Origin of the sequence: Bradyrhizobium sacchari (assembly GCF_002068095.1) — a bacterium.
In the GTDB taxonomy this organism is placed as follows: Bacteria; Pseudomonadota; Alphaproteobacteria; order Rhizobiales; family Xanthobacteraceae; genus Bradyrhizobium; species Bradyrhizobium sacchari.
The window spans coordinates 64,480-120,646 of sequence record NZ_LWIG01000063.1 but is presented as its reverse complement, the minus strand read 5'-3'; the positions used below and the strand labels follow the sequence as shown (position 1 = coordinate 120,646).

Sequence of the window (56,167 nt, the reverse complement as noted above, 5' to 3'; positions counted from 1 at the left end):
CCGTTATGAGCCGCTGACCGGGTCCATCGCGAACCGGCGTCCATCGGTCGCACGCAGCGCCGAACTCAAGCAGGCCCTCGCCACCATCCTGATCGTCGACATCGTCGGCTCCACCGCAAAGGCCGCCAAGCTCGGCGATGCGCGCTGGACCAAGGTGATGGGCCATTATTACGCCGCCGTGCGCAAGGAGCTGAAGAGTTCGCGCGGCAAGGAGGTCGTGACGACGGGCGACGGCGTGCTCGCGACCTTCAAGGCGCCGGCCGCCGGCATCATTTGCGCGACCGCGATCCAGAAGGCTATGCTCACGCTGGGTCTCGAGATCCGAGTCGGCCTGCACGCCGGCGAGTACACGATCAGCGGCGGCGAAATGGTCGGCCTCGCCTTCCACATCTGCACCCGCATCGCCGCCAAGGCGCGCGCCGGCGAAGTCCTGGTCTCGAGCGCGGTGAAGGAGCTGATGAAGACGCAAGCTGCGATCGGCCTGACAGATCATGGCATGCACCGGCTCAAGGGCGTACCGGAGCGCTGGAGATTGTATCGGGTGGAGCGGTGAGGGCGTGGCGCTTGGCCAGGCATTTAATGCGCACTCTCATCTCGTCCGCCTCCCACACGGCAATCATCGCCTTGACCGCACTCGTCTCTGCGGCCTTTGCGCAAGCCGCCGGCGGCCGGGGCAGCCTCGTCGATGCGCGCGCGATCGTCGCCGCCGAGCTTGCGGGAGAGAAGGCGCTTGGTCCGTGCCGGATCGACGGCGAGGCATGGATGACCTATCCGGTTCCGGCCGACCTCGCGCGCAAATATCTGGGTCGGCGCACCGGCGCTTCTCCCGCGCCGCCGCCGGCCTCGCCGCGCGCGACGATCGACCCCCGCGGCGCGCGCCCCGAGATATTCTGCAGCAATGCGGAACATCGCGGGCGGCGGGACGCGGCGATCACTGCATTGGGCCCGGGCGAGCGAACCACACAGATCAGCCTTGGCTACACGTTTCCCGCCTTCGACGCGGCAGGGCGGACCGCGATCGTCATCGTCGAGCACGATGTCGGCACATGGCGCCGCGAGGACGACGGCTCCCGCGTGCGGACATCGGGAGAAATGTTCGGTGCCGCGCATGTCTACAAGAAGCGCGGTAGGCGCTGGACGCTCGTGGCGGACGATGAGGTCTATTCGGGACTCTACTGACGTCCCCGATGAGCTCAACCGCTGCCCGGGTGAATGCAGGCGCCAAGAGCGGCTGCGCGGGAATGGTACCGGCAACGGGATTCGCGACGGCCGGAGCCGATAAGCCCGGAGGTGCCCGCGAGAAGTCGGGCTGGCCGAGCTCTAAGGGTTCGTCGGCCTGCGGTCCCATCGATGCAGGCGCCGTCAGATTGGCCAGGCGGAAAATGTCGATGACATGCATCCGGTTGGCCTCGAGCAGCTGTGACATGGTTTTGAGCCAACCGACGCCGGGGACTCCCTCGCCGCCCCGCACACTGTTCACGCCGTCTCCACCGCTCGAGCTCTGGGTGACGTAAAGAGTGCCATCATCGGTTTGCATGGTCTGCGCGATATGGTCGATCTCGAAGACCCGCCTAATACACGCAGGAGCGATCTGCAATCGCCTCGTTCGACTGATCGCCTGCTGCGGTTGGTCGCAGCGGGAGGCTTTGGCAACGAAAATCACGCGGCTCGTAGCGCGCCGCGTGATTTCTCTTCGAGATACTCTGTCAGCATCTGGTGCTCTTGATCAATCCGCCTCTGGAATCGCTCGCGCTCCAGGTCAGACTTCCCGGAATCTCGCAGCCAGCGATAATGGTCGATGACCTTCTCGTATCCCCTGATTACGAAAGCGTCGAGCTCAAACATGGCGACCCTCTTGGGGTGCCGCTGCCGGGAGCTGTGTTGATGGCGGGGTAAACGGAAACGTCTCTTCTGAAAGAGACGCCATGGTGGCCTGCTCCTCCTTCAGACGTCGCTCGATATAGCTGCGTTCAAGGTCGGTGAGCTCAGTTGCGAGTAACCTGCGGTAGCGATGGATGTTGTTGCGGTGAGCGCGCAGGCGGGCCAGATTCTGGTCTATCATCATCATCTCCCGACGGTCGTCGTGCGTTTCCTTTGCCAATTTGGGGAAGCCCCAGGCGAGAAAATTGGGAGCCTGCCCGACCCAGGTCAAGACCCGGCGCGCCGGTCAACGAACGCTTAACCGTCCCGCCGCCAAGACCTCAAAAAATCTTCAGATCCCCCCTTGAACTTTTTTCCGTTTTGACGATTTTTTTGATCGCCGCAGAAGACGCGGCCGGGGCGCCACTCGGGCCCCGGGAATCAAGGCGGGCGCCGGAAGGTGTCCGGTGCCAGCTCGTACCCAACTTGCTCTCTGGAGGATTTGGCTATGAGGTATGATTGGACTCCCCTGTGGAGGTCGACCATTGGCTTCGACCGCCTGTTTGACGTTCTCGACGAGGTCCAGCGGACCGCCGACGAGACCTACCCCCCTTACAATATCGAACGGGTTGACGAAAACCGCTTCCAGATCTCGGTGGCGCTCGCCGGATTTTCGTCTTACGAGGTGGCGCTGACGGTTGAGCAGAACGTCCTGACGCTGGAAGGCCGCAAGGGCGAAAAGGATGAGAAGACCTTCTTGCATCGCGGCATCTCGACACGTTCGTTCAAGCGACAGTTCACCCTGGCCGACCACGTCGAGGTCAAGGGCGCGCGCTTCGAGAACGGGTTGCTGCTCATCGAGTTGCAGCGCGAGATTCCGGAGGCCATGAAGCCGCGGCGCATTGCCATCACCGGCGCAGGCCCGGGCAAGGTCAGCCAGATCGAGGCCAAGGCCGCTTGACCGACAAGCGGCTTGGACCGATCGCGGTCGCGCGGGGTGTTCCCGCGCGGCTTTCGGTTAGTGCGTCTTATGATGGGAGGTTAGCCATGCGGACGACGCCCGCACACGACAACGTCTTCGATTTTAATGCTCTTCTTCACCCCGGCACGGTGTTCTCGCATCCGCGCGACGTCGTGGCCGATCCGAAATTGAGTCTGGCCGAGAAGCGCGCGATCCTCGCATCATGGGCCTCCGATGCCTCCGCGATCGCGTCCTGTCCTGCGCTACGCGCACCCGAGGGGCTAAAGGCGCCAGTTCACATCGATGAGATTCTGGACGCGCTCCAGGCCCTGGACGGTGGCGATCCGCGCAACCCGCCCGGCGGAAAGCCGATGCGCCTGCGCTCGGTCGAGCGTCGCGCGGCGGCTTGAGGGAGCGAGCCCTCGGAATCGTGCACTTGGCCATAATGCCGCATCGCGGTCTGCGCGATGGTCCATGAGCGTTTGATTCCATGACCGACATCGCACGGTTGAGTCGAGGGGCCTTCTACTGGGTTCTCGTGCGCTCGAGCACGAAAGATCCCGAGTGGCAGCCGGCCCGCTTCGCCGGCGTCGCTGGCCACAGCCTCGCTGCGAGGTGGGACTTCATCGGCTTCAACCGGGATGTCGGCCACCACTTTGTCGAAGTTGTCGAGATCGGCCCCGAGCTCGCCAAAGGCCCATGAAATCCAGCCCGGCGCCGGCCGCGTCGCCGACAGATTTCTGATCAAGACCGGACCCCGCCCCGCAGCCGGGCTCCCCACCACCAAGGAGAACGGAACGCACAGCACCAAGGAGTCTCTGATGAGCGCACGCATGCAATCACGATCGCGCAACATCGGGGCGGATGTTCGCCCTCAGCCTTCTGACGATCGCCTGGGTAAGCTTTGCAACGATCGGCGGATGAGAGGCCAAAAATTTCCGGTGCGCCCTTGAAACCACGCCTGTTTTTCCTAGTTTCTGTTTTACCGCAAGCGGCGGTGCCGGATGCCAATTCGGGTCCGGCGGACTGAACTGGGCGCCGGACCGGTGTCCTGCGCTCCTTCGTATCCAACTTGCTCTTAGGAGGACTTGGCTATGAGGACCTTCGACTATACCCCCCTGTGGCGGTCGACCATCGGGTTCGATCGCATCTTTGATCTTCTCGACGAAAGTCAGCGGACCGTCGAGGAGTACTATCCGCCCTATAACATCGAACGGCTTGGCGAAGATCATTACCAGATCTCGCTTGCGCTCGCAGGCTTCACCTCGGACGAGATCAGCGTCACGGCCGAGCAGAACGTACTGGCCGTCGAGGGCCGCAAGGGCGATGAGCCACAACGCGATTACCTCTATCGCGGCATCCCGGCCAAACCGTTCAAGCGCCAGTTCAACCTTGCGGACTACGTTCAGGTGAAGAATGCGTCGTTTGACAACGGGCTGCTGCGGATTGAGCTCGTCCGCGAACTTCCCGAGGCGATGAGGCCGCGTCGCATTCCGATCGGCGGCAGTGCCGAGTACCTCACCGGCAAGCAGGCGGCCTGACGCCGTCGCTTTCCTCAGAAACAATGGAGCAGGGGCGCGGGGTCCTGGCATCCATGCGCCTGCAGAAAGGAGATTAACATGGCAATTCGTGATCTGATTCCCTGGAACAAGAACCAGCTCTCGACGACGGGCGACGTCTACGATCCGTTCGTCACCTTCCACCGCGAGATGAATCGGCTGTTCGACGATGTCTTCCGCGGGTTCGGTAGCTTCGGCAACCTAGGCAGGCCGATGATGGAAGGCCAGTTCGGTTGGCCGCGCATCGAGCTCAACGAAACCGACAAGGCTGTCACTGTTTCCGCCGAACTTCCAGGCCTGAGCGAAAACGACGTTCAGGTGGAGATTGCCAACGGCGTCCTGTCGATCCGCGGCGAGAAAAAGTCCGAACACGATAACGGCGGCAGGTACAGCGAGCGCTACTATGGCGCGTTCGAACGCCGTATTCCGCTCGACGGTGTCCAGGAAGACAGGGCCGAAGCCAACTTCCGCAATGGCGTGCTGACTGTCAGCCTGCCGAAGACCGAACAGGCGAGCCAGAACGTCAAGCGTATCACCATTAACACCAACTGACTCATGAAGGCGGCGTCGTCGTCGCCGCCTTCATTTATCGTGTCGAGGAGAAAGGAGCTGCGAGACAAGCGCCGGCCCGGCAGTGCGAGTGCCGCCGCACGGCATGGCCGCCGCGCCGAAGACAATAGAGGTGACGACCATGTTTCATCGCGAACCCGGTCCTTCAATGACGAGCATTGCAGCGCTGCTGACGCAAAAGCAGCACCTCCTCAGCCGCCTCGAAGAACATTGAGGCCCTAATGAGCGCGACGAAGCCGAGCGCCTCCTCGGCAGGATAGATTCCGAACTGAACGCAGTGGATAGCCCGGATGTGGCCCAGGGCGAGTATCCCCTTGATCGCGCCGGGAGCAGGAGAAGCACGTGCGCAAGCCTGGCGCCAGCGCAGCTAACAATCCGGGGCCCGGATTCCCTATTTCCGTGGAACTGTTGCAGCCCTGTCCCTTCTGCGGCAGCTCGGAGGTTTGGATAAGCGGCAACCTCGAGCCGAAGTTTGTGGCGTGCCGGACATGTTGGGCGTTCGGCCCCAGCGCATCGACCGTTACACGGGCGGCCGAGCGCTGGAACGACCGCGCCTCGCCCCCTGAAACGAAGACGGTTGCGGCGACTTCCAAATAATCCAGTTGCCTGAAGTGTCGGCAATCTGCGGCTCCAGCAGTCTGCGGCTCCATGTGCAAAGGCGTCGCCGATCGGCACGCTCAAGTGCGCGCTCCGATGCAGGGTTGGTTTCGCCGGTGGCCGACTCCATCGATCGATGAGCGGCAGCCGAAGGGCACTGTCACCGTGTCCGGCATCGAGCAGCGGCTTAGCTTCGGAGCCTCGTCACGGGTCGGGATGCTGATGCGGTCATCGCTTGCTTTCGAACCGGGAGCGGTTCGACACCGCCAAAAACGGCCCGTTTCGTGATTTGGTAAGGCTCGGTTGCGGGCCACTCGCGGGTGCGCTTAGAGCGACGATTGCGGACTGGGAATTCGGCACCGCAAAAAAATAACACCAGGTTAAGTTCGTATAATAGATGGATAATTGTACCAGGTCAGCAACGCGCTATCGTCCCGCAAGTCGGGCGTCCGCATCCGCGTTTTCCCGAAGTGGCAACGAACCGCTCATGGACCGCGGCCGATGACGATGCCAATCGTGGATTGAGGCGGCCCCGAGCTGCCGAAAGAAAACAATAACCAAGGGGAGGGAACCGATGCCGGTCGCGCGAAGGAATTTTTGGGCAATACTGCTGGTGGCTGCGACTTGCCAGGTCACATCGGCGTCCGCCGAGCCGATGGCTTGTGACGACGGCATCAAGGCTGCCTTTCATCCCGACGAGATCACGACCGTGATCGCGGTCCGCCAAGTCAAGCAGGGTGAGGAGCTGTTGGCTCCTGATGCGCCGAAGCCGATCACGGCGGCAGCCGATCTTTGCCTCGTGAAGCTGCTGGTCGGTCCCGGCGTTACGGCTGAGAAAGACAAGACCGCGCGCTCTTATTCAGAAGGTATCGGCATCGAGGTCTGGCTGCCAACGCAGGCCAACTGGAACGAGCGCATCCGCAACTATGGCGGTGGCGGCTGGGTCGGCGGCGGCCATCGCTACGCCGACAAGATCGGCAGCAAGGTGCCGGCGATCGTCAATGCCAATATCGGCTATGCCTCGGGGACGACCGATGCCGGTCAGCCCTGGTATCAGGACGGCTCGTTCGCCTTCCTCTCCGACGGCGAGGTCAACGTTGAGGGCCTCCGGGACTTCGCGGTGCGTGGGATGGTCGAGCAGGCGGTCAAGACCAGAGCGTTGGTCAATCTCTACTATGGCAAAGCGCCGCAATTCGTCTATTACGACGGACACTCGCAGGGCGGCCGCCAGGGCCTGAAGATCGTGCAGGAGTATCCCGAGCTCTATGACGGCTACATGATCGCGCAGCCTGCGCTGAGCATCGCGAAATTCGGCACCACCAGCCTTTATCCGCAGATCGTGATGAAGACGGAACTCGGCTTCACTGCAATCAACAAGCCGGAGGCCGCCGCTTTCGCCGCCAAGGTCGAGGCCGCCAACAAGCGTGCCGTTGCGACCTGCGACAAGGCCGGCCTCGGCTTCCTGCTTGATCCCTTCGCCTGCGACTACAATCCCGCCCGTGACGCGGTGCTGCTCTGTGCGGGCGAAGCGGGCGACGGCGTCACCGGCAGCAATGCCGACACGGCGGCCTGCATGAGCGCGAAGGAAGCGGATGCGCTCAACAGGATCTGGTACGGCGGGACCCGCGATGGCAGCGTCGATCCGGCTCAGACGGCGGAAGCCCGTAGCGGTAAGGCGCTCGGTGCGAAGCAGCTGTGGTGGACTTTCACCAGGGGCACGTCGATCTCGATGCAGATCACCAGCGCGTCGACCGACAATTTTGCGCTCGGCATGCAGGACGTCAGCTACGCCGCCGATGCCAGCGCGACGTCAGGCATTCCGATCGCCAACACCTCGACCGCCAGGCGCAACCGCTGGCTCGAGCTCGACTATGCCGGTTTCGCTGCCGGCGTCGACAAGAACGTCGCCCTGCAGCCCACGCTGTTCAGCAATCTGATCACCGACAAGGCGGATCTCTCCAAGCTGCGCGATCTCGGCCGTAAGGTGATCGTGTGGAGCGGACTTGCGGATGATGCGATCCCGCCGGCCGGCAACGTCAACTATCACGAACGCGTGCTTGCTGCGATGGGCGGCGATGCCGAGGTCTCAAAATTCATGCGGATGTATCTGGTGCCGGGGGTCGCGCATTCCTCGCAGGGCCGCTCATACACCGTGACCGGCAAGAACGACGCCGTGCCGCTGCCGAAGCTGCCGGGCAACGCCAACCAAACGCCGACGCGCGACAAGGACCAGTTCTTCTCCGCATTGACCGATTGGGTCGAGAAGGGAGTGGCGCCGGGCGAGATCACGTTGTCCTCGCGCGATGGCAGTGTAAGCTATCCGGTCTGCGTCTATCCCCGGCGGACGACGTGGGATGGCCACGGCCCGGCGACGCAGCCTTCGAGCTTCAGCTGCCGTTAATTTGGCGCACATAAATTCGCAGCGAACCGGTGCTCGGGCAAGCCTTGCGAGATGCCGTGAATGGCGAAGAGATGGCCGGCTTCATGTTCTCTACTCAGTTGGCCATCGTCGAGAAACTTCCGCGCGCTCGTCACGAACAGAGTGTTTAAGCGGCTGCCGCCGAAGCATACGCAGGTCGGGTTCGTCGCGGGCAGAGGAATGACAGTGTCGATTTGGCCATCCGGCCGATAGCGGACGATCCGGCTGCCCGAGAAAAATGCCGTCCAAAGGCCGCCATCGACATCGACGCAGGCGCCGTCAGGGCGCTCGCTGGTTGCGGTGTGATCCGCGAAGAGCCTCCTGTTGCCGATCACGCCGTCGTCGAGATCGAAATCAAAACACCAGGTGCAATAGCGCCTTGTGTCGGTGAAATACAGGATGCGGTTGTCCGGCGAGAACGCAATGCCGTTGGTCACGATGACGTCTCCGAACATCGGTGTCACCGTGCCGTCGCCGTCGACGCGATAGAGCGAGCCGTTAGCGCGATGCAGTTCGTTGTCCATGGTGCCGATCCACAGGCGGCCGCGCGCGTCGACGCGGCCGTCATTGAGCCGGTTGTCGAGGCCCTGCTCGACGTCGCAAAATCGGCGCAGCGGGCCGCTTTCGCAATCGCGGATACCCAGGCTCAGATCCTGCGCGAGCATGTGCGCGCCGTCCGAGGTCAGGGCCTGGCTGCCGAGAAACCGGCAGTCGTGGCGGGATGAGGTGCAAAGACCCGTCGCCGGATCGAACGATCGATGCAGCTGCCGGTCGATATCGATCCACCAGAGCCTTGCCGACCGCTCGCACCACAGTGGCGTCTGGCCGAGCACGTCCGCGGCAGCGACCGCGACCTCCACCTTCTGAGACCGGACGGTGCTGGTCATCCGGTGCCCGTTCAGCGTAGCGCGCTGTTGGCGAGCGCGTGCGCGACGCAATTGTTGACGTGCGCGGAGAGCACGAGCGTCGCCGTGTCGGCGTCGCGCTTCAGCGCGCATTCGAGCAGCGCCTTGTGCTGCGCGGCCGGCTCGGCGCCGCGATAGTGGAAGGCCACCATCTGGTAACGGAAATACCTGTCGAAGACGAGGCTGTGCGTCTCCATGAGCAGGCGCGATCCGCAATTCGAGATCAGCGCCTGGTGGAATTCGCCGTCATAGCGCTTCCACTGCTCCGGCTCGCCGATGCCGGTGTCCATCAGCCGCTCCGTCGAAGCGAGCTTGTGATGCGCCGAGACGATGCGCCCCTCCCACTCGACGTCGGCATTGGCGAAGGAGATCGCCATCGCGTGCGACTCCAGCAGCAGCCGGAGGCCCGCGAGCTCTCGCAGATTGTCGGCGGAGACGGCGGCGACCTCGAAGCCGCGTTTGCCCTCCGCCGCGACGAAGCCCTCGGCGGCGAGGCGGTTCAGAATCTCGCGCAACGTGCTGACGCTTACGCCATAGGTTTCGCGCAGCGCCTCGAGCCGGAGCTTATGGCCAGGTGCCAGCCGACCGAAAATGATGTCCGTCCGGATCCGGCGGTAGCCGTCCTCGCCGATGGCTGATTCTTCCTTGTCGATCAAAGACATCGTGTCGACCTTGCTGGGCGGGCCCCGCCGGGGCCCTCGCCATCGAGGTCATATGATACAAAAATCGTATGATAAAATCCAACTCCTATTTTGACTCTCGAATTCTCATATGCTTCCTATTGACGATCAAAGCCGCGGCGCCAGACCGTGGCATCATCATCGGGAGGGTCGGCATGCGGAGGACGATGCTTGGCTTGGCGGTCGCGGTGAGCGCTGTGCTCACGGCCTTGCCCGCTATGGCACAGGTGCAGGAGCGGACGATCCGCTGGGGGCACCTCAACAATACGGATCACCCCGTCAGTCTCGGCGTGCAGAAATTCGCCGAGGTGCTCGCCGCCAAGAGCGGCGGCAAGCTGAAGGTCCGCGAGTTTCCGGCGTCCCAGCTCGGAAACGAAATGCAGCAGCAGTCGGCGGTTCGCGGCGGCACCCAGGAGGTGTTCTCGGCCTCGACGACGTCGCTCGCGGGCGTCGTCAAGGATCTCGGCCTGTTCGACTTCCCCTTCATCGTCGCCAGCTTCGACCAGGCAACCGCGCTCGCCGATGGCGCGTTCGGCAGGGCGATGATGGAGCTCCTGCCAGAGAAGGATCTCATTCCGCTCGGCTATTGGGGCCTGGGATTCCGCAACGTCACCAACAGCAGGGGCCCGGTGGCCAAGGTCGAGGATCTCGCCGGCCTGAAGCTGCGCGTGATCCCCAATCCGGTCTATCTGGAGACCTTCAAGGCGTTCAAGGCCAACCCGGTGCCGATGGCGTTCGGCGAGCTCTATACCGCGCTCGAGAACAAGACGGTCGACGGCCAGGAAAATCCCTACAGCGTCATCCTGTCGAACAAGTTCTACGAGGTCCAGAAATACGTCTCGGCGACGAACCACACCTTCACCCAGAACATCATCATCGTCAGCAAGAAGTTCTGGGACAAGCTCTCGCCCGAGGAGCAGAAGATGTTCCGCGATACCTACGCCGAAACGCTGCAGTACCAGCGCGACCAGACCCGGCGCGCCGCCGATCAGGCGCTTGCCGAACTGCAGGCCAAGGGCATGCAGTTCAACGACATTGCGCCCGCGGAATACGCCCGGATGCAGGAGGCCGTGAAGCCGGTCATCGACAAGTTCTCCGCCGAATACGATCCCGAGAAGGTCAAGCTCTTCAACGCCGAGCTCGCGCGCCTCCGCAGCACGGTCAAGTAACGGGCCCCGGATGGCGAAGATCCTCGACGTCTATTGCGAGGTCCTGAAGGCGGCGATCGCCCTTTGCCTCGCCGCCATGGTCGTGCTGGTGTTCAGCAATGTCGTGCTCCGCTACGTCTTCAACTCCGGCATCGCGGTGTCCGAGGAGCTGTCGCGCTGGCTGCTGGTCTGGCTGACCTTCCTCGGGGCGATCATTGCCTTGCGCCGGCACGCCCATCTCGGCGTCGATACGCTGGTGCGCGCGCTGCCGCCCCGCGGCAGGTTCGCCTGCTTCGTCGCCAGCTATTCATTGATGCTCTATGCCGACTGGCTGCTGACGCTCGGGAGCTGGAAGCAGGCCGTCCTGACCTTCGGTGATGCGGCGCCGGCGTCGGGGATCTCGGTCGGTCTGTTCTTCTACTCGTCCGGCCTCGTCTTCGGCGTCTCGGCAGCGATCATCCTCGCCTACGATCTCTTTCGCGTCATGACCGGCGCGGCGAGCGGCGAAGACCTCATCGCGGTCAAGGAAAGCGACGAGCACGCTTGAGCGCCATGGCAGCCGTCCGATAGCAGCATGACCATCGCCGTCTTCACATTCTCCCTCCTCGGCGCCATGGCGCTCGGCATGCCGATCGCGTTCGCGCTGATCGTCTGCGGCGTCGCGCTGATGCACTATCTCGACATCTTCGACTCGCAGATCGTCGCGCAGAACATCATCAACGGAGCCGACAGCTTCCCGCTGATGGCGGTTCCGTTCTTCATGCTGGCCGGCGAGATCATGAACAAGGGCGGCCTCGCCAAGCGCATCGTAGACATCGCGCTGGCGCTCGTCGGCCATGTGCGCGGCGGGCTGGGCTACGTGACGATCCTGGCATCATGCGCCCTGGCCTCGCTGTCCGGATCAGCCGCCGCGGATGCTGCCGCGCTCGCGGCCCTGCTGGTCCCGATGATGGTCGCCGCGGGCCACAAGAAGATGTATGCGGCGGGGCTGGTCGCGGCGGGAGGGATCATCGCTCCCGTCATTCCTCCGAGCATCGGCTTTGTCCTGTTCGGGGTTGCCGGCGGCGTCTCGATCTCGAAGCTGTTCCTGGCCGGCATCGTCCCCGGCCTGCTTCTGGGCGTCGGGCTTTGCTTCGCCTGGTGGTGGGTGGCTCGCGACGAGAACATCGAAAGCCCGCCGCGGAAGTCGTTAACCGAGATCGGCCGGGCGGTGGTCGACGGGTTCTGGGCGTTGATGCTTCCGGTCATCATCGTCGTCGGCCTGCGGTTCGGGATCTTCACGCCGACGGAGGCGGCCGTGGTCGTCGCCGTCTATGCGCTGTTCGTCGCGACCTGCATCTATCGCGAGCTGAAGCTGTCGCAGCTCTACGAGGTGGTGGTCTCGGCGGCGCTCAGCACCAGCATCGTGATGTTCCTGGTCGCCGCCGCCCTGGTCTCGTCATGGCTGATCACGGTTGCCGAAATCGCGACCCAGGTCGTGGATCTGGTGCGCCCGTTCATGGGCAGCCAGACCTTGCTGATGTTCGCGATCATGATCCTGGTCGTCATCGTCGGCACGGCGCTCGACATGGCGCCGACCATCCTGATCCTGACGCCGATCCTGATGCCCGTCGTCAAGCAGGCTGGCATCGACCCGGTCTATTTCGGCGTCCTCTTCATCATCAACAATGCCATCGGGCTGATCACGCCGCCCGTCGGGATCGTCCTGAACGTCGTGTGCGGCGTCTCGCGGATCAGCATGGAGGACGTCATCAAGGGCGTCTGGCCCTTCATGATCGCGCAGCTCGTCGTGCTGTTCCTGATGGTACTGTTCCCGCAGCTTGTGACAGGGCCGGCCAAATGGTTCGGCGGGTAATCATCCCTGGAGAAGGAGTAGCGTGATGACCACGAGGATCATGGTCCTGAACGGCCCCAATCTCAATTTTCTCGGCATCCGCGAGCCGCATATCTACGGCTCGACGACGCTTGGCGAAATCGAGACGAGCTGCGAAGAGGTGGCAAGACTGCTGGACGTTACGCTCTCGTTCCACCAATCGAACATCGAGGGGGAGCTCGTCGGCTTGATCCAGTCGGCGCGCGGCAATGCGGACGCGATCATCATGAACCCGGCGGCGTTCTCGTTCACGTCGATTGCCCTGATCGACGCCCTGAAGATTTTCGATGGTCCGAAAATCGAAGTCCACATCTCGAACATCCATGCCAGGGACGAGCTGCATCGGCACTCGATCACGTCGAGCGCCTCGACCGCCGTGATATGCGGGCTTGGTCCTTACGGCTATATCGCCGCCATTCTGGCCGCGGTCCAGCGGCTCGGTCGCGTGCCCGGCGCCGTTCCCGCGGGCTTGCGAGGCCTCACCCCGCCGGTCGCAACGTGAATCCGGGGAGAGCAGGATGCGAGGCGCAGGATAGCTGGCGATCTGGAGCGACATCGAACCCGCTGATCTGACCGACTAGCGGCACTGGCTGACGCGCGAGCACACCACCGAAAGAGTGACGACCGGATGCAATATCGGGCCAGCCCTTGTGTTCGGCTTTCGCGCCGCCAACCGCATCGCTAAAGCATCATGATGGCTCTTCATGTGCAATCGACCAACTTAGTTCGGGGGCGCGCGGAGATGCGAAGGCGGGCATCCGACATGACGCGCGAAAGCGACGCTGAAGCCGCTCGCAGATTGATAGCCGCAGGCAAAGGCAATCTCTGAAATCGAGACCCCCTGTCTAATCATTTCCTTAGCCAGCGCCATCCGCCACGTCAGCAGGTACTGCATCGGCGGTATCCCGACTATCTCGCAGAAGCGCTGCGCAAATACCGATCGGGATGCGCCGGCGGCCTTCGCCAGCGTCGCGACCGACCAATCGCGGGACGGATCTTGGTGCAAGGCCTGCAGGCAGGCGGCGATCTGCGGATCGGCAAGACCCGCGATCAGCCCTGTATTCAGGTCTGCCCGCTCCTCGCCCTGATAACGCATGACCTCGATCAAAAGGATTTCGAGCAGACGCTCGATAACCAGCGCGCAGCCTGGTCGGCCCTCCCAGGCTTCCGCTCCCAACATCTTCAGAATTGATGCTACGCGTGTTGCTCCAGAGGTGGCGAAACCAATCTCGACCACGGAAGGAAGTATCTCCTTCAACAGTCCCAAATGCGTGCGATCAAACGAGAAGCGCCCGCCAAGCAGCTTGAACGTCGGAGCCGAACTCGATGTGTCGGTGACGATTGATCTGGCGGACGGGTTGGTTTGAGGAGGCTGAAACCTGATCGGCTCGGTCTCCTCGCTGTCGCCCATCATCCATTCTTCGGGCTCGGTCATCAGCAGGAAGTCACCCGTGACCATCGTGCGTGTCGGCCGACCGGGAAGCTGGAGCCGTGCGCTGCCCTCGGTAACGAGAACAAAAATCGTATCTTGAAGAGAAGGATAGCGGATGGCCCAAGGGCCTCGCGTGTCCAACTGCTTCCAGAGCAGGGCGCGTGGCTTGAGGAGGCGTACGACCTGGGTCAGAGGATCGGAAATAGGACGATCTCTAAAGAATTGCGGACGCCCCAATATAGAACATCCTGGAAGCTGCCGCTAGGGTCGTCAAATCAGAGTTACCCGAGACGAGTGAGGTCGATGAAGAGCGTCGCTGGCGGCTTCGAGGTGCAATGGATCGACGTCCATGCGCATTTCATGATCCCGCACACCGAGGATGAGCTCAAGCGAAGCGCTACAGCGCGTTGCGAACGATGCTTTCTGGCTCCCGAGCTGTACCAATGGACGGCGGACGCCGCTATCGCGCACATGGATGCCAACGGCATCGCTATGCAGATGCTGAGCAACATCCCGAAGTCCCTCAAGGCCCTTCAACGATCGAACGAACATGGTGCATCGATCGTCGCGCGTTACCCGTCCCGCTTTGGTCTCCTGCTTGCCTTGCCTACCGACGATGCAGATGCCTGTCTGACGGAAATCGGTCGCACGAATGAACTGAAGGCCGACGGCTATGCGGCAACTTGCTGCTACAACGACGTATACTTGAGTGATCCTCGTCTGGAACCGGTTTGGGAGGAGCTGCAGAGGCGCGAAGCCACCGTCTTCGTGCACCCAGATGCCTACGCCGAGCCTTCGATGGGACGTCCGACTGCTCTGCTGGAAGTGGCGTTCGAGACCACGCGAACGGTCGTGGACATGCTGTACGCCGGCATCTTTCGTCGTTACCCGAAGATCAAATTCGTCATCGCTCATTGCGGTGCCGCTTTGCCCGCGCTGGCCGGACGTCTACTGCTGCTCGGAACGGAAAGCTGGGTACCGAATCCGCAAGGGATTACCAAAGCTGAGATGAAGGCCCAACTGGCTGCACTCTATCTCGACACCGCAGCGACGGGTTCGGCGAACAGCCTGGCGCCCGCGCTCGCGATGACGACCGCCGACCACCTCATCTACGGCTCCGACTGCGGCGTGCTCTGTTCGAGCGAGGCGACCATGCAGGAAAATCTTCAGTCCCTGAGGGAATTTCCGGGTTTGACCAAACGCGAAATCGATCACATCGGTCGTGCTGCGCTGAAGTTGTTTCCGTCGATCGCGCGGCGCCTTCAACCGGTCTGCGAAGCGGTGGAATAGACCGAGCTCCTCGTCGTGGAATCCAATTCACCTCCTGCCGGAATTTTGCCAGACATGAGCCTGAAGCCGACCTACGAGGAATTCGACCAGCTGGCGTCCGAACTCGGCCTTTCGCTGCGTGCGGACGAGCGCGAGACCTTTTACGGCATGCTTTCCAGCAATCTCGAAGTGCTGAATCTGTTCGACGATGAGCCCGCGGAAATTGGCGTGTCGCCGCAATATCCCCGCTCTCCCGGCCATAGGCCGGATGACAGCGAAGATCCTCATCATGCCTGGTACGTAAAGTCGGAGATCAGGGGCGCAGCCACAGGGCTGCTCTCGGGCCGAACTGTCGCGTTGAAGGACAATATTTGCCTGGCCGGCGTTCCCATGATGAACGGCTCGTCGACCCTCGAAGGGTATGTGCCCGATTGCGACGCCACGGTAGTGACCAGAGTCCTTGATGCTGGCGGTACCATTCTTGGCAAAGCCAATTGCGAGTTCTTCTGCTTTTCGGCCTGCAGTCACACCAATGCGACCGGACCGACGCACAACCCCCACCGGCGGGGCTATAGCGCAGGAGGCTCTTCGTCGGGATGTGCCGCCGCAATCGCCGGTGGCGAAGCCGACCTTGCAATCGGCTGCGACCAGGGAGGTTCGATCCGCGCACCCGCGTCCTTCTGCGGAATCGTCGGCATGAAACCGACCCATGGTCTCGTGCCATATACGGGCATCATGCCGATCGAGCCGACGCTCGATCACGTCGGCCCGATGACGCGCAACGTCGCCGATAATGCGCTGCTGCTGCAAGTGCTCCAAGGCCCGGACGGGCTCGATCCGCGCCAATGTGCCGGTACGTCGGACGACTATCTCGCCGCCCCTTCTGCCCGCGTGGAGGGGATGAGAATCGCACTCGTTCGCGAAGGCTTTGGTCTACTCGTCTCGGAGCCCGACGTCGACGCCGCCGTCCTCGCGGCGAGCGACGCCTTCAGCCGACAAGGCGCAGTCGTCGAGGAGGTCTCGATCCCGATGCATGCGACCGGCCGGACGATCTGGCGGGCGATAGCTGGCGAGGGCGGCACGAACACTCTCATGAAGGGCAATGCGTTCGGCACCGGTTGGCGCGGATTGTACGTGACAAGCCTGCTCCAGGCCCACTCGCATTGGCGTGAACGTGCAGACGAACTGCCGCCATCGCTGAAGCTGTCCATGCTGACAGGGCACCATCTTTCACGCAAGTACGGCGGCCTCTATTACGCGCGCGCTCAAAATCTGAATCGAAGACTTCGGTCCGCCTACGACGAGGTGCTTTGCAAGTACGACCTTCTATTGATGCCGACGACTCCGATGAAAGCCGGCCCCATTCCTGCGGCAGATACGCCTCTTTCGGAATTGATCCGTTTGTCCGGGGTGCCGCTTGCCAACACGATGCAGTTCAACTGCTCGGGCCATCCGGCCCTATCGGTGCCGTGCGGGGAAAGCGATGGCCTGCCGATCGGCATGATGCTGGTTGGCAGGCACTTTCAGGAATCCTCGATCTACAGAGCCGCGGCCGCATTCGAGGCCTGTCGCTGATCTCTCGGGGCAAATCGGCATTTGAAGGGGGTGTTTTCAATATGGCGTCACCAAACATCGCGCGTCGAGCTGCGCTTGCCAGTCTGATCGGGACATGCATCGAACTCTACGATTTCTATATCTATGCGACCGCAGCGGCGATCGCGTTCAACACGCTGTTCTTTCCCACCTACGATCCGGTCGTGGGTACGCTGCTGTCTTTCGCAACGTTCGCGATCGGCGCCATCATGCGGCCCCTCGGTGGAATGGTTTGCGGCCACTTCGGCGATCGCATCGGCCGGAAGTCGATGCTCGTCTTTACGCTGATGACAATGGGTGTCTCGACCTTCCTGATCGGTTTGCTTCCTACCTACAGTCAAGTCGGCATTCTCGCACCCATTATGCTGGTGATCCTACGCACGGTGCAGGGCTTCGCCTTTGGCGGTGAATGGGGCGGGGCGGTTCTGATGTCCGTGGAGCATGCGCCGGCTGCGCGGCGGGGCTTCTACGGTTCGTTCACGCAGATGGGATCGCCGATCGCGTTGTTCTTGTCCACCGGAACGTTTTCGTCGTTGTCGACCCTTCCTCAAGACAGTTTTCTAAGCTGGGGCTGGCGCATCCCGTTTCTTGCCAGTGCGCTTCTTGTGATCGTCGGCATGATCATGCGGATCGGGTTGGTCGAGTCGCCTGAATTTGCCGCCTTGGCGGAGAACAACGAGCTCGCGAAGCAACCGGTTTCCGAGGTCTTTCGCGACAATTGGCGCGCGATCCTGATCGGCACCGGAGTCGTGCTGAGCACCGTCGTGGCATTCTACGTGCAGACGCTGTTCGTCGTATCATACGCGGTGCAGTCAGTCGGCATTCCCCGGCAGACAGTACTCAACGCTGTGCTGGTCGGATCCGCTTTCACGCTAATCATCATTCCTATCTTCGCCCTGCTTTCGGATCGCTTCGGGCGTAAGCCGATCGCTCTCTTGGGCGCTCTGATGACGGTCGGTGGCGCATTCCCGTTCTTTGCTCTGGTGCGACTGGGTACCTTCGAAGGCGTCACGGCAGCGGTTTGTATGGCCTTGTTCGGCACGAGCGCGCTCTATGCCGTGCTTCCTGCCTACGTGTCGGAGTTGTTCAGGCCGCGGGTACGATATAGCGGAATTTCGATCAGTTACAATTTTGCCTCGGGCCTGATCGGAGGGTTTAGCCCCGCTATCAGTGCCGCTTTGTTCGCCTGGGCCGGCGCAACATGGCCCATCGCGCTGTATCTGATGGGTATAGGCTGCATCAGCGCTATCTCTCTCTGGGGCGGTCGACGCTTCGTCGCGCAGAAGACAGAAGATGAGCCCGAACTCGCCCTCGCACCCCAGATGCGTCCATGAACCGCAGAGAGTTGCTGATCGCCGGGAGCGCATGCCTCCTGCTTCCACTTTCCGGCCGAGCGGATGGGGCCATTCTGCCCCGAAAACCGGCCACCCCGTCGAATGTGAGGGCAATCGCGATGGAAACTAGCGCAAATAAGCCAAATGCGGACCTGTCGAACTGGAGGCAGTCGCCGCAGAATCACTTTGCTTTCCATCGGCTGCCATCCGAGATCGCGACTGCGCGGATCCCAGCGGGGACGACAAGCGCCACTTTTCCGCGCTCGTCCAAGACCATCGACGCGTTTTCGCTTCGTCTGCCGAACGGATCTGCAATCGACATCGAGAGATTCTTGGCAGCTACGTCCACCGATGCGATGATCGTTCTGAGCGACGGACAACTAGTGTACGAAACTTACCGCAATGGCATGGAGCCGACGTCGCGTCACATCGCAATGTCTGCGTCGAAGGCAATCGTGGGCCTGCTGACCGAAATCCTGGCGGCGGAGGGAGCAATCAAGCTCGATGTGCCGGTCACCAAATATGTTCCGGAGGTCGCCAACTCTCCATATGCCGAGGTAACCGCGCGGGATCTGCTCGACATGCGTGTGGCCATCGTGCTGGACGAGGCGCAAGAGAAGAGCTACGCCCAGTCGGTGGGATGGGAGCCGCCCTCAGATCGTAAGGCGGGCTTCCAGTCCTTCGTAAGCCGGCTTCGTGGCCCGGCATGGCAGCGCGGTGGCGCGTTCCTCTACCATTCGGCAAACACAGATCTGCTCGGATGGGTGCTCGAAAGGGCGACCTCTTGCAAGGTGCAGGATTTGCTCTCCGAAAAGCTATGGATGCCGATCGCGGGCGATGACGCTGCTTTGACCCTTGACTGGGACGGCTTTCCCCGCAGCGCCGGCGGTATCTGCGCCACAGTCCGCGATCTGGCGCGGCTTGGTCAGGCCGTGTCCCTCGATGGTACGTTTGAGAGCCGCCAGGTGTTCTCGAGCCAAATTGCGCCAAGTCTTGCTAGTGATGGTGACCGCCAGGCGTGGAGTTCCGGTCAGTGGGGCGAATCGTTCGCACCGATCAGCCGAAACATGAGTTATCGCAGCGGCTGGTACACCGTCGATGCTCACCCGCAAATTCTGTTTGCAATGGGAGTGCACGGGCAAAATCTGTTCGTAGACCGAAAGAACAAAATTGTGATGGCCAAATTTTCGTCCTGGCCGCAACCTGTCGATGGCCGAATTATGTGGCTGACCCACGCCGCTTACGACGAGATAAGGAAGATGCTGTAGTCGAATGATTGCCAGGGGTTCTGCCCGTGGAGGTGGATGAAGCCGTGAGGAATGCAGCACCCGCTTAGGCCTTTCGTATCTTAGGGATGGCTTAGGCGAGGCTCAGAGCGACGAATAGAGGCATTTCTGGTGCGCCAAGCAACAGGCTGTGGGATAAAATGCAGTTGAGCCACTGATTTACTGGTGGGCCCGGCAGGACTCGAACCTGCAACCAGACCGTTATGAGCGGCCGGCTCTAACCATTGAGCTACAGGCCCCGCCGCGGGACGGCCGCGGATGCGCGGCCGGCAACGGTGCGCGGTTCGTTTACAGGGCCTGAGGCGGGGGTGCAATCCTCAAGCGTTTTCAAAGCGAAGTGGTCCTCGGTTCGCGTCGGGAAAAGGCATCAGGCGCCCGTGTGGTGATCGCAGGGAACGCAGGCGCGCCGAAAACGCTGCGCGTCAGATGATTGCTGAATTCGGAATAATGGCATTTTGCCACTGTTTTGCCCGACGAGTCAAACGGCCCTCACGGCCATCCGGCCGGTGCCCGTCTCGGCACTCCGTAACCCGCTGTGATTGCTCACGTCTTCTACTGTGCATGGGGTTGTTTTCGCACTCTTTGTTTTGAGAGGGCCTGCCGGCCCGCAAACGTCCTGCCGGCGAGCGGCGGACGTCGCGGTGGGCCGCCGGGCTTAGTCCACCGACACCCCCGCGAACTCCACCACCTTCTTCCACTTCTCGGTCTCATCGGTGACCAGCTTGCCGAACTCGGCCGGCGTCATCGGCTTGGGGATACCGCCGTTCTCCGTCAGCCGCGCGATCACCTTCGGGTCCTTCAGCGCTTCGCCGACGGCCTTGTTGAGGATCTCGATCACCTCGCTGGGGGTGCCCTTCGGCGCGGAGATGCCATAGAAGCCGACCGATTCGAAGCCCGGCACGGTCTCGGCGATCGCGGGCACGTCGGGCACGGTCGGCCAGCGCTGCGGCGAGGTCACCCCAAGCGCGCGGACATTGCCGCCACGCGACTGCTCGAGCGCGGAGGGCAGATTGTCGAAGATCAGCTGCACCTTGTTGGAGATGATGTCGGGGAAGGCGATCGCCGAGCCCCGATAGGGCACGTGGATCATGTCGCATTTGGTCATCGCCTTGAACAGCTCCGCCGACATGTGCACCGAGGTGCCGTTGCCGGACGAGGCGAAGGAGATCTTGCCGGGATTGGCCTTGCAATAGTCGATGAACTCCTGGACCGTCTTCGCCGGAAACGCGTTGGAGACCACCAGCATGTTGGTCAGCTGCATGATGCTCGCGACCGGCACGGTGTCGCGCAGGAAGTCGAACGGCAGCTTCTTGTACAGCGAGGTCGAGATCGCGTTGTTGGGTGCGACGAACAGCAGCGTGTAGCCGTCGGCGGGCGAATTGATCGCAGCGGCAGCTGCGATGTTGCCGCCGGAGCCGGTGCGGTTCTCGACGATGAATTGCTGGCCGAGCCGATCCGAGAGCGCCTGCGCCATGATGCGCGCCACGATGTCGACCGGGCCGCCGGCGGCGAAGCCGATCAGCCAGTGCACGGGACGGTCGGGATAGGCGGCGCTGGCGGGCGGGGAGGCGCCGAGAAGACCTGAGAGAACCGCGAGCCCGAAAACACCGTTACGCAAAATTCGCAACATGACGCCTCCCATTGTTCTATTGTCGTTGAGGGGCATGCTTTCACAAAAACGGGCCGCTGCCTACATCGCCGCAAGTCGGTGTTGACGCAGGCCCGCCGGGACTCATCATGAGATTCGCTCTTCTTTTCCTTCTCGGCGCGGTGCTGCTCGCAAGCCCCGCCGCCGCTCAAACCGGAGGCAACGCCATTCCGACCACGACACTCAGCTTGGGCACCGCGACGCCCGGCGGCGGCTTCCCGCTCTATGGCAATGCTTTTGCGGAAGTGATGAATGCGGCCGATCCGGTCATTACGATCGCGCCCCGCAACACCAAAGGCAGCAACGAGAACATCCCGCTCTTGGAGAAAGGCGAGCTCGATCTCGCTTTGGTCGCGGGCGAACCGGCCTATGAGGCTTTTGCCGGCATCGGCCGCGCGCCGGTGCGCTTGAAGATTCTCACGGCGATCTATTCCAACCCCGGCATGTTCGTGGTGCGGGCAGACAGTTCCTACAGGACCATTCGCGATCTCGTCGGACAGCCGGTGGCGTTCGGCGCAAAGGGCTCGGGCCTGCCGATCCTGGCGCGCTACGTGCTCGATGGCCTCGGCCTCAAGCAGGACGAGGATTTCAAGGCAATCTATCTCGACCGCGCCGGCGACGGCCCCGCGATGGTCGAGGACGGCCGCGTAGCCGCCCTCTGGGGCGCCGGCATCGGCTGGCCAGGCTTCGCCGCAGTGGCATCCAGTGCCTCCGGCGCGCGCTTCATCGCGCCGAGCCCTGAAGAGATCGCGCGCATTCGCGCCAGGCATGCGTTCCTGAAACCGCTCACCGTGCCGGCCGGTAGCTACCCGAAGCAGACCGAGCCGATCGCCTCGCTCGGCTCATGGAGCTTTGTCCTCACGCGCGAGGACCTGCCCGACGATGTCGCTTATCGGCTGGCGAAGACGTTGCATGGCGTCGAGGCCACCTTCTGCAAGACGCTCGCGCAGGCCTGCGAGACCACAGCCGCGAACACGGTTGCAGCCGCGCCGAAGGTGGAGCTGATCCATCCGGGCGTGATGACATATTTTCGCGAGATCGGGGTGGTGAAATAGCTCTGTCTTACTTCCTTCTCCCCTTGTGGGAGAAGGTGGCGCGAAGCGGCGGATGAGGGGGCTCTCTCCGGGACTTCAGCTGCGAGAGAGGAGCTCGCAGAGACAACCCCTCACCCGGCTTCGCTTCGCGAATCCACCCTCTCCCACAAGGGGAGAGGGTGCACCGTCATTGCAGCTACATAATTACTTCTTCACCATTGCACACGCCGGGTCCGGCGGACCGAACGCCTTGTCGCCGGAGATCGTCGTGAGGATCTTGTAATAGTCCCAGGGATATTTGCTTTCCTCCGGCGTTTTCACCTGCACCAGCCAGAGGTCGTGCACCATCAGATTGTCCTCGCGCAGTTTGCCGTTACGGGCGAAGAAATCCTCGATCGGCTTCTCGCGCATTTTTGCCGCGACCTTGAGCGGGTCGTCTGTGCCGGTCTCCTTGATGGCGTTGAGATAGTGCATCACGCTGGAATAGACGCCGGCCTGCCACATCGACGGCATCTTGTTCATCTTGGCGTAATAGCGCTTCGACCATTCGCGGGTCTTGTCGTCCATGTCCCAGTAGAACGAGGTGGTCAGCAGCAGCCCCTGCGCGGCCTGCAGCCCGAGGCCGTGGATGTCGGTGATCAGCGCCAGCAGCGCCGCCATCTGCTGACCGCCCTTGAACACGCCGAACTCCGAGCCGGTCTTGATCTCGTTCATGTTGTTGGGGGGACCGGCGGCAATGCCGATGATCTTGGCCTTGGAGGCCTGCGCCTGCAGCACGAAGGAGGAGAGATCGGGCGTTGCCAGCGGCGGCCGCACCGAACCCAGCACCTTGCCGCCATTGGCGGTGACGACGCTGGAGGCGTCGCGTTCGAGGGAGTGGCCGAAGGCGTAGTCGTCGGTGATGAAGAACCAGCTGTCGCCGCCGCGCTTGACCACGGCATCCGCGGTGCCGACCGCGAGCGCGCGGGTGTCGAACACCCACTGGATCGCGTAAGGCGAGCAGAACTTGCCATGGAAATCGGCGGTGCCGGTGGAGTGGGTGATGAACAGCCGCTTCTTCTCGTTGGCGATGTTCTGCACCGCGAGCCCGACCGCCGATACCGGCACGTCGACGATCAGGTCGACCTGGTCGACGTCATACCAGCGCCGCGCGATCGCGCCGCCGACATCGGCCTTGAGCTGGTGGTCGCCGATCACGACGCTGATCGGCTTGCCGAGCACGGTGCCGCCGAAATCGTCGATCGCCATCTGCGCCGCGGTCACCGAGCCCTGGCCGGTCGGCGCGGAGGCCGGGCCGTTCATGTCGGTGAGCACGCCGATCTTGACGACGTCGTCGGACACCTGCGCCATGGCGGCGCCCGGCAGCAACGTCGCAGCCGAGAACATCGCTACAAAGACGGCCGCGACCGGCAGTCCAAATCTCGCTGGATACACGCTTGTCCTCCCCTGATCCGGCGCGTTGGCCGGTGTTGCCTTTGCCGGGTATGGCCCGGCTGAATTGGTTTCTTTTGCAACTATTCAGGGGTGGGCGTCAATGTCAGGCCGCGAAGCGGATCTGTCCCGCAGGCGAGGGATCGTAGCCGGTCAGCTCCTCGGCGCGCTGGCGCAGCCGTCTTTCGCTGAGAAACCGGATCAGGGCCTGCATGGCGGGGCGGAAATAGCTGCGCTGCCGCATCGCAAGGTCGAAATTCTCCCAGACCAGCGGCACGAAATCGAGGCCGGCCGAGCGGGCCGCCGCGCGCGTCGCGATCCCGCAATCGGCTTGCCCGGCGCGGACCATTTCCGCGAGATCCGGCCCGGTGAGGGCCGGCGTCTCCACCCGGCGCAAGTCGCGCGCCGTGGCGTCCACGCGCTTCAGGAGCGCGTCGAGCAGCATCTGCGCGCCCGTGCCCTGTTGTCGCATCGCCATCCGGGCGCCGAGCGCGAGCACGTCGGCGAGGCTGCGCAGCCGTTTCGGATTGCCCGGCGGCAGCACGAGGCCCTGCTCGCGGCGCACGAACGCCACCAGCAGCGCGTCATGCAGGTCCGGAGCGTTTTGCAGCGCCGTCACACTGGCGTCGGAGGCAAGATTGCCGGTGGCGTCCAGGCTGTGGAAGTGCACGGCCACGGCCATCACCTCGTCGCGCTGCAGCCGTTCGAGCCCGCGCGCGCTGCCCTCGCTCATCGATCCAAGGCCGGAGCCGGATTCGCGCAGGCTCCAGTCCAGCAACTCGTCCTGGCTGCCCCCCATGACCGGTGGCGGCTCGGTGGTCAGCATGCCCGCCGGGCGTGCGAGGCCCGACAAGACCCAGAGGTCGAGCTCGTGCCGAGGAAAGAGCCACTTACCGGTCACCTTGCTGCAGGGGATCGCACCGGTGGTGACGAGTTCGTAGAGCTTGCGTTCGCCAAGTCGGAGATAGTCAGCGGCTTCACTGGTCGTCAGGAATTCCATCCTGCATTCCTATGCAAATTCTTGCTTCTTTTTGGACGTTCGTCGCAGGTGGAATTCTGCAGTTCATTTTCTGTCCGCGGGAACCATGCCCGAACATCTCGTTGCTTTGCAACACATCCGCGCGCGCGATTTCTGCTTTGGTGAACGATCCTGAATTGCCCGAATGGTAGGGGCCTTACGGCTGTCGCGAACGCGATCGCAACGGTGCTTAGCAATCGCCCTGCCGCGTCGAGCGTTGCCGAAATTTCCCGAACGGCAGCGCGACGGCGTCACGAGTGCGGCGCAATCGATCATCATGATCGTGTCACATCGAAGGGAACCAGCTCATGGCCACTCGCCGCCTGTCCGTCGCATTCGCGCTTCTCTGCGGCCTTGCTCTGGGTGTTGCGGCCTCCTCCGCGGAGGATCGTGCGATCGTGCTGGCCACGACGACGTCGACGCAGGAGTCCGGCCTGCTCGATCATCTGCTGCCGATCTTCCGTGACCAGACCGGCATCGACGTGAGGGTGATCGCGCGCCGTGCCGACGAGGTGCTCGACGGCGCGCGAAAGGGCGAGGCGGACGTCGTGCTGACGCATGCGCGCCCGCAGGAGGAAAAATTCGTCGCTGATGGTTTTGCCGTGAGACGCTTCGACGTGATGTACAGCGACTATGTGCTGATCGGGCCGAAGAGCGATCCCGCCGGCGTCAAGGGCAAGGACATCGCGACCGCGCTCAAGGCGATCGAGGCCAAGGGTGCGCCGTTCGTGACGCGCGGCGATCGCTCCGGCACCCACGCTGCGGAGCTTGCGCTCTGGATCGTCGCCGGCATCGACATCGCCGCCGCCAAGGGCGCTTGGTATCGCGAGGCCAAGCAGGGCATGGGCGCGGCGCTCGAGGCTGCGCGCACGGCAAACGCCTATGTGCTGTCGGACCGCGGCAGCTGGATCGGCTTCAGGGATCGCGGTGATCTCGATGTCGTCGTCGAGGGCGACAAGCGGCTGCTCAACCAATACGGCGTGATGCTGATGAACCCCGAGAAGTTTCCGAACGTGAAGAAGGAGCTGGGGCAAACCTTCGTCGACTGGCTGATCTCGCCGGAGGGGCAGGCTGCGATCGCTGCCTACAAGATTGACGGCCAGCAGCTGTTCTTTCCCAATGCGGAGAAGCCGGGCGGCTGACGTTCGCATCTGCAGCGGTTGCCAAACCGAGCGATGCATGATCCACCATGGCGCATGACCCAGCGCCTGCCGCCATCATTGACGCCGCTCGACACCGCACTCGCCGCGTTGCTGCGAGGCGTTGATCCGGTCGCGCCAGTCACCTTGCCGCTGTCCGAGGCCATTGGCTGCGTCGCGGCGGGCGTGCCTCAGGTGGCGGCCTATCCGCCTCATGACATGGCTACCGCGGACGGCTGGGCGCTGCGCGCCAACGATCTCGTCGGCGCGTCCGCCTATGCGCCGCTGCCTTTGCCAACGGCCCCGGTCTGGGTCGATGCCGGCGATGCGATGCCGCAGGGATGCGATTGTGTGCTCGATGCCGACGCCGTGGAGGTATCGGGGCCGCTTGTGCAGGTGCTGGCGGAGAGCGTGCCGGGGCAGGGCATCCGGCGCGCCGGAAGCGATATTGCGGCTGGTACGACGGCCGGCGTGGAGGGTCGGCCGGTCGGTCCGGCCGACCTGCTGCTCGCGGGCGTCGTGGCGGTGGACCGGCTCGGCGTGCGGCGACCGCGGCTTCGTGTCGTCAACGTGCCGGGCGCGGCGACGACGGCGAATATGATCGCCAGTCTCGCCCGTGCAGCGGGGCTTGATGTGCAGGCACTCGTAGCTGCCGCGCGCGATGAAGCGTCGATTGCCGATGTGCTTGACGCGTCCGCTTGCGACCTGCTGCTGACGATTGGCGGCAGCGGCCTCGGTCGCCAGGACGCCGCGGTGACGGCCTTGGCCGGGCGGGGCGAGGTGCTTGCTCATGGCATCGCGCTTCAGCCCGGCCGCACCGCCGCGGTCGGACGGCTCGGCAAGGTTCCCGTCGTTGCCTTGCCCGGCTCGCCGGATCATGCGCTTGCGGTGTGGCTGGCGCTGGTGCTTCCGCTCATCGACCGTCTGACGGCTCGGCAGCCGCGCCGGCAAATGACGCTGCCGCTCGTACAAAAAATTGCATCCACCGTCGGCGTCGCGGAAATCGCGCTGCTCGCCGAGGAACATCGCGGCTGGATGCCGCTTGCCCTCGGCGAATGGCCGCTCCAGGCCATTGCCCGCGCCGATGCATGGCTGCTCATTCCCGGCAGCCATGAGGGATTTGCGGCGGGCGCGCCCGTCGATGCCTATCTGATGCGCGCGTGATATGGGTTCTGGCATGACGATGAACCCGCAATCGAAAGGCCGCAGCGCGCTCGAGCAGGAGCAGTTCCTCAAGATCCTCTCGCGCGAGGAGGCGATGGCGCGCTTCGAGGCGGCCCTGTTCCCGCGTGCGCTTCCGAGCGAGGTGCGCGAACTTGCTGCCGCGCTCGGTGCGGCGCTTGCCGCAGACATCATTGCGCCGATCGACGTGCCGCCGTTCGATCGTTCCAATGTCGATGGCTTTGCCGTCCGCTCGGCGGATCTCGCGGCGGCCGGCGAAGGCGCACCGAGGCACCTTGTGTTGAATGCCGAGACCGTTCACTGCGGCACCGCGCCGAGGATGCAGGTCGCCCCGGGCACCGCTACGCCGATCGCCACGGGCGGCCCGCTGCCCCGCGGCGCCGATGCCGTCGTCATGGTCGAGCATACCCAGCCGGCGGGCCTCGATGCGATCGACGTCCGCCGTGCAGTCTCGCCCGGGCAGTACGTGTCTTATGCGGGCTCCGACATTGCGCGCGGCGAGGCCCTGCTGCGCGCCGGCACCATCATCGGATCGCGCGAGATCGGCATGCTGGCGGCCTGCGGCATCGCGCAGGTAACTGTCGCGCGAAAACCGCGCGTCGCGGTCATCTCCACCGGCGACGAGCTGGTCCAGCCCGGCAAGGCGCTCGCGCCCGCGGAGATCTATGACACCAACGGCGCGATCGTCGCGGCAGCCGTCGACGAGAACGGCGGCGAGGCGATCTTTCTCGGCGCCATTCCCGACGATGAGGCCAGGCTCGAAGCCGCCATGCGCCGCGCGCTCGCTGATGCCGACATGCTGGTGCTCTCGGGCGGCACCTCGAAAGGCGCGGGCGATCTGTCTCATCGCATCATCGGCCGGCTCGGCCAGCCCGGCATCATCGCGCATGGCGTCGCGCTCAAGCCCGGCAAGCCGCTGTGCCTCGCGGTCTGCGACGGCAAGCCAGTGGTGATCCTGCCGGGCTTTCCGACCTCGGCGATGTTCACCTTCCACGACATGATCGTGCCGGTGCTGCGCCAGATGGCCGGCCTGCCGCCGCGGTCCGATGCTAAGGTCAGCGCCACCGTGCCGGTGCGCATCGCCTCCGAGCTCGGCCGCAGCGAATTCGTCATGGTCTCTCTGGTGGAGGGCAAGGGCGGCCTGATCGCTTACCCCACCGGCAAAGGCTCTGGCGCGATCACGTCCTTCGCGCAGGCCGACGGCTTCCTGCGCATCGACGCGCTAGCCGACCAGATGCCCGCGGGTACCGAGACCGAGGTGACGCTGTTCACGCCGCATGTGCGGGTGCCCGATCTCGTCATCGTCGGCAGCCATTGCACCGGGCTCGATCTCGTCACCGCGCAGCTCGCGCATGCCGGCCTGACCGTGCGCTCGATCGCGGTCGGCAGCCTTGGCGGCCTTGCGGCGGCCAAGCGCGGCGAATGCGATCTCGCGCCGATCCATCTGTTCGACGGCAAGAGCGAGACCTACAATACCCCCTATCTCGTCGAGGGGCTCGAGCTCGTCCCCGGCTGGCGGCGGATGCAGGGCATCGTCTTCCGCAAGGGCGATACGCGCTTCGAGGGCCTGAGCGCGAAGGACGCGGTGGCCGCAGCGCTCACTGACCCCGCTTGCATCATGGTCAACCGCAATCAGGGCGCCGGCACGCGCATCCTGATCGACCGGCTGCTCGGCGGTGCACGCCCGGAAGGCTACTGGAACCAGCCGCGTTCGCACAACGCTGTCGCTGCGGCCGTCGCGCAGCATCGCGCCGATTGGGGCATGACCATTGCGCCGGTCGCCCATGCGGCCGGGCTCGGTTTCATTCCGCTCGCGGAAGAGCATTATGATTTTGCCTTGGTGACGGCGCGCAAAGACCGTCCGGCGGTGCAGGCCTTTCTGGATGCACTGGGCTCGGACGAGGCGCGTGCGGCACTGAAGCAAGCGGGCTTCCGGCCGGCCTAAAGCGCGTAACGCGCTTTAGATTCTTGTTTGAGCATGATCTGTTCGGAAAACCGCTTCACACTTTTCCGGATCATGCTCTGGTGCGACGACGCGGCATGCAAGCCGCGCGCGACAGGGTGGGGACGCGATGGCAAGGCCGCTTTCGGTTGCGATCATCGGTGCCGGAATGGGGGGGCTTGCGACTGCCGCGGCGCTGAGACGCGTCGGTGTCGACGTCATGGTCTACGAGCAGGCCTCCCAATTCGCCCGCATCGGTGCCGGCATCCAGATCGGCTGCAATGCCATGAAGGTGTTGCGCGCGTTGGGGCTGGAGGCGCGGATGCGCAGTCAGTCGTTCTATCCGCGGTCCTGGAACAACCGGGACTGGAAGAGCGGCGACATCAAGTTCGACATGATTTTTGGCGAGAGCGCCGAGGAGAAATTTGGTGCGCCCTATCTGCTCGCCCACCGCGGCGATCTGCATGCGGCGCTGGCGGGCGTCGTGCCGGGCGAATTCGTGAAGCTCAATCACAAGCTCGTCGGCCTGGATGACACTGGCGATGGCGTTCGGCTGACCTTTGCCGATGGAACCAGCGCCGTTGCCGATGCGGTGATCGGCGCGGACGGCGTGCATTCGACCGTGCGCGACATCCTGTTCGACACCGCGCCGGCCAGGTTCACCGGCCGCATCGCCTACCGCACCACATATCCGGCCGCTCTGCTCGGCGGGGAGAAGATCGACGACTGCGCGAAGTGGTGGGGCGAAGACCGCCATATCGTGATCTACTATGTCAAGCCGGATCGCAGTGAGGTCTATCTCGTCACCAGCCAGCCCGAGCCGGATTTCCGCATCGAGTCATGGTCGGCGAAGGGCGATGTGCGCGATCTGCGTGCCTCCTTCGAAGGCTTTCACCCGCAGGTCGGGCAGGTGCTCGCGGCGTGCCCCGACGTGCACAAATGGGCGATCATGGACCGCAAGGCGCTCGATCGCTGGGCCGACGGCAAGGTGACGCTGCTCGGGGATGCCTGCCATCCCATGACGCCCTACATGGCGCAGGGCGCGGCCATGGCGATCGAGGATGCCGCTGTGCTGTCACGCTGCCTCGACGGTGTCGATCGCGACGGCGTTGCCGACGGATTCCGCCGCTTCGAGGCGACGCGGAAAGGGCGGACCACGCGGGTGCAGGAGACCTCGCGCGCCAATATCTGGCTGAAGGAGCGAACCGATACGAGCTGGGTCTACGGCTACGATGCCTGGTCGGTACCACTGGCGGCTTGAGCTGCGCGCCCTCTTGCGCGTTCCCGTTCCTCGGCCTCGGCGAGCGCGCGCTGGGCGGCGGGCGGCATTGGTTTCGGATCAGGAGGGACCTCGATAATCTTGTCGCTGCCGGTGGCCTGATGGCTCAGCCGCTTCGTCCGATCGATCGCTACCGAAACGTCAAACACGAAGTCCACGACTGCGAAGATGGCATTCAGAAGAGAATCGGCCATGGCTCATCCGGGGGCACGTCCAGATTAGTAGTCGCGGCCGGCGTCGCCCCGGTTCGATGCCCATGAACGCCAACCGCCGCCGCCGCGACCAAGGGGGATGAGCCAGGACACGACCGCATCAGCAGCCCTGAACTTCCGCAAGATCGCCGCGTTCGTCGCGGCTGCCGGGACGCTTTTCTGGCTCTATACCTTCTATTTCATCGCCCATGTCCCACCGGGCGACGGCAGCGGCTTTCAATGGCTTGCGGTATTCCCGCTCGGTATGGTTTTCGGCTTGTTCTTCCTGCCGGCCTGGCTGCTGGTCGCCATCGGGCGCCTCCCGCGACTGACCACCGCTGTCGGTCTGTGCGGCCTGATCGCCTTCGCGATTATCTGGGCGCAGCTCCTCAACGAGTTTCCGAAATCGTAAGGCGGCTCAAGCCGCGTCATCCAGCGCCGCCAGTCGTTCCGCTTCAGCGATATCCTCGACCGTGTTGGCGTTGAAGAACGGATCGAGCGGCTCAGCCGGCCATCTCACCGTCGCGAGCGGATAGCGCGCGGTCCAGCGGTCGATCTTGCGGAGGTCCTCGACGACCAGCGCGTGGCGCAATTCGTCGCGCAAGGCAACACGCCACAGCCCGATCACCGGATGCGACTGGTCGCCGGATGCGGCGACCGCGAGCTGCGCATTCTCCCGGCTCCGTGCTTCGTGCAGGCGTGCGACGAGATCGCGCGGCAGGAATGGGCAATCGCCGGCGGCGCTGAGCACCCATTCGACTTCAGGCCGGTTCGCCGCGGTCCAGTCGAGCGCAGCGAGGACGCCGGCGAGTGGACCGGGAAAGCCGGGCACATCGTCTGCGACGACTTGGAGGCCGAAGGCTGCGAAACGCGCGGGATCGCCGTTGGCGTTGAGGATCAGCCCGCTGCACTGAGGTTTCAGGCGTGCGATCACGCGCTCCAGAATGGTGCGGCCGCCGATCGTGCGCATCGACTTGTCGCCGCCGCCCATGCGCCGCGCGAGGCCGCCGGCGAGCAGTACGCCTTGCGTCAGCGGAATTTCAGTCGTCACCGCCTTCACCCTTGCGCTTGTGCTTCGCCGACTCTTCCTCGACGTAAGCGAGGTTCTGGTCGTAGACGATGCGCTCCTCGCCGGCGAGCGCAATGAAGCGCTTTCCGCGCGTGCGGCCGACCAGCGTCAGCCCGACCTGCCTGGCGAGATCGACGCCCCAGGCGGTGAAGCCGGAGCGCGACACCAGGATCGGAATGCCCATCCGCACCGTCTTGATCACCATCTCCGAGGTGAGGCGTCCCGTGGTGTAGAGGATCTTGTCGGAGGCATCGACGCCGTGGCGGTACATCCAGCCCGCGATCTTGTCGACGGCGTTGTGGCGGCCGACGTCCTCGGTGTAGCAGAGCGGCTCCCCCTCCTTGCACAGCACGCAGCCGTGGATCGCGCCGGCCTCGAGGTAGAGCGAGGGCATGGTGTTGATGGTCTGCGTCATCTGGTAGAGCCATGAGGTGCGCAGCTCCGCCTTCGGCAGTGCGACGCTCTCGACCGCCTCCAGGAGGTCGCCGAAGGCGGTGCCCTGCGCGCAGCCGGAGGTCTGCGTGCGCTTCTTCAGCTTGGCTTCGAAATTGGTGTGGTGCTCCGTGCGCACCACGACCACCTGGAGATCGTCGTCGTACTCGACCTCGGTGACCGCGTCATTATATTTCAGCATGTTCTGGTTCAGCAGGTAGCCGAGCGCCAGATATTCCGGATAGTCGCCGATCGTCATCATGGTGACGATCTCCTGCGAATTCAGGTAGAGCGTCAGCGGCCGCTCCATCGGCACCTTGATCTCGACCCTGGCACCGGTCTGGTCGGTGCCGGTCACGCTCTGGGTCAGGCGCGGGTCGTCCGGATTGGGGACGATCAGGGGCACCGGGGCTTTGTCGAACTTCATCATGGCCGCGACGTTAGCATGACATTCCGCTCAAGCCGATATAAGCATGGTCGGGAATGGGCAAAATGCCTCCGCTCGTCATTGCGAGCGGAGCGAAGCACTCCAGCAATGCCCCCGCGGAAATGGTCTGGATTGCTTCGCTGCGCTCGCAATGACGGTGGAGAGGTTGGTGGTTCCATCGGCTGGCGAGCCGTTGGCGGAGATCGAACGGTTATGAAAGTCATCGGCCTTGCAGGCTGGAGCGGTGCGGGAAAGACCACACTGTTGACGCGGCTGATCCCGCATTTCAACGCGCAGGGCCTGCGCGTCTCCGTCATCAAGCATGCGCATCACCAGTTCGACGTCGACGTCCCCGGCAAGGATTCCTGGCGGCACCGCGAAGCAGGCGCGGCGGAGGTGCTGGTTGCCTCGTCAAATCGCTGGGCCTTGATGCACGAATTGCGCGGCGCGGCGGAGCCGCGGCTGCCGGAATTATTGAGCAAGCTGTCGGCCGTCGATCTCGTCGTGGTCGAGGGGTTCAAGCGCGAGCCGCATCGCAAGATCGAGGTGCATCGCGCCGCCAATGGCAAGCCGCTGCTGTTTCCGGACGATCCCGGAATTGCCGGGATTGCGACCGACACCGCCATTGAAACCCGGCTGCCGACCGTCCATCTCGATGATATCCCCGCTGTGGCCGCGTTGCTGCTGCGCGCGGCGATGCCGGTCGAGGAAGCGGTGGCGAGAAGCGCCGCGACACGCTGACGAGGCACCATGGCGCAACTGTCGGACGATTGCTTTGCCTTCGGCGGACCGATGATGTCGGTCGACGAGGCCGTTGGCCTGATCACCACGCGCGTCAACGCGATTACCGATCTGGAAACCGTGGCGCTCGTCGATGCGGACGGGCGCGTGCTGGCGCGCGATATCGCTGCGCCCCTGCCGCTGCCGCCGTTCACCAACTCTGCGGTCGACGGTTACGCCATGCGCAACGCGGACCTTCCGCAGGCTGCGGAGCAGGCATTCCCGCTCGACGGCCGCATCCAGGCCGGCGGCCTAGCGCAAGCCGCGATCAAGCCCGGCCACACCGCGCGAATCTTCACGGGCGCGCCGATGCCGCCAGAGGCCGAAACCGTCTTCATGCAGGAGGATGTCCGCATCGACGATTCCGGCCGGATCGTGCTGCCGCCGGGGCTGAAGCCGGGCGCGAATGTCCGCCCCGCCGGCGAGGATATTCCCAAAGGACACGTTGCGCTGCGCGGCGGCCAGCGCTTGCGGCCACAGCATGTCGCGCTTGCCGCGGCATTCGGTCTTGTCAGGCTCGACGTGGTCAGGCGCATCCGCGTCGCGGTGTTCTCGACCGGCGACGAGCTGGCCTCGCCCGGCGAGCCCCGCGCGGCCTCGCAGCTGTTCGATTCCAACCGCTTCATGCTGATGGCGATGCTGCGCCGGCTCGGCTGCGAGGTTAGCGATCTCGGCATTTTGCGCGACGAGCGAACGTCGCTTGCGAGCGGCCTGAAGGAGGTCGCAGGTGCGCACGATCTCATCCTCACCACAGGCGGCGTCTCGACCGGTGAGGAGGATCACGTCAAGGCGGCGGTCGAGAGCGTCGGCTCGCTCGTGCTGTGGCGGATGGCGATCAAGCCGGGCCGCCCCGTGGCGATGGGCATCATCGGCGGCACGCCGCTGATCGGATTGCCCGGCAATCCTGTCGCGAGCTTTGTCACCTTCGTCCATGTGGTGCGGCCGACCGTGCTGGCGCTCGCCGGCGGCCTGCCGGAACCGCTTCTGCCGATCCCGGTGCGCGCGGCATTCACCTACAAGAAGAAGATCGGCCGCCGTGAATTCGTTCGCGCCTCATTACGGAGCGGGGATGACGGCACGCTGGAGGCCATCAAGTTCCCGCGCGAAGGTGCGGGGCTGTTGTCGTCGCTGGTCGAGACGGATGGCCTCGTTGAGCTCGGCGAGGACATTACGCGCGTCGAGCCGGGCCAGAGCGTGGGTTTCCTGTCTTATGCCGATCTGCTGTAAGCGGTTGCGTTGACGCCGTCGCCGCACCCCGCCATGTTGCTCCCATGACCAGGACCACGCTCGATCTCACCGGGCTGAAATGCCCGCTGCCGGCGCTGAAGACGCGCAAGGCGCTGAAGCCGTTGCAACCGGGCGATCAGCTCGAAGTGCACTGCACCGACCCGCTGTCGGTGATTGACATTCCGAACCTGATCCGCGAGACCGGCGACAAGGTGGAGATCACCGAGCGCAACGACGCGCGCATCGTGTTCTTGATAGAAAAAGCAAATGGTTCGATAGCAGACGTCAATGGTGCGTTGCGTTCTTGAGCCCGTTACCGCGCTGATACCGACCTTTTGTCTATCGACATCAATCACGGCTTCTGCCCCAATTGACTTTGTCCGTGCAGGCGCGGAGGTTGAGTCTTGTCCGCGATACGCGGTTCAACGGGGCAAACAAGACGCCTGCACGCACCTGGTATCGGGCATAGAGCCCCGCGCGAGGGGTTAACTTTTCAGGCGTGCGTGACGGTCCTGGCGCGCGTCGGATGATCGTGTGGGGCAGCAGGGACAATCGGCTGCTCTGCAATGGGGCTGAGGACCAAAATGGCAGCGGCAGGCTCGCTCAGAAGGGCGACCTGTCAGGGGAGGAATGTATGGCAAGTGTTGAAAGCGCTGGGACGATTTCGGGCGCTGGTACGGGTTTTCTTGATCGCGAGCGGACCATCGCGACCGCCGGCTTCAATCGCTGGCTGGTGCCGCCGGCGGCACTTTGCATCCATCTCTGCATCGGCATGGCTTATGGCTTCTCGGTGTTCTGGCTGCCGCTGTCGCGCGCGATCGGGCTGACCGCGCCGAAGACGTGCGGGGATATTTCGCTGTTGCAGGAGCTGTTCACGACCACTTGCGACTGGAAGGTCGCCAGCATGGGCTGGATGTACACGCTGTTCTTCGTGCTCCTCGGTATTGCGGCCGCGGTCTGGGGCGGCTGGCTGGAGCGCGTGGGCCCGCGCAAGGCCGGCTTCGTTTCGGCGTTGTGCTGGTGCGGTGGCCTGTTCCTCGGTGCGATCGGCGTCTACACCCATCAGCTCTGGCTGTTGTGGCTGGGCTCCGGCGTGATCGGCGGCGTCGGCCTCGGCCTTGGCTACATCTCGCCAGTGTCGACGCTGGTGAAGTGGTTTCCCGACCGCCGCGGCATGGCGACCGGCATGGCCATCATGGGCTTCGGCGGCGGCGCCATGATCGGCGCGCCGCTGGCGAACCTGCTGATGAACTACTTCAAGACCCCGACCTCCGTCGGTGTCTGGGAGACCTTCGTCGCGATGGGCGTCATCTACTTCGTGTTCATGATGATCGGCGCGTTCCGCTATCGTTTGCCGCCGCCCGGCTGGCAGCCCGAGGGCTGGACCCCGCCGGTCAAGGCCAACGCGATGATCTCGAAGAACAATGTCCATCTCAACGACGCGCACAAGACTCCGCAGTTCTGGCTGATCTGGTGGGTGCTCTGCCTGAACGTGTCGGCTGGTATCGGTGTGATCGGCATGGCCTCGCCAATGCTGCAGGAGATCTTCGCGGGCAAGCTGATCGGTCTGCCGGACGTCGGCTTCAATGCGCTCGACGCCGGGCAGAAGGCGCAGATCGCGGCGATCGCCGCGGGCTTCGCCGGATTGCTGTCGCTGTTCAACATCGGCGGCCGCTTCTTCTGGGCGTCGCTGTCGGACAAGATCGGGCGGAAGAACACCTATTATACGTTCTTCATCCTCGGCATCGTGCTGTACGCGCTGGCGCCGACCTTCGCGGCGATGGGCTCGAAGCTGCTGTTCGTGCTCGGCTTCGGCATCATCCTGTCGATGTATGGCGGCGGCTTCGCCACCGTGCCGGCCTATCTTGCCGACATGTTCGGCACCCAGTTCGTCGGCGCCATCCATGGGCGGTTGCTGACGGCATGGTCGACGGCCGGCATCATCGGTCCCGTCGTGGTGAACTACATCCGCGAGTTCCAGCTCGCCGCCGGCGTGCCGCGAGATCAGCTCTACAACACGACCATGTACATCCTGTGCGCGATGCTGATCGCAGGCCTGATCTGCAACTACCTGATCAAGCCGGTCGATTCGAAGTGGCACATGAAGGAGGCCGACGTCGCCAAATTGCAGGCGGCGAGCGCCAGCGCCGCCGCCGCAGGGCCGCACGGCTCCTACGGCATCGGCTTTGGCGGGCTTGATGCCAAGGCGGCGCTGTTCTGGGCCTTCGTCGGCATTCCCCTGCTCTGGGGTGTCTGGAAGACGCTGGAGAGCGCGGTCAAGATCTTCTGATCGCCGTCGAGACAGCTGCGGGATGCTCATGATCAGCGTCCCGCAGCGTTCGCCTTTTAGACATCACCAAGAATGGGACTTAGGGGATTTAAATGCTTCGCACCCGAATTTGCCTTGCGGCCGTGTTGCTGGTCGCCGGCCTTCATGCCGCGTCTGCACAGACCGCCACCGCGCCCGCTGCACCGGCCGCGACGACCGAAGCCAAGCCGGGCAAGGTCAAGCTCACCATGCAGAAGCTGAAGGACATGAAAGCCAAGTGGGCGGCCAACAAGCCGAAGCTCAAGGCCTGCCGCGCCGAGGTGAAGTCCAAGGGCCTGGCTGAAGATGACCGCTGGTTCTACATCGAAGAGTGCATGAGCAAGAGTTGAGCCCGGGTTCCCGGGAACAGTTCGTAGGGGGCGTGGGGCTCTTTGGCCGCATGCCCCTTAAATGCTTATCCGGACGGATGAATTCTCTTGGCATCTGGTATGCCAAAGGCTAGTGTTGGACACGTTCTAAAGAAGGTTTACGAGACCATCGATGAGCCACGACGTGCATGAGGTCCGCTCGTTCGAACATCCGGGCGAGGGACGGAAGCGAGCCAAGGCCACGCCCAAGGGGCGGCAGGTCGATCCCACCGCCGCGCATGAGATCGAGCAATTGCTCGGCGACCGCCCGCGGCGGCGCGATCTCCTGATCGAATATCTGCACCTGATCCAGGACAAATATCACCAGATTTCGGCCGCGCACCTTGCCGCGCTCGCCGACGAGATGAAGCTGGCCTTCGCCGAAGTGTTCGAGACCGCGACCTTCTATGCGCATTTCGACGTGGTGAAGGAGGGCGAGCCCAACATTCCGCCGCTGACGATACGTGTCTGCGATTCGCTGACCTGTGCCATGCTCGGCGGCGAGAAGCTGCTCGAGGATCTGCAGAGCGCATCGGGTCCCGGCATCCGCGTCGTGCGCGCGCCCTGTGTCGGTCGCTGCGATACCGCGCCGGCTGCGGAAGTCGGCCACAACTTCGTCGACCATGCGACCATCGCCAATGTGATGGCGGCGGCGAAGGCTGGCGACACCCACGCGCATCTGCCCAAATATATCGACTACGACGCGTATGTTGCCGGCGGCGGCTACAAGCTGCTGGGTCGCCTGCGCTCGGGCGAGCTGTCGAAGGACGATCTCCTGAAGTCGCTCGACGATGCTTCGCTGCGCGGCCTCGGCGGCGCCGGCTTCCCCACGGGACGCAAATGGCGCGCGGTGCTTGGCGAGCCCGGCCCGCGGCTGATGGCGATCAACGGCGACGAGGGCGAGCCCGGCACGTTCAAGGACCGCGTCTATCTCGAGAGCGATCCGCACCGTTTCATCGAGGGCATGCTGATCGGCGCGCATGTGGTGCAGGCCTCCGACGTCTACATCTATTTGCGCGACGAATATCCGGCCTCGCGCGAGATCCTGGAGCGCGAGATCGCAAAGCTTCCCGACGGCGGTCCGACGCTGCACATGCGCCGCGGTGCCGGAGCTTACATCTGCGGCGAAGAGTCCTCACTGCTTGAAAGCATCGAGGGCAAGCGCGGCCTGCCCCGGCACAAGCCGCCTTATCCGTTCCAGGTCGGCCTGTTCGGACTGCCGACGCTCATCAACAACGTCGAGACGCTGTGGTGGGTGCGCGACATCGTCGAGAAGGGCGCCGACTGGTGGAAGAGCCATGGCCGCCACGAGCGTCATGGCCTGCGCAGCTTCTCGGTCTCGGGCCGCGTCAAGAATCCCGGCATGAAGCTCGCGCCCGCGGGCATCACCGTGCGCGAGCTGATCGACGAATATTGCGGCGGCATGGCCGACGGTCATCAGTTCTACGCCTACCTGCCCGGCGGCGCCTCCGGCGGCATCCTGCCGGCGTCGATGGACGACATCCCGCTCGATTTCGGCACGCTGGAGAAATACGGCTGCTTCATCGGCTCGGCCGCGATCGTGATCCTGTCGCAGAAGGACAGCGTGCGCGCAGCCGCGCTGAATCTGATGAAGTTCTTCGAGGACGAGAGCTGCGGCCAGTGTACGCCGTGCCGCGTCGGAACCCAGAAGGCGGCGCTGCTGATGCAGAAGCCGGTCTGGAACCGGGCATTGCTGGAAGAATTGAGCCAGGCGATGCGCGATGCCTCGATCTGCGGGCTCGGTCAGGCGGCATCGAATCCGCTGTCCTCCGTGATCAAATATTTCCCTGACGAGTTCAAGGAAGCGGCCGAATGACCAAGATTACGTTCGAGCTCGACGGCAAGCAGGTCGAAGCCAAACCCGGCGAGACGATCTGGCAAGTCGCCAAACGCCAGGGCCGCGACATCCCGCATCTCTGCTACTCGCCCGCGCCCGACTATCGCCCCGACGGCAATTGCCGCGCCTGCATGGTCGAGATCGAGGGCGAGCGCGTGCTAGCCGCGTCCTGCAAGCGCACCCCGTCGGTCGGCATGAAGGTGAAGACCGAAAGCGCCCGCGCGACCGCTGCGCAAAAGATGGTGATGGAGCTGCTCGTCGCCGACCAGCCGGCGCGCGAGACCAGCCACGATCCGGATTCCAAGTTCTGGCACTGGGCCGAGACCACGGGCGTCACCGAGAGCCGTTTCCCCGCCGCCGAGCGCTGGGCGACCGACGCCAGTCATCCGGCGATGCGCGTCAATCTCGATGCCTGCATCCAGTGTGGCCTCTGCGTGCGCGCCTGCCGCGAGGTCCAGGTCAACGATGTCATCGGGATGGCCTACCGCAATCACGGCGCCAAGATCGTGTTCGACTTCGACGATCCCATGGGCGAATCCACCTGTGTCGCCTGCGGCGAATGCGTGCAGGCCTGTCCGACCGGCGCGCTGATGCCGGCCGTGATGCTGGACGACAACCAGACCCGCGTGACTTACGCCGACAAGAAAGTGGATTCGCTCTGTCCGTTCTGCGGCGTCGGTTGCCAGGTGACCTACGAGGTCAAGGACGAGAAGGTGATCTACGCGGAAGGCCGCGACGGCCCGGCCAATCATAATCGTCTTTGCGTGAAGGGCCGCTTCGGCTTCGACTACATCCACCATCCGCATCGCCTGACCAAACCGCTGGTGCGGCTGCCGAATGCGAAGAAGGATGCCAACGACCAGGTCGATCCCGCCAATCCGTTCACGCATTTCCGTGAAGCGAGCTGGGAAGAGGCGCTCGACATCGCCGCCAAGGGGCTCGTCAAGATCCGCGACGAGAAGGGCGTGAAGGCGCTCGCCGGCTTTGGCTCCGCCAAGGGCTCGAACGAAGAGGCCTATCTGTTCCAGAAGCTGGTGCGTACCGGTTTCGGCTCCAACAATGTCGATCACTGCACGCGTCTGTGCCACGCCTCGTCGGTGGCGGCGCTGTTCGAAGGCCTCAGCTCCGGTGCGGTGTCGGCGCCGTTCTCCGCCGCAATGGACGCCGAGGTCATCATCGTGATCGGCGCCAATCCGACCGTGAATCATCCGGTCGCCGCGACCTTCATCAAGAACGCGGTCAAGCAGAACGGCGCGAAACTGTTCGTGATGGATCCGCGCCGGCAGTCGCTGTCGCGTCACGCGACCAAGCATCTGCAGTTCAAGCCTGGCTCCGATGTCGCGATGCTGAACGCGATGATCAACACGATCATCACCGAAGGCCTGACCGACGATCAGTATATCGCCGGCTACACCGAGGGCTTCGAAGACCTCAAGGAGAAGATCAAGGAATTCACGCCGGAGAAGATGGAGGCGATCTGCGGCATCCCGGCGCAGACGCTGCGCGAGGTCGCACGCACCTATGCGCGGGCAAAGTCGTCGATCATTTTCTGGGGCATGGGCATCAGCCAGCACGTCCACGGCACCGACAATGCGCGCTGCCTCATTGCGCTGGCGCTGATCACCGGCCAGGTCGGCCGCCCCGGCACCGGCCTGCATCCGCTGCGCGGCCAGAACAACGTGCAGGGGGCCTCCGACGCCGGCCTCATCCCGATGTTCCTGCCGGACTATCAGCCGGTCGGCCGCGACGACATGCGCGGTGCTTTCGAGAAGCTGTGGGGCCAGGATCTCGATCCCGTGCGCGGCCTGACCGTGGTCGAGATCATGAACGCGATCCATGCCGGCGAGATCAAGGGCATGTATATCGAGGGTGAGAATCCCGCGATGTCCGACCCGGATCTGCAGCATGCGCGCCACGCGCTCGCCATGCTCGATCATCTCGTGGTGCAGGATCTCTTCGTCACCGAGACCGCCTTCCACGCCGACGTCATCCTGCCGGCTTCGGCGTTCGCGGAGAAGGACGGCTCCTTCACCAACACCGATCGTCGCGTGCAGCTCGCGCGCCAGGTGATCAAGCCGCCAGGCGATGCGCGGCAGGATCTCTGGATCATCCAGGAGATCGGCAAGCGCATGGGCCTGCCCTGGAATTATGCCGGCCCCGGCGACGTCTTCACCGAGATGGCAGAGCTGATGCCGTCGCTGAAGAACATCACCTGGGAGCGGCTGGTGCGCGAAGGCGCGGTGACCTATCCCGTCGACGATCCGAACAAGCCCGGCAACGAGATTATCTTCACCACGGGCTTCCCGACCGCGAGCGGCCGCGGCAAGATCGTGCCGGCCAAGGTCATCCCGCCGGATGAGTTGCCGGACGCCGAATACCCCATGGTGCTGTCGACCGGCCGCGTGCTGGAGCACTGGCACACGGGGTCCATGACCCGCCGCGCGCAGGTACTCGACCAGATCGAGCCGGAGGCGGTCGCGTTCATGTCGCCGAAGGACATGCGCAGGAAGAAGCTCGCGCCGGGCGACTTCATCCGCCTGGAGACCCGCCGGGGCGCCGTCGAGGTCAAGGTCCGCTCCGACCGCGACGTGCCGGAGAATATGGTGTTCATGCCGTTCTGCTACGCGGAGGCGGCGGCGAACCTGCTCACCAATCCCGCGCTCGATCCGTTCGGCAAGATCCCGGAGTTCAAGTTCTGCGCGGCGAGGGCCGAGCGCGCGGAGATGCGGGACGCCGCGGAGTAGGGCCTCCGCCGTCATTGCGAGCGAAGCGAAGCAATCCAGACCGCCTCTCCGGCGGGATTCTGGATTGCTTCGTCGCTTCGCTCCTCGCAATGACGGTGATAAACGTGACCCATGTCCAAAGTCACCCCAGCCACTCGCGCGCTCACGGCCGCCGGCGTTGCCTTCACCGTCCACACCTACGACTACGATCCCGACGCCGAGAGCATCGGGCTGCAGGCCGCCGCTGCGCTTGGTGAGAACCCGGCGCGTGTGCTGAAGACGCTGATGGCGCTGGTGGACGGCAAGCCGGTCTGCGTGGTCGTTCCGTCAGACCAGGAGGTCTCGATGAAGAAGCTCGCGGCGGCGGCGAGCGGCAAGTCGGCGCAGATGATGAAGCCGCCGGAGGCCGAGCGCGTCACCGGCTTCAAGGTCGGCGGCATCAGCCCGTTCGGGCAGCGCAAGCTCGTGCGCACCGTGATCGAGCAGAGCGCGCTCTTGCATGACCTCGTCTATCTCAATGGCGGCCAGCGCGGCTTGCAGGTGCGGCTGAAGCCTACTGACGTCAGGGATGTGCTGAAGGCGGTCGTCGCGGACGTACTGGCCTGACAAAGCTGACGGTCCGCGGGCAGCGTGCCAAGTTCGGCTATGGGCCATGAGATCACTCGCAATCCGCCACCGGGCCCCCCTGCGCGAGTCCTGAGCCACCCAATTCAAAGCGGGTATTGATGCTGACTGAGCTCACCGTCGATATGAGGCAATCAGCAAGTGAGCATCCTGGCCTTCGTCGCCACGATCAATGAGGAGGAAGGCCAAGCCTTGCGCCGAAGGCGTCGCTAAATTGATATGCTCCGTCGGCGATTCACCTTTTCGAGGTCGTATGTCTCAAGTCGATTGGTTGAGTCATCTCCTGCAAATCATCACCGTCACCGGCCAGCTCGAGGTCCGCTGCGCGTACGGCGCACCATGGCGTATCATCTGGCCCAAGGCGGCGGCGAACGAGATCCCCTATCATGTCATAGTCAAGGGCCGCGCCATTTTCGAGGACCCGGATTCGAAAACGGTGCAGGAGCTTGGGAGCGGGGATATCGTGCTGCTTCCTCACGGTTCGTCGCACATGCTGCACGACGGCAGCGGCAAAACGCCGATCAGCACGCGTCAAAGCAGGGGCTCCGCAGGATGGATGTTGAGCGAGAACGATGCACCGGGTGAGCAACTCGATCTGCTGTGCGGACGGTTTTTTGTCGTGCCACCCCATGATCGATTACTCCGCAACTACCTGCCGGCAAATCTGGTCGTGCGGGCTGCGAAAAGCCATGGAGAAGAGGACATTGCGTCGGCATCGGGTCAACTTTCCGGACTGGTCGGCCTGATGCGAATGGAGTCCGCTGGCGACAGAGCGGGAGGACGAGCCATTCTCAACGCGCTTTCTTCGGTCTTGTTCGCTCTGGTTCTCCGCGCCGCGAGCGAAGCCGGCAAATCCACCGAAGGCTTGTTGGCTCTTGCCGGCAATCCGAGATTGGCAGCGGCCATTGCGGCGATGTTCGCGGATCCGGCGCGGCCCTGGAAGCTTCCCGATTTGGCCGATCTATGCGGCATGTCACGCGCAACATTCATGCGCCAGTTTCAGGACAAGTTAGGCCGCTCTGCCCTCGACCTGTTGACCGATCTTCGCATGAGCATGGCCGCCAACGAGCTCAAGAAGCCGACGATCAGCACGGAAGCCGTGGCTGAGACGGTCGGCTATCAATCCGTTTCGGCATTCCGGCGCGTGTTCGCGCAAAGGATGGGGATGACGCCAGGGGAATGGCGCCGACTGGCGCATAACGGCGAGTAGCAGGGCACCCCCGACCGATATAATGATCCTTTCTAGCATCATTTTGAGCCAATAGAGGCTCGAAATGATCAATGCCATCAGTAAGTTCGGCCTCCGTAATCACTTGATGAGGAGTCACCCAATGCACGACACCGCTCCAACCGCTGCCCACCGCGAAACCTCCCGCTGGCTCGCGGGGCCGCTGCCGACAAACTCCGTCATCCAAACCATTCTGAGCCGCAGTGCAGCAAAGTACTATGACTCGACCGCCACCTTAAGCGATGATCAGATCCGCGATCTGGTGCGGATCGGTACTTCAGCGCCGACATCCTTCCATTTGCAGAACTGGCGCTTCATCGCCGTGCGCTCAAGCGAAGCGAAGGCGCGGCTGCTTCCGATCGCCTGGAATCAGCCCGCAATCACCGAAGCAGCCGTGACCTTCATCATCATCGGCCAATTGGCTGATGCCAGCACCGTCCCTGAGCGCCTGGCGCCGGTCGTGGAAGCCGGAATCATGTCGGCACATCTGGTGCCGGAATGGGAGGGGCCTGCGCGCGGCCTGTACGACAATCATCCGCAGCGCCAACGCGACGAGGCCGTGCGCTCCGCGACCTTCGGCGCCGCAGCCATCATCTATGCGGCCCGCTCGCTAGGCCTGGGGTCGACACCGATGATCGGTTTCGACGCAGAGGCCGTGCACAGAGAGTTCAGCCTGGCCGATGACGAAATCCCAGTCATGCTGCTGACCGTCGGGCCGGAGCGGCCCGGCAACTGGCCGCAGAAGCCGCGCCTACCCGTGGCCGACGTGCTGCATTTCGCATAACCAACCCCGAAGCCAATCATCCAAGGAGAGTATCATGGCCAGAGCTGCTGCGCTGAAGCAGGAACACGTTCCGGCTGCTTCGAAACCGACCCTCGACCTGTTCACCAAGAACGTCGGGTTCACGCCAAACATGATGGCGACCTTCGCGCAGAGCCCGATCGCGTTCAACGCATGGGCCGCTCTGCTCAGCTCCTTGAGCAAGGCGCTCGATGTCAAGACGCGCGACAGTATCGGCCTTGCGGTCTCCGAAGTGAACGGCTGCGACTACTGCCTGACGGTGCACAGCTTCACGGCCGAGCATATGGCCAAGCTGCCGGCGGAGGACATCATTCTCGCCCGAAAGGGTCACGCAAGCGACCCGAAGCGGGATGCCGCCGTCCAGCTTGCACGCAAGATCATCGAGAGCCGTGGCCACGTTACGGACGCCGATCTGCAAGCCGTCCGCGATGCGGGCTACACGGATGCGAACATCATGGAGATCGTCGCGCTCGTGGCCATGTACTCGCTGACGAACTTCTTCAACAACGTGTTCCATCCCGACAAGGACTTCCCCGCGGTGGCGCCGGCCGGCTCGATCTGAGCACGGGAAGTTCGGAATCTGAAAAGACACCACACCCAAAGGAGTCGAAGATGAAAGCCATTATCGTGACGGACCAGGCTGCCGGATTTCCCGGGATGAAGCTGGTGGAACGGCCCCAACCTCAACCAGCGATCAACGACGTTGTCGTAGAGGTTCACGCATCGGGATTCGTTCCGACGGAATTGGAATGGCCCTCGACGTGGATAGATCGTCGCGAGCAAAACAGAACTCCGACGATCCCTGGGCACGAATTCGCCGGCATCGTTACGGCGCTCGGCTACGGCACGGCGGGACTGTCGGTGGGGCAGCGCGTGTTCGGCCTTGCCGACTGGTATCGTGATGGCACACTTGCCGAATATATTGCCATCGAGGCGCGCAATCTGTCGCCATTGCCGGGTGACGTCGATTTCAAGGTGGGCGCGAGCCTTCCCATCTCGGGCTTGACTGCGTGGCAAGGGCTCTTCCAGCACGGCCGTCTTCAGGCAGGCCAGAGCGTGCTTGCGCATGGTGCAGCGGGCGCGGTCGGTTCCATGGTTGTTCAACTCGCACGAGAGGCTGGTGCCTATGTCATCGGAACCGGACGCGCGGCCGACCGGCAGAAAGCGCTCGACTTCGGTGCGAATGAATTCGTCGACCTGGAGCACGATGGGCTCAAGGATGTCGGCGGGGTCGATCTCGCATTTGACGTCATCGGCGGCGACATCCAGAAGCAGTCTGCAGCCCTTGTTAGAGCCGGAGGTACGCTGGTGAGTGTCGTCGGCCCAGCGGAGGCTCGGCCGATCGACGGCTTGGCCATTGACTTCGTCGTGGAGGCTGACCGTGGTCAATTGAGCGAGATCGTCCAGAGGGTGCGGGACGGAAGATTGCGGACAAACATCGGAAAGGTATCCTCCCTCGACAATGTTGTCGCCACCTTCAACTCGGCCCAGCGACGCCAGGGCAAGCCGATCATTCAGATCCGCTCCTAAGAAGAGGGGTTCAACTCTCCCCAGCGAGTTATGGTTTCTCGTCTGGATCGTGGCGACGTGTCTTGCCACGCATCCAGGCGAAGAATGCGATCGTCAGTCTGCTTTGGGGTCATAAGCGGTCGATGCTGACCAAATGCAGGCCACTTCCGCTTAGCTAACTCACGAAGCTGACGTTTACGGATGCAAGTCCTACTGCTTCTGCAACAGTTTCAGCCGGCAGCGCAGCGCTTCCCGGATATGGGCCCGCGCCAGCTGTTCGGCCTTGTCGCCGTCGCGCGCGGCGATCGCGTCGATGATGGCCTGATGCTCGCCGTGGCTGGTCGAGGGGCGGCCCGTCACCGTGAAAGTGGTCGGCCCGAGCAGGGCGATCCAGTCCTGCAATTCGCGGGAGGCGTTGTCGAGATAGCGGTTGCGCGCGGCGCGGCAGATGGCCTCGTGGAAGGTGCGGTTGAGCCTTGCCATTTCGCCTGCCATCTCGGTGGCGTCGGTCGCTGACGCCTCGACAAAGGCCTGCTCGATATCCCGGAGTGCCTCGATCTCGGGGGCGGAGGCATGCCCGGCGGCAAGGCGCGCGGCGGCACCCTCCATGATCTCGCGCATGGCGTAGAGCTCGAGCACCTCCGAGATGTCGAGGTTGCGCACGATCAGGCCGCGGCCGCCGGCGGGCTCGACGAAACCGCGCGCCGCGAGCCGGCCCAGCGCTTCCCGCACCGGCGTGCGGCTCACGTTCAGCCGCTGCGCGACCTCCTCCTCGCGCAGGCGGTCGCCGGCGCGGTAATTGCCCGCCTGCAGCGCCTCGCAGAGCGACCGGAACACGGCTTCGCCAAGCGCCACGCCGCTGCCGCGTCCGATTGATCCGCCTGTCTTTGCCGGGCGTCTGGCCATCCATCCTCATCGGCTGCCGAGCGCATCCTGCCCATGCAGAGATGCCGCTTGCACGCCTTCTGTATATCTTTGTATACAACGGTACGCAATGGTGGGCGCGATTGATCCGCGCAGGCCGGCGGCAGAATGTCTCTAACTTCGTCGGACAAACGGCATGAGCGGCAAATACGACGTGCTGGTAGTCGGCGGCGGCAACGCGGCACTGTGTGCGGCGATCAGCGCCCGGCGCGGCGGTGCCTCCGTCCTCGTGCTCGAAGGCGCGCCAAAATTCTACCGCGGCGGCAACACGCGCCACACGCGCAACATGCGCTGCGCCCATGATGCCGCGACCGAAATCCTGACCGGCCCCTATACCGAGGAGGAGTTCTGGGAGGATCTGCTGCGCGTCACCGGCGGGCAGACCGACGAGGAACTTGCCCGTCACATGATCCGGGAGTCCAAGGACATCCTGAACTGGATCGTGCAGCAGGGCGTGCGCTGGCAGCCCTCGCTTGGCGGCACGCTGAGCCTCGGCCGCACCAACTCCTTCTTCCTTGGCGGCGGCCGGGCGATGCTCAACGCGCTGTATCTCACCGCCGAGCGGCTCGGCGTCGATGTCGAATACGACGCCGAGGTCACCGATCTCGCGATCGACGACGGCGTGTTCCTCGCCGCGCGCCTCAAGCGCCCGATCAAGGGCGAGACCGAGATCCGCGCGGCCTCGCTGGTCGCCGCCGCCGGTGGGTTCGAGGCCAACATCGAATGGCTGAAGCAATATTGGGGTGATGCCGCCGACAATTTCCTGATCCGCGGCACGCCTTATAATCGTGGCTCGATCCTGAAGATGCTGCTGGACAAGGGCGTGCAGGAGGTCGGCGATCCCACCCAGTGTCATGCGGTCGCGATCGACGCCCGTGCGCCGAAATTCGACGGCGGCATCATCACGCGCCACGACTCCGTCGTGTTCGGCATCGTCGTCAACAAGCACGCCCAGCGCTTCTATGACGAGGGCGAGGACATCTGGCCCAAGCGCTACGCGATCTGGGGCCGCCTGGTCGCGGCGCAACCCGACCAGATCGCCTACATCATCTTCGATTCCACCGTCGTGACGAGCTTCATGCCGACGCTGTTCCCGCCGATCGCCGGGCAGACGATTGCCGAACTGGCCGGCAAGCTCGAGCTTGATCCGGCGGCGCTGGATAAGACCATCACCGATTTCAACGCCGCGGTGCGCCCCGGCACCTTCGACCACACCGTTCTGGATGACTGTGTGACCGAGGGCATCACGCCACCGAAGACGCACTGGGCGCGCAAGATCGAGACGCCGCCTTATCTCGCCTACCCGGTGCGGCCGGGTATCACCTTCACCTATCTCGGCACGCGTGTGAACAAGGAGGCGCGGATGCTGATGGCCGACGGCAAGCCGTCCGCCAACATGTTCGCGGCCGGTGAGATCATGGCGGGCAATGTGCTCGGCAGGGGCTATGCGGCCGGCATGGGCATGACTATCGGCAGCGTGTTCGGCCGGATCGCAGGACGGGAAGCGGCGCGCCACGCCAAGAACTAGGATCAAGAAGAAAGACAAAGGGAGGAGGAACCATGTCGCGCATTGCCATTGCCTCGATCACGGCGTTGCTGATCGCCGGCCACGCCCACGCCGCCGAGCCAATCACCCTGCGCGATATGGGGTCGTTCCATGTCGGGGGGCGCCTTGTCGAAATCTCCGGCAAGCCGGTGAAGGAAGTCGTGTTCACGCCCGGCGGCGTACCGGCGAAGGTCGATCCTAACGGCACCTATCAGGTCGAGCAGATGTATGTGCAGTATTTTCTGCCGGCAAACGAGAAGGGGGCTTATCCGCTGCTGATGTGGCATGGTGGCGGACTGACCGGCGTCACCTACGAGACCACGCCCGACGGACGCGAAGGTTGGCTGAACTACTTCCTGCGCAAGGGATGGGCGGTCTACAATTCCGACGCGGTGGAGCGCGGACGCGCTGGCTGGGCGCAATACCCCGATATCTTCAAGAGCGAGCCGGTCTTCCTCACCACGGCCAATCCGTTCGAGCGTTTCCGCATCGGTGATGGGCCAAACTCCTACGATCCGGATCCCGCCAAGCGGAAGGTGCTGCCGGGCAACCAGTTTCCGGTCGAGGGTTACGAGAACTTCATCAAGCAGAACGTGCCGCGCTGGACCACGACCGATGATGCGACCGTCGCCGCCTATATCGCCGAGATCGATCGGGTCGGCCCGTCGGTGATCCTGTTCCACAGCCAGGCCGGCAGCTTCGGCTTCAAGGTGGCGCAAGCCAGGCCCGACAAGGTCAAGGCGCTGATCGCGATCGAGCCGGCAGGCATCGGCGACCCCGCTAAGGCGAATGTGCTGAAGAACATTCCGACCCTCATCATCTATGGCGACTATATCGAGCGCGATGTCCGCTGGCCCAAAATCCGCGCCAACGGCGTCGCCTTCGCGGACGCCATCAGGGCGGCCGGTGGCAGCGTCGACATCGTCGATCTCCCGCAGGCCGGCATCAAGGGCAATTCGCATATGGTGATGATGGACAAGAACAACCTCGAAGTCGCGGGCCTGATTCAGAAATGGCTCGAGGCAAAGGGCCTGACGAAGTAGAGCCATGCACGGAACCAGAATCCTCGACGAGGCCGACCGTCTGATGACGGTCTGCAATTCCTGCCGCTACTGCGAGGGATTGTGTGCGGTATTTCCGGCGATGGAGATGCGGCGCGCCTTCTCCGACGGTGACCTCAATTATCTTGCCAATCTCTGCCATTCCTGTGGCGCCTGCTACGTCGATTGCCAGTTCTCGCCGCCGCACGAGTTCAACGTCAACGTTCCCAAGACGCTGGCGGTTGCACGTGCCGAGTCCTATGCGGCCTATGCCTGGCCGCAGGCGCTGTCCGGTGCCTTCGCGCGCAACGGCCTCGTCATCAGCATCGTCGCCGCACTCAGTATGGCGGCCTTTATCCTCGGATTCGTTGCTCTAAGCGATCGCAGCGTGCTGTTCGGTGTCCACACCGGTCCGGGTGCGTTCTACAAATTGATGCCGCACAATGCGATGGCCGCATTGTTCAGCGCCGCATTTCTCTACGCCATTCTGTCCCTCGCCATGAGCGTGCGCGCGTTCTGGCGCGACATCGGTCCAGCCATCGGTGGTCGCGCAGACGGTGGTTCAATCTTCCAGGCGATCCGCGATGCGGGCGAGCTGCGCTATCTCCATGGCGGCGGTGTCGGCTGCTACAACGAGGACGACAGGCCGACCGACCAGCGCAAGCTGTATCACCACCTGACTTTTTACGGCTTCCTGCTGTGCTTTGCCGCGACCTCGGTCGCGACGCTCTATCACTATCTGCTGGGCCGCGAGGCGCCGTATTCGTGGTGGGACCTGCCCGTCGTGCTCGGCACGCTGGGCGGCATCGGCCTGATCATCGGGCCAATCGGGCTGTTCACGGCCAAGACGCGGCGCGATCCGGCATTGCTCGACGAGAGCCGTTACGGCATGGACGTCAGCTTCATCGCCATGCTGTTCCTGACTGGATTTACCGGCATGCTGCTGTTGATCCTTCGCGAGACTGCGGCGATGGGGCCGCTGCTCGCGCTGCATCTTGGCGCCGTGTTCGCATTGTTCATCTCCATGCCCTACGGCAAGTTCGTGCATGGGATCTATCGTTTCGCCGCGCTGGTGCGTTACGCGCAGGAGCGGCGTACGGCCAGTTAATCAGGCCGATCGAAAGCGGCCGTCGCGCAGGAAGGCGATCGTCTGTTCGATTGCGGCGGCGCGACGCGGAAGCCCGGTGTGGGACGCCTTCACGACGACATGGTCGGTCATGCCGGCCAGCATCGTACTTTGCACCGATACGCGCCCGTCATTCGGTTTCGGCAGGACCAAGAGGCCGGCGACGGGATCGATGAAGCGATTTCCGGCAATCACGCCGACCGGATAGTCGATGGCAGGAAGGACATTCGGCGCGGTCGCAGGCGTGGTGGTGAGCTCGAGGCCGGCCGGCCCATAGAATGCGCGGTATGGCAAAAATCCCTGCAGGAGATCGGCGACCTCGCTGCCGCTGTTCGGCGTGCCCAGCATCACGACGCGGCCAAGCCGGACCGGGCGATGTCGTGCGATATAAGCGCGCGCAACCAGGCCGCCCATCGAATGCGCCACGAAATGCAGTGGAGCGTCACGTTCGGCGAAACGGGCGATCGCCGGATGAATGTCGTCCGCGATCGCCGCGATCGGCTTGCGGCGGCTGGGATAGTCGATGTTGAGCGTCGTGAACCCGTTTCCCTGGAGCGCCCGCTCCAGCTTGGTCAGGGATGCCGAGGTCCGCGCGATGCCGTGAAGCAGAACAACTCCGGGGCATCGCGCGTCGCCTGATTGAGGCGCCTCATGCATCTCGTTACGCGACCTCGCGCTCCGGCGCGGACGCCTGCTCGCGGGCCATTGTCGTTGCCGTGACATAGTCGGTCTTGCCGGTGCCGAGCAGCGGCACCTTGTCGACCACCATGATTGTTGCGGGAACGGTCAGCTCGGAGGCACCGATCGTCTTGGCCTGGGCCTGCATTGCGCTGCGCTCGGCGTTCTTCTCCGTCGTCAGCAGCACGATCCGCTCGCCCTTGCGCGGGTCCGGGATCGACACCGCGACCGAGCCGGCCTGCGGCCACAGTGCCGTCGCGATGGCTTCGACCGCCGACAGCGAGACCATTTCGCCCGCGATCTTGGCAAAGCGCTTGGCGCGGCCCTTGATGGTGATGAAGCCCGCGGAGTCGATCGCCACGATGTCGCCGGTATCGTGCCAGCCCTCGGGCAGCTTTTCCAGCACGCCGGGATTCTCGGCGCGCAAGTAGCCGAGCATGACGTTCGGCCCGCGCACCGAGAGGCGTCCGCCTTCCTCGATGCCGGGGACCGGATCGAGGCGGCTTTCCATCAGCGGCGACAGGCGGCCGACGGTGCCGGGGCGGTTGGCCATTGGTGTGTTCATCGCCAGCACCGGCGCCGTCTCGGTGACGCCGTAGCCTTCGAGGATGCGGATGCCGTAGCGCTCCATGAACACCTGCCGCGTGCGATCCTTGACCGCCTCGGCGCCGGCGATCACGAGACGCAGGGTGCGGAAGTCGTAGGCATGCGCAGAGCGTGCATAGCCGGTGAGGAACGTGTCGGTGCCGAAGAGGATGGTGGCGCCGGTCTGGTAGATCAGCTCCGGCACGATCCGGTAGTGCAGCGGCGAGGGGTACATGTAGATCGGAATGCCCGCGAGCATCGGCATCATCATCCCGCCGGTCAGCCCGAAGGAGTGGAACACCGGCAGCACGTTGAACACCTTGTCATTGGCGTTGGCGTCGACCCGCGCCAGCGCCTGCGCCGCGTTGGCGAGGATGTTGCGGTGGGACAGCACCACGCCCTTCGGCGTGCCTTCCGAGCCCGAGGTGAACAGCACGACGGCCGGATCGTTCGCCTGGCGGGATATGCGGGGCTTGGTGCCGGCGAGCAGGCCCCTGATCTTGTCGGCGAGGCCGATCGAAGCGCGGACGTCCTCGAGATAGACGATGCGGGCTTCCGCGGAGATCGCAGCCATCAGCTTGTCGAGCTTGCCCTTCTCGATGAAGGCTTTTGACGTCAGCACGGTCTTGACCTGCGCGGCTTTCATCGCGGCGAGGACGTTGACTGGACCTGCCGAGAAGTTGAGCATCGCCGGCACGCGGCCGATGTTCTGCAGGGCCATGAAGACGACGGCGACGCCCGCGGAATTCGGCAGCAGCACGCCGACATTCTCGCCGACTGAGGTGCCGTCTTCGAGCTTCCGGCTCAGCACCTGCGCGCCGAGGATCAGCTTGCGATAGGTCAGCTTGGTGCCGAGCGCGTCCTCGATGATGACCTTGCCGGTGTCGCGGTCGCGATAGGCGTGCCCAAGCGCTTCGAACAGCGAGTGATCGAGCATGGCGTTCTTGACCATCGCATCGATCATCACGTCCTGGAGCGCGGCGCCCGCAGCATTGCGGCGCGCCTTGCCCTTGAGCGCTTCATCGACGGGCAGCTTGACCGGCGGCAGGATCGTGACCGTCACCCGCGGAAACCACGAGCGCTTGATCTGGCTGGAGTTGAGATAGCTGAGATGCGAGCGCTGCGCGCCTTCGATGCGAACCGGCACGACCACGGCGTCGGCCTTGTCCGCGATCATCGCGGTGCCGTCATAGACCTTCATCAGCGAGCCGGAGACAGTGATGCGTCCTTCCGGAAAGATCACGACGGGCTCGCCCGCGGCCACGAGCTTGATCAGGTCACGCGCGGCCAGCGGCTTGGTCGGGTCCATGGTGTAGTGCTTGACGACGCGCAGGAACGGCTTGGCCCACCACGCCTTGGCGATACCGGTATCGACCGCGAAGCTGGCGTCGATCGGCAGCACGGCGTGCAGCAGCGGGCCGTCGATCAGGCTGACATGGTTCGGCGCGATCAGCATGCGCGTACCCGGAGGCGGCAGGTTCTCGAGGCCACGCACCTCGGTGCGGAAGAGGGCGCGGAACAGCAGTCCGCCGGCATCGCGCACGCCTTCCTTGCCCCACTTGGTGAGGACGAACCACACCGCGCCGAAGCTGGCGACGCCGAGGCCGAAGAAGATCCAGCCGACATGGAGGCCTGCCGCCTGCAGCAGCGCGACAAACAGCGAGCCGATCACCATGAAGGCAGCCTGCAACACGTTGCCGGCGGCGATGATGCGGGCGCGCTCGGAAGGTTCCGACCAGGCCTGGACCGCGGCGAAGGACGGGACGACGAACAAGCCGCCGCCGAAGGCGAAGGCGACGAAGTCGGCCAGCATGCGCAGGCCGGCGAACGAGGTCGCGAAACCGGCCGCGGTGATGTCCTGACCCTTGGTGGTCACGCCGATGGCGAAGGCGAGATCGAGGCCGGCAAAGCCCATGATGATGGCGCCGATCGGCACCAGCGCGAGGTTGGGGCGAACGTGACTGAGGCTTGCGGCAAATAGCGATCCGATGGCGATGCCGATCGCGAAGATCGCAAGGCACAGCGTCACCACGCCCTCGGTACCGCCGACCACCTCCTTGATCAGCGCCGGCAGCAGCGACAGCACGATGGCGCCGACCAGCCAGAACCAAGAGACGATCACGGTGCCGTCCCACAGCCGGTGGTCGGCGTAGAGCGTCTTCAACAGGCTGAGCGTCGAGGTCCAGGGATTGGAGTCGACGGGCAGGTCGGGCGCGGAGGGCGTTGTCTGCGGAATGCGAGAGGCGAAAGCCCAGGACAGCAGGGCCAGCACGACCACGGCGGATGCGACCCAGCCCATATGCGCGGAGCCGGCCACGAACTGGCCGCCCGCGACGGTGCCGAGCAGGATGGCCATGAAGGTCGCGCCTTCGACCAGCGCGTTGCCGGTCGCGAGCTCTCCGAGCTCGAGCTGGTCCGGCAGCATCGCATATTTCACGGGACCGAACAGGGCGGCGATGGTGCCGAACAGCGCGAGCGCTGCGAACAACAGCGGCACCGAATGCAGGAAGAAGCCGGCGGCGGCAAAGGCCGCAGCAAAAATCTCGGCGAATTTGAGCCGCCGCGCGACGACGGATTTGACGTATTTGTCGGCGAGCTGGCCGCCGAGCCCGGACAGGATGAAATAGGGGAAGATGAACACGGCGCCTGCCACGGTCACCAGCGCATCGCCGTGACCGGTCGCGGCACTGTAAAGCAGGATGATGACGAGTGCGTTCTTGAGCACGTTGTCATTGAGTGCCGAAAAGAATTGCGCCCAGAACAGCGGCGCAAAGCGGCGTGACGACATCAATTCCCTGATCATGACTAATCCTGTTTTGGAAAGGCAGCCTGAGGTTGTTTCGGTGGCGATGAAAGCGTCACGACCGGAAGGGCACGGGACGAACGATTGCAGAGTGACTGGTGTCGTCGGCCTGCTCTGTCCCCCTGGTCCCTCCGATCCTGTTGGTCTCCAAATGGTCTCGTTAGGTTCGCAAATTTCCTGGCGCGGCCGCGTCTTAGGGCGGAAGGGCCGCGCTGACCCGGATATGCGAGGGGCCGTGAGCAAAAACTGAACCGCATTTGGTAAGGCTCGCGACATCGGCTGCGAATGTCGACGAATGGTAAGCCCTTCATTGCGGCCTTTCCTTGCATTCGAACCGCTTCGCGGCGCGTCTCAGGTGAGATGGGCGAGGTGGCGAAAGGGCGAGAAGCGGCCAAGCAGGCTGAACCAGCGGCCTTCGCGGCGGATGCGGCCGCGGTTGGCCCGCCACATCCGGAAGGTCGCGCGGCGCTCGGCGAGCACGCCGGCAATGTCGCAGGCATTGGCGATGCGATCGATCGGAGCCATCGCGAATTTGAGGGCAGCCCGGCCAAGGCCGGTCACGAGGGTTGCGGCGTCATCGACGAAGGTGGCGGCGATATCAACAGCGAGCGTTTGCATTTTGCAGGTCTCCGGGTTAAATTGAACAATGTTCACATTGGTAGCTCGAAAATGAACAATGTTCAAGAGGAATCGCCGCGGGATCAGAAAAAAAATCGGCGGCGGGTCCAGATCCTGGAGATCGCCCGGGGCATCATTGCCACTAAGGGTTTGAGATCACTCAAGGTTCGGGACGTCGCGGAGGCCGCGGGGTGCTCGGTCGGCAGCGTCTATAATGAGTTTGGCGATTTCGATGGGGTGATCCTGACCGTCAACCGGGAGACCGTTCAGGCGCTGACGGCGCGCCTGCGTGGGGTTCCGGCAGAGGATCCCGTTCGCCAGCTCTACGGGCTTGCCGAGACCTATCTCGAATTCTTTGCGGAGCACGCCAATCTGCTGCGCTCGCTGTTCGAGCACCGGATGGAGGACGACCGGCCCTATCCGGACGACATCCTTCAAATGGTGATGGACGCCTTCGCGCTGATGCATCCGCCTTTGGTGCGGGTGTTACCGGATGCAGAAGACGTGAAGATCGCGCTGCTGTCGCGCACCCTGTTCTCCGCGGTGCACGGCATCATCTCGCTCGGCCTCGAGGAGCGCATGGTCGCCGTGCCGCCGCAGATGCTGCGCCAGCAGGTCGAGCAGTTTATCGACACGCATCTTGCCGGTCTCGGAATTCAGCCACAGAGATAAGGGGCATGCCGCGTCACGCGCGCGCGGCTTCGCGCGGCCGTGTCGCGACGAGAACGGCATCGGGCCGCACGTTATCGACCTGAACCCGATTGCGCCCCCTTTCCTTGGCGCGATAGCAGGCGGCATCCGCGCGGCGCATCGCGTCCTCCAGCGTGGTGTCGCGGTCGGCGATGCAGGTGACGCCGACGCTGGCGGTCACCGCAAAGCAGCGATCATCCCAGGCGAAGCTGAACTGCTCGAGCGATCGTCGCAGCCGTTCGGCGATATCGACGGTGTTCGACGGCGAGCACTGCGGCAGGATCAGGCCGAACTCGTCGCCGCCGAGTCGGGCCACCAGATCGTGCGTCCGCCGGTCCTGCTGCAGCAGCCGCGAGACCTGGCAGAGCAGGCGGTCGCCCGCGAGATGACCGCAGCTGTCGTTGACGTTCTTGAACTCGTCGAGGTCGAGCAGGATCAGCCCAAGCGGACCC

At 63.8% G+C, this 56,167-nt stretch carries 54 protein-coding genes and 1 tRNA gene (1 of these 55 cut by a window edge); 39 read left to right on the top strand and 16 right to left on the bottom strand.

The window, feature by feature from the left end:
* Together A5906_RS37980 and A5906_RS37975 are read left to right on the top strand one after the other, a co-directional pair.
* On the top strand, positions 1-553 hold the 3' portion of the coding sequence (locus A5906_RS37980; protein ID WP_080140291.1) for an adenylate/guanylate cyclase domain-containing protein. 245 nt of this gene lie to the left of the window's left edge; 553 of the gene's 798 nt are visible here — the last part of the coding sequence; its start codon lies off the left edge, out of view; its stop codon occupies positions 551-553.
* Positions 554-579: 26 nt separating this feature from the next.
* Complete coding sequence (locus A5906_RS37975; protein ID WP_080140218.1) at positions 580-1,179, top strand: hypothetical protein; 600 nt, start codon at positions 580-582, stop codon at positions 1,177-1,179.
* A gap of 480 nt (positions 1,180-1,659) precedes the next feature.
* Here A5906_RS37975 and A5906_RS37970 read toward each other — a convergent pair whose 3' ends face one another.
* Together A5906_RS37970 and A5906_RS37965 are read right to left on the bottom strand one after the other, a co-directional pair.
* Entirely contained in the window at positions 1,660-1,845 is a 186-nt protein-coding gene (locus A5906_RS37970) for a hypothetical protein (protein WP_080140217.1), read from the bottom strand.
* The gene (locus A5906_RS37965) at positions 1,838-2,152 is read right to left on the bottom strand and encodes a hypothetical protein (protein ID WP_347337643.1); all 315 of its coding nucleotides are present in this window, start codon (positions 2,150-2,152) and stop codon (positions 1,838-1,840) included. The genes A5906_RS37970 and A5906_RS37965 overlap by 8 nt, the downstream gene beginning before the upstream one ends.
* A gap of 216 nt (positions 2,153-2,368) precedes the next feature.
* Between A5906_RS37965 and A5906_RS37960 the strand changes: the two genes are divergently transcribed.
* The 7 genes from A5906_RS37960 (at position 2,369) to A5906_RS37930 (ending at position 7,948) form a co-directional block, all read left to right on the top strand.
* Positions 2,369-2,821 (top strand): Hsp20 family protein, encoded by a 453-nt coding sequence (locus tag A5906_RS37960; protein ID WP_080140216.1) that lies wholly within the window; start codon positions 2,369-2,371, stop codon positions 2,819-2,821.
* Between the two features lie 86 nt (positions 2,822-2,907).
* On the top strand, positions 2,908-3,231 hold the full coding sequence (locus A5906_RS37955; RefSeq protein WP_080140215.1) for a hypothetical protein: 324 nt from the start codon (positions 2,908-2,910) through the stop codon (positions 3,229-3,231).
* Between the two features lie 80 nt (positions 3,232-3,311).
* Positions 3,312-3,524 (top strand): hypothetical protein, encoded by a 213-nt coding sequence (locus A5906_RS37950; protein ID WP_080140214.1) that lies wholly within the window; start codon positions 3,312-3,314, stop codon positions 3,522-3,524.
* Positions 3,525-3,915: 391 nt separating this feature from the next.
* A complete protein-coding gene (locus tag A5906_RS37945; RefSeq protein ID WP_080140213.1) occupies positions 3,916-4,362 on the top strand; it encodes an Hsp20 family protein in 447 nt (148 codons plus the stop codon).
* A gap of 78 nt (positions 4,363-4,440) precedes the next feature.
* Positions 4,441-4,932 (top strand): Hsp20/alpha crystallin family protein, encoded by a 492-nt coding sequence (locus A5906_RS37940; protein ID WP_167523752.1) that lies wholly within the window; start codon positions 4,441-4,443, stop codon positions 4,930-4,932.
* Positions 4,933-5,292: 360 nt separating this feature from the next.
* Positions 5,293-5,547 (top strand): Lar family restriction alleviation protein, encoded by a 255-nt coding sequence (locus A5906_RS46560; RefSeq protein ID WP_080140212.1) that lies wholly within the window; start codon positions 5,293-5,295, stop codon positions 5,545-5,547.
* A 613-nt stretch (positions 5,548-6,160) separates the two neighbouring features.
* Positions 6,161-7,948, top strand: a complete 1,788-nt coding sequence (locus tag A5906_RS37930) for a tannase/feruloyl esterase family alpha/beta hydrolase (protein ID WP_161495486.1) — start codon at positions 6,161-6,163, stop codon at positions 7,946-7,948.
* Here the strand turns inward: A5906_RS37930 and A5906_RS37925 are convergent.
* On the bottom strand, positions 7,945-8,853 hold the full coding sequence (locus A5906_RS37925) for an SMP-30/gluconolactonase/LRE family protein (protein WP_080140210.1): 909 nt from the start codon (positions 8,851-8,853) through the stop codon (positions 7,945-7,947). The genes A5906_RS37930 and A5906_RS37925 overlap by 4 nt on opposite strands.
* A gap of 11 nt (positions 8,854-8,864) precedes the next feature.
* Positions 8,865-9,533 carry a GntR family transcriptional regulator gene (locus tag A5906_RS37920; protein ID WP_080140209.1) on the bottom strand — a complete coding sequence of 223 codons (669 nt, stop codon included), beginning with the start codon at positions 9,531-9,533 and terminating at the stop codon, positions 8,865-8,867.
* A gap of 173 nt (positions 9,534-9,706) precedes the next feature.
* On the opposite strand from A5906_RS37920, the gene A5906_RS37915 reads away from it, so the two are divergent.
* The 4 genes from A5906_RS37915 to A5906_RS37900 are packed head-to-tail and all read left to right on the top strand — an operon-like array spanning position 9,707 to position 13,074.
* The gene (locus A5906_RS37915; protein ID WP_080140288.1) at positions 9,707-10,720 is read left to right on the top strand and encodes a TRAP transporter substrate-binding protein; all 1,014 of its coding nucleotides are present in this window, start codon (positions 9,707-9,709) and stop codon (positions 10,718-10,720) included.
* A gap of 10 nt (positions 10,721-10,730) precedes the next feature.
* Positions 10,731-11,246 carry a TRAP transporter small permease gene (locus A5906_RS37910; RefSeq protein ID WP_080140208.1) on the top strand — a complete coding sequence of 172 codons (516 nt, stop codon included), beginning with the start codon at positions 10,731-10,733 and terminating at the stop codon, positions 11,244-11,246.
* A 27-nt stretch (positions 11,247-11,273) separates the two neighbouring features.
* Complete coding sequence (locus A5906_RS37905; protein ID WP_080140207.1) at positions 11,274-12,554, top strand: TRAP transporter large permease subunit; 1,281 nt, start codon at positions 11,274-11,276, stop codon at positions 12,552-12,554.
* Positions 12,555-12,579: 25 nt separating this feature from the next.
* Positions 12,580-13,074, top strand: coding sequence for a type II 3-dehydroquinate dehydratase (locus A5906_RS37900; protein WP_080140206.1), 495 nt, complete (start codon positions 12,580-12,582; stop codon positions 13,072-13,074).
* Positions 13,075-13,293: 219 nt separating this feature from the next.
* Here the strand turns inward: A5906_RS37900 and A5906_RS37895 are convergent, their stop codons facing one another.
* Entirely contained in the window at positions 13,294-14,241 is a 948-nt protein-coding gene (locus tag A5906_RS37895) for an AraC family transcriptional regulator (RefSeq protein ID WP_283807755.1), read from the bottom strand.
* Between the two features lie 66 nt (positions 14,242-14,307).
* On the opposite strand from A5906_RS37895, the gene A5906_RS37890 reads away from it, so the two are divergent.
* From A5906_RS37890 to A5906_RS37875, 4 genes are read left to right on the top strand one after another with little or no spacing between them, the layout of a single operon-like run.
* A complete protein-coding gene (locus A5906_RS37890; RefSeq protein ID WP_080140205.1) occupies positions 14,308-15,294 on the top strand; it encodes an amidohydrolase family protein in 987 nt (328 codons plus the stop codon).
* 54 nt (positions 15,295-15,348) lie between these two features.
* Positions 15,349-16,848: an amidase gene (locus A5906_RS37885; RefSeq protein WP_080140204.1), complete on the top strand. Its 1,500-nt coding sequence runs from the start codon at positions 15,349-15,351 to the stop codon at positions 16,846-16,848.
* A 41-nt stretch (positions 16,849-16,889) separates the two neighbouring features.
* Positions 16,890-18,200, top strand: a complete 1,311-nt coding sequence (locus A5906_RS37880; protein WP_080140203.1) for an MFS transporter — start codon at positions 16,890-16,892, stop codon at positions 18,198-18,200.
* The gene (locus A5906_RS37875) at positions 18,197-19,468 is read left to right on the top strand and encodes a serine hydrolase domain-containing protein (RefSeq protein ID WP_245327126.1); all 1,272 of its coding nucleotides are present in this window, start codon (positions 18,197-18,199) and stop codon (positions 19,466-19,468) included. The genes A5906_RS37880 and A5906_RS37875 overlap by 4 nt, the downstream gene beginning before the upstream one ends.
* A 181-nt stretch (positions 19,469-19,649) precedes the next feature.
* Here the strand turns inward: A5906_RS37875 and A5906_RS37870 are convergent.
* Together A5906_RS37870 and A5906_RS37865 are read right to left on the bottom strand one after the other, a co-directional pair.
* Positions 19,650-19,725: transfer RNA gene (locus A5906_RS37870), tRNA-Ile, on the bottom strand.
* A 416-nt stretch (positions 19,726-20,141) separates the two neighbouring features.
* Positions 20,142-21,116, bottom strand: a complete 975-nt coding sequence (locus A5906_RS37865) for a Bug family tripartite tricarboxylate transporter substrate binding protein (protein ID WP_080140285.1) — start codon at positions 21,114-21,116, stop codon at positions 20,142-20,144.
* Positions 21,117-21,223: 107 nt separating this feature from the next.
* On the opposite strand from A5906_RS37865, the gene A5906_RS37860 reads away from it, so the two are divergent.
* Positions 21,224-22,189 (top strand): TAXI family TRAP transporter solute-binding subunit, encoded by a 966-nt coding sequence (locus A5906_RS37860; RefSeq protein WP_080140202.1) that lies wholly within the window; start codon positions 21,224-21,226, stop codon positions 22,187-22,189.
* 183 nt (positions 22,190-22,372) lie between these two features.
* On the opposite strand, the gene A5906_RS37855 is transcribed toward A5906_RS37860, so the two are convergent.
* A complete protein-coding gene (locus tag A5906_RS37855; RefSeq protein ID WP_080140201.1) occupies positions 22,373-23,602 on the bottom strand; it encodes an ABC transporter substrate-binding protein in 1,230 nt (409 codons plus the stop codon).
* Between the two features lie 103 nt (positions 23,603-23,705).
* Positions 23,706-24,599: a substrate-binding domain-containing protein gene (locus tag A5906_RS37850; RefSeq protein ID WP_080140200.1), complete on the bottom strand. Its 894-nt coding sequence runs from the start codon at positions 24,597-24,599 to the stop codon at positions 23,706-23,708.
* A gap of 326 nt (positions 24,600-24,925) precedes the next feature.
* Between A5906_RS37850 and A5906_RS37845 the strand changes: the two genes are divergently transcribed.
* The 4 genes from A5906_RS37845 to A5906_RS37830 all read left to right on the top strand — a co-directional run bounded on the left by A5906_RS37845 (position 24,926) and on the right by A5906_RS37830 (position 30,141).
* On the top strand, positions 24,926-25,759 hold the full coding sequence (locus A5906_RS37845) for an ABC transporter substrate-binding protein (protein WP_080140199.1): 834 nt from the start codon (positions 24,926-24,928) through the stop codon (positions 25,757-25,759).
* A 54-nt stretch (positions 25,760-25,813) separates the two neighbouring features.
* The gene (locus A5906_RS37840) at positions 25,814-26,920 is read left to right on the top strand and encodes a molybdopterin-binding protein (protein WP_080140198.1); all 1,107 of its coding nucleotides are present in this window, start codon (positions 25,814-25,816) and stop codon (positions 26,918-26,920) included.
* Positions 26,921-26,933: 13 nt separating this feature from the next.
* Positions 26,934-28,883: a molybdopterin biosynthesis protein gene (locus A5906_RS37835; protein ID WP_080140284.1), complete on the top strand. Its 1,950-nt coding sequence runs from the start codon at positions 26,934-26,936 to the stop codon at positions 28,881-28,883.
* Between the two features lie 127 nt (positions 28,884-29,010).
* Positions 29,011-30,141: an FAD-dependent monooxygenase gene (locus A5906_RS37830; RefSeq protein WP_080140197.1), complete on the top strand. Its 1,131-nt coding sequence runs from the start codon at positions 29,011-29,013 to the stop codon at positions 30,139-30,141.
* Here A5906_RS37830 and A5906_RS37825 read toward each other — a convergent pair.
* Positions 30,108-30,353: a hypothetical protein gene (locus A5906_RS37825; RefSeq protein ID WP_080140196.1), complete on the bottom strand. Its 246-nt coding sequence runs from the start codon at positions 30,351-30,353 to the stop codon at positions 30,108-30,110. The two genes, A5906_RS37830 and A5906_RS37825, sit on opposite strands and share 34 nt — an antisense overlap.
* Before the next feature lie 97 nt (positions 30,354-30,450).
* Between A5906_RS37825 and A5906_RS37820 the strand changes: the two genes are divergently transcribed.
* A complete protein-coding gene (locus A5906_RS37820; RefSeq protein ID WP_245327125.1) occupies positions 30,451-30,762 on the top strand; it encodes a hypothetical protein in 312 nt (103 codons plus the stop codon).
* A gap of 6 nt (positions 30,763-30,768) precedes the next feature.
* Here A5906_RS37820 and mobA read toward each other — a convergent pair whose 3' ends face one another.
* Together mobA and fdhD are read right to left on the bottom strand one after the other, a co-directional pair.
* The gene (gene mobA, locus A5906_RS37815; protein WP_080140195.1) at positions 30,769-31,410 is read right to left on the bottom strand and encodes a molybdenum cofactor guanylyltransferase MobA; all 642 of its coding nucleotides are present in this window, start codon (positions 31,408-31,410) and stop codon (positions 30,769-30,771) included.
* Positions 31,391-32,281, bottom strand: coding sequence for a formate dehydrogenase accessory sulfurtransferase FdhD (gene fdhD / locus A5906_RS37810; RefSeq protein ID WP_080140194.1), 891 nt, complete (start codon positions 32,279-32,281; stop codon positions 31,391-31,393). Before fdhD ends, mobA begins: the two co-directional genes overlap by 20 nt.
* Positions 32,282-32,491: 210 nt before the next feature.
* Between fdhD and mobB the strand changes: the two genes are divergently transcribed.
* From mobB to A5906_RS37750, 12 genes are all read left to right on the top strand, one after another.
* The gene (gene mobB / locus A5906_RS37805) at positions 32,492-33,019 is read left to right on the top strand and encodes a molybdopterin-guanine dinucleotide biosynthesis protein B (protein WP_018643989.1); all 528 of its coding nucleotides are present in this window, start codon (positions 32,492-32,494) and stop codon (positions 33,017-33,019) included.
* Between the two features lie 9 nt (positions 33,020-33,028).
* Positions 33,029-34,285 carry a molybdopterin molybdotransferase MoeA gene (locus A5906_RS37800; RefSeq protein ID WP_080140193.1) on the top strand — a complete coding sequence of 419 codons (1,257 nt, stop codon included), beginning with the start codon at positions 33,029-33,031 and terminating at the stop codon, positions 34,283-34,285.
* Between the two features lie 44 nt (positions 34,286-34,329).
* The gene (locus A5906_RS37795; RefSeq protein ID WP_080140192.1) at positions 34,330-34,593 is read left to right on the top strand and encodes a sulfurtransferase TusA family protein; all 264 of its coding nucleotides are present in this window, start codon (positions 34,330-34,332) and stop codon (positions 34,591-34,593) included.
* A 326-nt stretch (positions 34,594-34,919) separates the two neighbouring features.
* Positions 34,920-36,575 (top strand): OFA family MFS transporter, encoded by a 1,656-nt coding sequence (locus A5906_RS37790; protein WP_080140191.1) that lies wholly within the window; start codon positions 34,920-34,922, stop codon positions 36,573-36,575.
* 92 nt (positions 36,576-36,667) lie between these two features.
* On the top strand, positions 36,668-36,943 hold the full coding sequence (locus A5906_RS37785; protein ID WP_080140190.1) for a hypothetical protein: 276 nt from the start codon (positions 36,668-36,670) through the stop codon (positions 36,941-36,943).
* Between the two features lie 151 nt (positions 36,944-37,094).
* Positions 37,095-38,798, top strand: coding sequence for an NADH-ubiquinone oxidoreductase-F iron-sulfur binding region domain-containing protein (locus tag A5906_RS37780; RefSeq protein WP_080140189.1), 1,704 nt, complete (start codon positions 37,095-37,097; stop codon positions 38,796-38,798).
* Positions 38,795-41,563 (top strand): formate dehydrogenase subunit alpha, encoded by a 2,769-nt coding sequence (gene fdhF, locus A5906_RS37775; RefSeq protein WP_080140188.1) that lies wholly within the window; start codon positions 38,795-38,797, stop codon positions 41,561-41,563. The genes A5906_RS37780 and fdhF overlap by 4 nt, the downstream gene beginning before the upstream one ends.
* Before the next feature lie 111 nt (positions 41,564-41,674).
* The gene (ybaK, locus tag A5906_RS37770) at positions 41,675-42,148 is read left to right on the top strand and encodes a Cys-tRNA(Pro) deacylase (RefSeq protein ID WP_080140187.1); all 474 of its coding nucleotides are present in this window, start codon (positions 41,675-41,677) and stop codon (positions 42,146-42,148) included.
* Between the two features lie 271 nt (positions 42,149-42,419).
* Positions 42,420-43,376, top strand: a complete 957-nt coding sequence (locus A5906_RS37765; RefSeq protein ID WP_080140186.1) for an AraC family transcriptional regulator — start codon at positions 42,420-42,422, stop codon at positions 43,374-43,376.
* Between the two features lie 121 nt (positions 43,377-43,497).
* Complete coding sequence (locus A5906_RS37760) at positions 43,498-44,178, top strand: nitroreductase family protein (RefSeq protein WP_080140185.1); 681 nt, start codon at positions 43,498-43,500, stop codon at positions 44,176-44,178.
* A gap of 34 nt (positions 44,179-44,212) precedes the next feature.
* Entirely contained in the window at positions 44,213-44,758 is a 546-nt protein-coding gene (locus A5906_RS37755) for a carboxymuconolactone decarboxylase family protein (protein ID WP_080140184.1), read from the top strand.
* 50 nt (positions 44,759-44,808) lie between these two features.
* The gene (locus A5906_RS37750) at positions 44,809-45,726 is read left to right on the top strand and encodes an NADP-dependent oxidoreductase (protein ID WP_080140183.1); all 918 of its coding nucleotides are present in this window, start codon (positions 44,809-44,811) and stop codon (positions 45,724-45,726) included.
* Positions 45,727-45,915: 189 nt separating this feature from the next.
* Here A5906_RS37750 and A5906_RS37745 read toward each other — a convergent pair whose 3' ends face one another.
* The gene (locus A5906_RS37745; RefSeq protein WP_080140182.1) at positions 45,916-46,611 is read right to left on the bottom strand and encodes a GntR family transcriptional regulator; all 696 of its coding nucleotides are present in this window, start codon (positions 46,609-46,611) and stop codon (positions 45,916-45,918) included.
* A gap of 154 nt (positions 46,612-46,765) precedes the next feature.
* Here A5906_RS37745 and tcuA point away from each other — a divergent pair, with 154 nt between their 5' ends.
* Genes tcuA through tcuB form a run of 3 tightly spaced genes read left to right on the top strand, consistent with a single transcriptional unit; the run spans position 46,766 to position 50,323 of the window.
* Complete coding sequence (gene tcuA / locus A5906_RS37740; protein WP_080140181.1) at positions 46,766-48,157, top strand: FAD-dependent tricarballylate dehydrogenase TcuA; 1,392 nt, start codon at positions 46,766-46,768, stop codon at positions 48,155-48,157.
* A 32-nt stretch (positions 48,158-48,189) separates the two neighbouring features.
* Entirely contained in the window at positions 48,190-49,218 is a 1,029-nt protein-coding gene (locus tag A5906_RS37735) for an alpha/beta hydrolase (protein WP_080140180.1), read from the top strand.
* Between the two features lie 4 nt (positions 49,219-49,222).
* The gene (gene tcuB / locus A5906_RS37730) at positions 49,223-50,323 is read left to right on the top strand and encodes a tricarballylate utilization 4Fe-4S protein TcuB (RefSeq protein ID WP_080140179.1); all 1,101 of its coding nucleotides are present in this window, start codon (positions 49,223-49,225) and stop codon (positions 50,321-50,323) included.
* Here the strand turns inward: tcuB and A5906_RS37725 are convergent, their stop codons facing one another.
* Together A5906_RS37725 and A5906_RS37720 are read right to left on the bottom strand one after the other, a co-directional pair.
* Complete coding sequence (locus tag A5906_RS37725; RefSeq protein WP_080140178.1) at positions 50,324-50,998, bottom strand: alpha/beta fold hydrolase; 675 nt, start codon at positions 50,996-50,998, stop codon at positions 50,324-50,326.
* 4 nt (positions 50,999-51,002) lie between these two features.
* Complete coding sequence (locus A5906_RS37720; protein ID WP_080140177.1) at positions 51,003-54,407, bottom strand: acyl-[ACP]--phospholipid O-acyltransferase; 3,405 nt, start codon at positions 54,405-54,407, stop codon at positions 51,003-51,005.
* 669 nt (positions 54,408-55,076) lie between these two features.
* Between A5906_RS37720 and A5906_RS37710 the strand changes: the two genes are divergently transcribed.
* Entirely contained in the window at positions 55,077-55,697 is a 621-nt protein-coding gene (locus A5906_RS37710; protein WP_080140175.1) for a TetR/AcrR family transcriptional regulator, read from the top strand.
* A 13-nt stretch (positions 55,698-55,710) separates the two neighbouring features.
* Here the strand turns inward: A5906_RS37710 and A5906_RS45755 are convergent.
* A partial coding sequence (locus A5906_RS45755; RefSeq protein WP_245327124.1) for a GGDEF domain-containing protein occupies positions 55,711-56,167 on the bottom strand: 457 nt, incomplete at its 5' end.

Excerpts from the sequence above, each read along its gene's own strand:
- A5906_RS37970 (WP_080140217.1), bottom strand. The coding sequence starts at position 1,845 with ATGTTTGAGCTCGACGCTTTCGTAATCAGGGGATACGAGAAGGTCATC.
- A5906_RS37880 (WP_080140203.1), top strand. The coding sequence starts at position 16,890 with ATGGCGTCACCAAACATCGCGCGTCGAGCTGCGCTTGCCAGTCTGATC.
- A5906_RS37820 (WP_245327125.1), top strand. The coding sequence starts at position 30,451 with ATGAGCCAGGACACGACCGCATCAGCAGCCCTGAACTTCCGCAAGATC.
- ybaK (WP_080140187.1), top strand. The coding sequence starts at position 41,675 with ATGTCCAAAGTCACCCCAGCCACTCGCGCGCTCACGGCCGCCGGCGTT.
- mobB (WP_018643989.1), top strand. The coding sequence starts at position 32,492 with ATGAAAGTCATCGGCCTTGCAGGCTGGAGCGGTGCGGGAAAGACCACA.
- A5906_RS37845 (WP_080140199.1), top strand. The coding sequence starts at position 24,926 with ATGGCCACTCGCCGCCTGTCCGTCGCATTCGCGCTTCTCTGCGGCCTT.
- fdhD (WP_080140194.1), bottom strand. The coding sequence starts at position 32,281 with ATGATGAAGTTCGACAAAGCCCCGGTGCCCCTGATCGTCCCCAATCCG.
- A5906_RS37825 (WP_080140196.1), bottom strand. The coding sequence starts at position 30,353 with ATGGCCGATTCTCTTCTGAATGCCATCTTCGCAGTCGTGGACTTCGTG.
- A5906_RS37850 (WP_080140200.1), bottom strand. The coding sequence starts at position 24,599 with ATGGAATTCCTGACGACCAGTGAAGCCGCTGACTATCTCCGACTTGGC.
- A5906_RS37865 (WP_080140285.1), bottom strand. The coding sequence starts at position 21,116 with ATGTTGCGAATTTTGCGTAACGGTGTTTTCGGGCTCGCGGTTCTCTCA.
- A5906_RS37725 (WP_080140178.1), bottom strand. The coding sequence starts at position 50,998 with ATGCATGAGGCGCCTCAATCAGGCGACGCGCGATGCCCCGGAGTTGTT.
- A5906_RS37755 (WP_080140184.1), top strand. The coding sequence starts at position 44,213 with ATGGCCAGAGCTGCTGCGCTGAAGCAGGAACACGTTCCGGCTGCTTCG.
- A5906_RS37710 (WP_080140175.1), top strand. The coding sequence starts at position 55,077 with ATGAACAATGTTCAAGAGGAATCGCCGCGGGATCAGAAAAAAAATCGG.
- A5906_RS37940 (WP_167523752.1), top strand. The coding sequence starts at position 4,441 with ATGGCAATTCGTGATCTGATTCCCTGGAACAAGAACCAGCTCTCGACG.
- A5906_RS37925 (WP_080140210.1), bottom strand. The coding sequence starts at position 8,853 with ATGACCAGCACCGTCCGGTCTCAGAAGGTGGAGGTCGCGGTCGCTGCC.
- A5906_RS37780 (WP_080140189.1), top strand. The coding sequence starts at position 37,095 with ATGAGCCACGACGTGCATGAGGTCCGCTCGTTCGAACATCCGGGCGAG.
- A5906_RS37840 (WP_080140198.1), top strand. The coding sequence starts at position 25,814 with ATGACCCAGCGCCTGCCGCCATCATTGACGCCGCTCGACACCGCACTC.
- A5906_RS37765 (WP_080140186.1), top strand. The coding sequence starts at position 42,420 with ATGTCTCAAGTCGATTGGTTGAGTCATCTCCTGCAAATCATCACCGTC.
- A5906_RS37890 (WP_080140205.1), top strand. The coding sequence starts at position 14,308 with ATGAAGAGCGTCGCTGGCGGCTTCGAGGTGCAATGGATCGACGTCCAT.
- A5906_RS37760 (WP_080140185.1), top strand. The coding sequence starts at position 43,498 with ATGCACGACACCGCTCCAACCGCTGCCCACCGCGAAACCTCCCGCTGG.
- A5906_RS37975 (WP_080140218.1), top strand. The coding sequence starts at position 580 with ATGCGCACTCTCATCTCGTCCGCCTCCCACACGGCAATCATCGCCTTG.
- A5906_RS37915 (WP_080140288.1), top strand. The coding sequence starts at position 9,707 with ATGCGGAGGACGATGCTTGGCTTGGCGGTCGCGGTGAGCGCTGTGCTC.
- A5906_RS37750 (WP_080140183.1), top strand. The coding sequence starts at position 44,809 with ATGAAAGCCATTATCGTGACGGACCAGGCTGCCGGATTTCCCGGGATG.
- A5906_RS37950 (WP_080140214.1), top strand. The coding sequence starts at position 3,312 with ATGACCGACATCGCACGGTTGAGTCGAGGGGCCTTCTACTGGGTTCTC.
- A5906_RS37830 (WP_080140197.1), top strand. The coding sequence starts at position 29,011 with ATGGCAAGGCCGCTTTCGGTTGCGATCATCGGTGCCGGAATGGGGGGG.
- A5906_RS37785 (WP_080140190.1), top strand. The coding sequence starts at position 36,668 with ATGCTTCGCACCCGAATTTGCCTTGCGGCCGTGTTGCTGGTCGCCGGC.
- A5906_RS37875 (WP_245327126.1), top strand. The coding sequence starts at position 18,197 with ATGAACCGCAGAGAGTTGCTGATCGCCGGGAGCGCATGCCTCCTGCTT.
- A5906_RS37800 (WP_080140193.1), top strand. The coding sequence starts at position 33,029 with ATGGCGCAACTGTCGGACGATTGCTTTGCCTTCGGCGGACCGATGATG.
- A5906_RS37945 (WP_080140213.1), top strand. The coding sequence starts at position 3,916 with ATGAGGACCTTCGACTATACCCCCCTGTGGCGGTCGACCATCGGGTTC.
- A5906_RS37735 (WP_080140180.1), top strand. The coding sequence starts at position 48,190 with ATGTCGCGCATTGCCATTGCCTCGATCACGGCGTTGCTGATCGCCGGC.
- A5906_RS37920 (WP_080140209.1), bottom strand. The coding sequence starts at position 9,533 with ATGTCTTTGATCGACAAGGAAGAATCAGCCATCGGCGAGGACGGCTAC.
- A5906_RS37790 (WP_080140191.1), top strand. The coding sequence starts at position 34,920 with ATGGCAAGTGTTGAAAGCGCTGGGACGATTTCGGGCGCTGGTACGGGT.
- A5906_RS37720 (WP_080140177.1), bottom strand. The coding sequence starts at position 54,407 with ATGATCAGGGAATTGATGTCGTCACGCCGCTTTGCGCCGCTGTTCTGG.
- A5906_RS37835 (WP_080140284.1), top strand. The coding sequence starts at position 26,934 with ATGACGATGAACCCGCAATCGAAAGGCCGCAGCGCGCTCGAGCAGGAG.
- tcuB (WP_080140179.1), top strand. The coding sequence starts at position 49,223 with ATGCACGGAACCAGAATCCTCGACGAGGCCGACCGTCTGATGACGGTC.
- A5906_RS37955 (WP_080140215.1), top strand. The coding sequence starts at position 2,908 with ATGCGGACGACGCCCGCACACGACAACGTCTTCGATTTTAATGCTCTT.
- A5906_RS37960 (WP_080140216.1), top strand. The coding sequence starts at position 2,369 with ATGAGGTATGATTGGACTCCCCTGTGGAGGTCGACCATTGGCTTCGAC.
- A5906_RS37905 (WP_080140207.1), top strand. The coding sequence starts at position 11,274 with ATGACCATCGCCGTCTTCACATTCTCCCTCCTCGGCGCCATGGCGCTC.
- A5906_RS37745 (WP_080140182.1), bottom strand. The coding sequence starts at position 46,611 with ATGGCCAGACGCCCGGCAAAGACAGGCGGATCAATCGGACGCGGCAGC.
- A5906_RS37795 (WP_080140192.1), top strand. The coding sequence starts at position 34,330 with ATGACCAGGACCACGCTCGATCTCACCGGGCTGAAATGCCCGCTGCCG.
- A5906_RS37885 (WP_080140204.1), top strand. The coding sequence starts at position 15,349 with ATGAGCCTGAAGCCGACCTACGAGGAATTCGACCAGCTGGCGTCCGAA.
- tcuA (WP_080140181.1), top strand. The coding sequence starts at position 46,766 with ATGAGCGGCAAATACGACGTGCTGGTAGTCGGCGGCGGCAACGCGGCA.
- fdhF (WP_080140188.1), top strand. The coding sequence starts at position 38,795 with ATGACCAAGATTACGTTCGAGCTCGACGGCAAGCAGGTCGAAGCCAAA.
- A5906_RS37910 (WP_080140208.1), top strand. The coding sequence starts at position 10,731 with ATGGCGAAGATCCTCGACGTCTATTGCGAGGTCCTGAAGGCGGCGATC.
- A5906_RS37900 (WP_080140206.1), top strand. The coding sequence starts at position 12,580 with ATGACCACGAGGATCATGGTCCTGAACGGCCCCAATCTCAATTTTCTC.
- A5906_RS37860 (WP_080140202.1), top strand. The coding sequence starts at position 21,224 with ATGAGATTCGCTCTTCTTTTCCTTCTCGGCGCGGTGCTGCTCGCAAGC.